This window comes from Ruminiclostridium josui JCM 17888 (assembly GCF_000526495.1).
In the GTDB taxonomy this organism is placed as follows: Bacteria; Bacillota; Clostridia; order Acetivibrionales; family DSM-1351; genus Ruminiclostridium; species Ruminiclostridium josui.
Genome location: NZ_JAGE01000001.1, coordinates 2,693,701 through 2,751,371, shown reverse-complemented (window position 1 = coordinate 2,751,371; position 57,671 = coordinate 2,693,701). Strand labels below are relative to the sequence as shown.

Sequence of the window (57,671 nt, the reverse complement as noted above, 5' to 3'; positions counted from 1 at the left end):
CCCCCTGCGTAACCTGCTCCCTCTCCTGCAGGATAAAGTCCCTGCAAATCAATACATTCAAGCTTATCGTTCCTTGGAATTCGCACAGGGGATGATGTTCTTGTTTCAACACCTGTAAGCAATGCATCTTTCATGCCAAAGCCTTTTAGTCTCCTATCAAAATAGCTTATTGACTGTTTCATACTATCCGTCACATAATTGGGAAGACAATCATTGATATTGGCACAGCGGGTTTCACCAGTGTAGCTTGGCTTTACACTGCCAATTCCTCCTGTCCTTCCCTCCAGAAAATCTTCAAGTCTTTGCACGGGAGCACTATTATTACTTCCCCCTGTTTCAAAAGCAAGCCTTTCCCATTTTCTTTGAAACTCGATTCCCGCAAGAGGATGTTGACTTCCAAAATCTCCAGGCCCTACGGAAACAACCAAGGCACTGTTAGCATTATCTTTATCCCTTTTGAATTCACTCATACCATTGGTAACTATAGTGTCTGTTTCAGAAGCTGAGGCTACAACTACTCCGCCGGGACACATGCAAAAGGAATATGCTGTACGCTCTTGAAATTTGCAGAAAAGCTGATAATCCGCGGGACCTAATGCAGGATGTCCTGCCGCCTCGCCATATTGTGCCCTATTTATAAGTTCTTGAGGATGTTCTATTCTCACCCCAATTGAAAATGGCTTCTGTACAAAAGTAATACCCCTTCTATACAACATTTCAAAGGTATCCCTTGCACTGTGCCCTATGGCCAATACTACAGCATTTGTGTCTATAAATGAGTTGGTGTTTGTGCTGACCCCACAGATTTCTCCATTTAGAGTCTTCACATCTACCATCTTAGTGTTAAAAAGAACTGTTCCCCCAAGACGTTCAATTTCCTTTCTCATTTGCACTACAATATTCTTTAGAATATCAGTTCCAATATGGGGTTTTGCTTTGTACATTATTTCATCAGGTGCACCCAAACGATGAAATTCCCTAAGAACCTTTTCGCACCTAATATCATTTATTCTTGTTGTAAGCTTTCCATCAGAGAAAGTACCTGCCCCTCCTTCACCGAACTGTACATTGGTTTCGGTATCAAGGTTTCCGCCATTCCAATAAGCAGTGACCTTTTGGGTACGCTCACTTACATCTCCCCCTCTTTCAATTACAATAGGCCTGTAACCGTTTTGGGCAAGGACTAATGCACTGAAAAGGCCGGCAGGACCGGTTCCTACCACAAGAGGTCTTCCTAACATTGGTTTATTTCCGGGAAATAATTTTTCCTCCTGTAATTCCTCAAGAATTCGAATATCATTATCGACCGGAATTTTCACATTATCATTAAGCTCACATGAAACTGAGTAGACAAAACGTATGCCAGGTTTTTTCCTGGCATCTATTGACTGTTTAACAATTTTTATATTTTTAACTAAACTGTTGTTAATTTTTAGCTTTCGAAGCACCTGATGTTCAAGTTCCTTTTGTCCTCCATCAAGTGTTGTTACCAAATTTGAAATTAGAATTTTCATATTTTCACCTTGTGTCCTGCTGCACATTCTGATTTTCCTCGGCAGTCACTTTTGTTATTTTGACATGTACTTTGGCTTCACCTGACTGAGTAATATTTGCAGGCAATTTTACCTGTAACGGAATACGATGTTCTCCTTCCTTTAGTCCGCTTACATCTACTTTAGCAAACAGCCTATTCAACGTTACATTAGACATGTCTTCCATTTTCCCTTTTAAAACTACCGATACAGGCTCTACAATCTCATAAGCAAGTGTGTTGTCATTTACAGTACCTTCCAGAGTTATATCTCTGGGTTCAAATTTATAGGTCCTTATATCCAAGGGAATAATCTTTACTTCAACACTTACTTCACGAGAAGAACTCACAAGTTTGAGCCCATCTGGTATCTGCAGTAAAACCTGCGTATTTAAAGTTTTATCTGCTTTTTCAATATTTATTGGAACAGTTTTAACCTCGTTTACTTTCTCCATGATATCAGTATCGCCTGTAACTAGTATGCTGTTAGGCTTTACAGAATATTCACCTTCAAGATAATTGTCCGCTGGAGTACCCTGTGTAATTGGAATAACCGGTACTCTTTTACCTACTTCTATCTTTATGTCAACGCTTAATTTTTTCCCAAGTCCCCGCATCTCCACGCCTTTTTTGTCGTATACCTTACATTCCTTCCTGATTTCCAGATTTCTGTCAAGACCAGTTACGTCAACAAAAGCCTTTACGGAGCCAACTGAAGCTACTACAGTGTCAATGTCCTGTATTGATACTGTAGTCGGTTGTGCAGTCTTAGAGATTATCTCATATCCTGCGGAAAGTTTACCAGTGGTTTCAATCTGAACTATAAATGGATTCTCTTCTATACGTGCCAAATCAAGTGTAATTGTTTTTGGCTTAAGCTCTATATTCTTTGGATTAATTCTTTCCCTGCCCAGATAAACAGGCGGTTCCAAAGCAATAACCTTGTCATTTACACTTTTAACTTTTGACAAATCAAGAGTTACTTCAAAATCAGTGTCCTTTATATTATCAAGAACATCTCCCTTGTCCCTTACATCAACAACAACGTATTTGTTAAAGTTTCTGCTGTTCAAAACAAGTCCTTGTGATTTAAGACTCTCCTCATTAATAACATTTAATGGAACAGTATAATGTTCTGTCTGTACAGGATTAATTGCAAACCACAGAAATATAGCAAATATTATTGAAAATATTTTTAATGTTAGATCTTTCTTCAGGAATTCTTTCACTTTGATTTCCCCTTCCAAAGTGCCAGCTTCTTGTTTACAGACTTCTTTTCCAGTAAATTTTTATTCAGCGCCTTTCGTAAAATATCAGGCGTAAGATTTCTGGTCAAACCGCCGTTTAAGGCATAAGATATTTTTCCTGTTTCTTCGGATACAACTACCGATATGCAGTCAGACACCTCTGTAATTCCCAGCGCAGCCCTGTGTCTGGTCCCAAGTTCTTTACTAAGATTTGGATTGTCGGTAAGAGGAAGAAAACATGCTGCTGATTTCAATTTATTGTTTCGCAGAATTAATGCTCCGTCATGCAACGGTGTATTGGGTGTGAATATATTTATTATCAATTCGGCACTGACACTTGAATCAAGCCGTGTTCCGGTATTTATTATTTCACCGAGTTTTGTTTCACGTTCAACTACAATGAGAGCTCCGGTCTTTGTTCTTGACAGTTCGGTACACGCTTTTACTATTTCTTCTATAGTAAAAGTTGTATGTATGGTGGCATCCTTTTCATCAAAACTAAAGAAGCCTTTAAAGTTGCTTCTACCAATCTGTTCAAGCCCACGCCTTAACTCCGGCTGAAATACAACTACCAGGGCAAATCCCGCAAGTTCTATTGTTCTGTTCAGTATATAAGCTAGTGTGCGTAATTTAAGCCAGTCACTGAGCATTGCTACAATGAGTATTACAACAATACCCTTTACCAACTGCCACGCTCTTGTCTCCTTTACAAGCTGTATCAGCTTATAAGTAAGATAAGAAACAATACTTACGTCAACTAATGAGCGCAGTATTTCCAATGGCTGGGTAAATGGGACATATACAGATAAAAAATCCAAAATGCTTTTAAAATTAACAGCAACAGTGTCCAGCAAACAATTCACACCCTTGTAGAATACAATACTTTTACGGAAAAATACAAAATCACATAATAATTTTATTATATTTACCACATTCGTAAAATGGGTAAAATTGACTAAATTTTACGGTTTTATAAAGCTATTTTTATAATACTACTGTCCTGAAGTAATAATTGAAAATCCAGCCACACCCAATGTTGTAATCAGCATAATAATAGCCAGTACCAAAGCAACCCTTTTAACCCATTTCTTTTGCATAATAACCTCCTAAAACTTATAAATCAGTTAATTTATTTAACCATATTCCCACATCGGCATCACTAGGCATTCGCCAGTCACCTCGTGGAGAAAGACTAATTGAACCCACTTTTGGACCATCCGGCAGACATGAACGCTTGAACTGCTGGCTAAAGAACCTGCGTAAGAATGTTTCAAGCCATTTCTTTATAATAGCTTTTTCGTATTTACCCTCAAAAGCCTGCTCAGCAAGCTTGTAAATCTTATCAGGCTCAGCCCCGTATCTTACCAAATGGTAAAGATAAAAATCATGAAGCTCATAAGGTCCTACAATATCCTCTGTCTTTTGTTGTATGCAGCCTTCCTTGTCTGTAGGAAGAAGTTCGGGACTTATGGGAGTGTCCAAAACACTTAACAGTACATTTCTAATGTCATTGTCAAACAAATAGTCTGCACACCATTGCACCAAGTATTTTACCAATGTCTTTGGAACACCTGAGTTTACCCCATACATTGACATATGGTCTCCATTATATGTTGCCCATCCCAATGCCAACTCCGATAAATCACCTGTACCTATAACAAGTCCACCAATCTTATTTGCCATATCCATCAATATCTGAGTTCGTTCTCTAGCCTGAACATTCTCATAGGTGACATCATAATTTAAAGGATCATGGCCAATATCCTCAAAGTGCTTTAAACAAGCTTCCTTTATATCTATACGATGAGTTGTGACATTCATCAGCCTCATGAGTTCCAAGGAATTACCCAGTGTATTTGCTGAGGTTCCGAATCCGGGCATTGTAACTGCGTGAATGTTCTTTCTATCCAATCCCAATCTATCATAGGTCTTTACAATAACCAACAATGCCAAAGTTGAATCAAGTCCTCCGGAAATCCCTATAACACATTTGTCGAGGCCTGTGTGCTTGAGTCTTTTTCCCAAACCTGAAGTCTGAATATTGAATATCTCTTCGCACCTCTTGTTTCTTGCATTTGAATCAGATGGAACAAAAGGATTAGGATCTATCCACCTTAACAGTTTACTGAATTTATGCTCATATACAGTAAATGGTACCTTTCTGAAATTTACATCATTTGTTTTATGCTTAAAAGCCGAATTCTTAAATCTTTCATTTACAAGTCTCTGTATGTCTATATCTGAAATAATCATTTTTTCATCAAATGAAAATCTCTCTGTTTGGGCAAGTACCGAGCCGTATTCACTAATAAGTGAATGTCCTCCGAAAACCAAATCAGTAGTTGATTCATTAGGGCCCGATGATACATAAACATATGCAGCTGAACATTTTGCTGACTGCATCTTTATGAGTTCTTCCCTATATTCATGCTTTCCTACAATATCATTGCTTGCAGACAGATTAAACAAAAGCGTTGCTCCATTGAGAGCCTGATTACAGCTTGGAGGGATTGGAACCCATAAATCTTCACATATTTCTATTCCGAAACACAAACCATCCACGTTTTCGGCTTCAAATAATATGTCAAATCCAAAAGGTACGGTATTTCCAAGTATATTTATTGTTTCGGCAGGCTTGTCTAACCCTGACGAAAACCATCTTGCCTCATAAAACTCGCTGTAATTAGGTATGTAGCACTTTGGGACAACTCCCAGAATCCTTCCACTTTTAATAATTACAGCACAATTGTACAGCCTACTGCCCAAAGCCAGCGGCATACCTAATATTATAACACATCCTAGCTGAGCTGTTTCAGAAATTACTGTCTCCAGAGCACTTAATGCTCTTTTTAGCAAAGTAGTTTGTAAGAACAAATCGCCACAAGTATAGGAAGTAACCGACAGTTCAGGAAACACAACAAATTGTGCACCTTGACTATCAGCTTTTCTGGCTGCCTTTATTATTTCCCCGGCATTAAAATCACAATTCCCTACTTTTAAATCAGGTACTGCTGCTGCAACTCTAACAAATCCATAATTCATTTTTTTATCACCTAAATGTATTTTTATTATTTTTTCCATTTTTACCACAAGCAATACTTGTTTCCCGCTGCGGGCAATACTATGGTTTTATTTAGTGTATCATATTTATGTATTTTTTTGTATATTTAAACTTCGTTTTTGATATTGTATCTACCTCTGGAATTGCTATATTTATCAACATAATATTTTTTATTCAAAGCGACCTGATTGAGAAAGGCAATAAATCTGTCAATTTCGCTAAATTCATTATAAATACCAAAACTAGCCCTAACGATTCCCGGGAATATACTTTTGGGGTCTCTCATCATATCCTCCATATCCTGTGCTGAATATCCCAGTAATCTCTCACAATATGGATGGGCACAGAAAAAGCCGTTCCTTACCGCAATACCTGCTTCATATGATAAAATAGCCGACATCAGTGAGTGGTGTACCCCCTCCATATTAAAGGGAATAACTCCAATAGTCTCTTGAATTTCAGGATGACTATAAAAGGTAATTCCCGGTACAGTTTTCATCTTTTCATAAGCATAATATAACAACGACTTCTCATGCCTAAATATATTGTCCATTCCTAATGAAGTCAATGTTTTGATTGTGGAGATTAATGCTATTATTCCCAACAGATTTGGTGTACTTGCCTCGTCCTTATGCGGGGGCTCCTCCCACCATATTTTATTATGTGTAACCAGGGCTATTGCACTTCCTCCCTGACAATAGGGCAGGCCATTTTCAAATGATGATTTCGGTCCTATCAAGGAGCCGCTGCCATAAGGAGCATACATTTTATGGGCTGAAAATGAGAGATAATCAATATGAGAAACTGTACCAAAAGGCTTCATGTCCACTGGCAAGTGCGGCACCAACTGAGCTCCATCCACGTGTATTTCTGCTCCATGCCTATGTGCCAATGAAGCTATTGCATAAACATCATTTATGTACCCGGTAACATTTGAGGCACCCGTAACCGTTACAAGCCGTACCCTGTTTTTATATTTTTTCAGCTTACTCTCCAAATCATCCATGGACAGTCTTCCAAATTCATCTGTTTCAATATAATCAACAGTGAATTTATCCCGCCAAGGCAGGTCGTTTGCAGCATGTTCCATCCAAGTGGACAGAACTACGTCCTTTCCGTTTTTTTGCTGACTAAGTATGTATGCAAGTATATTTATTGATTCTGTAGCGTTTTTTGTGTACACTACTGTGTCATTGTCACTATCAGCTTTCACAAAATCCTTTATTATCTGGCGTCCCTCTTCATATAAATTCGTTGACACAACAGACTTATACCCCTTACCCCTATGGATAGATGAATACCATGGTATGAAGCTATCCACATCTTTAATCACAGACAAAAAAGGAGGCGTGGTAGCAGCATTGTCAAAATTAATTGCCGTTGTATATGAGCCATTGTCCAGAGGAATTCTTGTATCAACTCCTGCTACAAGATTGCGGTATGGGTTCATGTTTCTATATCGTATATTATTAAGCATAAAAATACTCCTCTCACTTGTTTTAGCTAGTAACAGTATATTGGTTTATAATAAAACTGTTACCAAAGTGAAAAGGAGTATTGAAAAGTTTAATATCTTTTATTATTACCTTGGATAATTGTGTATTGAATAGGTATTCACGAATACTACAGATACTTTTTTAGTCTATTCATTGAATAAACTCCGAAATATATTGATTTAAAGTCGGCGAATTTGTCTTCTCCGCCGTTGTAACAAAATATGCCATTACCATGGTCTGTCTCGCTAAGGACATATTTGCACCAGTTTAAAAAATCAACATCTGAACATTTAGTTTTTAGGTTTAAATTTTCATCCGTACTACTTTCCAGAGCAATAATTAACGCATATAAGGTTTCAATGGAGCAAGGAAATTCATTGAGTACTTCCTTCAAAGTGTCAGTTAAAATCTCTGTAGAATATCTATCAGAACCCTCTAAATTATATAATGAAATAAGAAATAATTTGTAAGCTGCTTTTTCTTTTTTTTGCTTTAAATACTTTTTTGCCATTTCCTTAATGTTTCTTTTTGATTCTGATGGAATACTCTGTCGCAGCTTTGGATCATTCACTAATAATATTAGTGATTTAGCATTACTTTGGTCTAATTTCTTAGTAACATTCTTAATAGCATTATTTCTGGAATTAACTGAAGGCCCATTGATTTCTTTATTAGAATAATTTTGAAGAGCAATATAGTATACGTCAGATTCATTTATAGAATGCTTCTTTAAATAATCTGATATGTCTTTGCTGTAATCAAATCCTAATTCCTTTAAAATTAAATAAGCATAATATGTTGAATCAATACTGCTTTCAACAATTGATGTAGTTATAAACCAATTTGTTGTAACTAATTGGTGTCTCATTATTACGTTAACAAGGCTGTCATAGTTTATATCAATGTTGTAATAGTCGCAAATTTCTGAAACGTCATACGTTACCTGCAAGTCAGTTTGGGACCCTTTCATATAACCATAACCGTTGTCTTTATTTTTTAAGCTACTTATATATACCGCAATATTTTCCTTGGGTATATTATTTTTGAAGTTAAGCTTTTTAACAAACTGGAAGTAAACATTAAAAGCCAGCAAATCTAATTTATCTGTTTTCATCATAGTATTAATTTGATGTTGGTATTTAGTAAAATGTTTATTTGCGTAATTACGTATTTTTTCATCAAAAGTACTATCCTTCATAAGTTGAAGTGTGTTGTATATATTAAGCAAATCACCGTAGTAAATATTTAAATCTTCTGTTTTAAGTTGGTTATTCAAATATTGCTCTATATACTCTTTTACTCCACTAAAGTCATAGTTTTCACTACAATAGTTTAATATTTTAACTGCGCAGTAATTTGATAAAGTATCAGGTTCAATATCCTTATTCATTTTGAAAGTCCCGTTATCTTCTTTTAGTGACATTGTATAGTCGTATATTTTTTGTCTTAAAGAATTATCTGTCTTAATATCATTTTGGAATATCTCACAGTATTGAGACAAATCAAATAATGACGACGTACTTATAACCTGACTAAGGTCATATGCTTTTACATTTGGCATCTCAAAATCGTAGCCTGCTTTTTTCAGGAGCATAACAGAAAAATATGTACTATACATGTCCGGTGTATTTGCCTCTTCATTCCAAAAGCCATAACCGTTGTCATCAGTTTTATAGTATCCTATTTTTTCAGATAATACCTTCAAATCAACCTTTTGTGATTCAAAATTGTATGTATTAGCTCGTAGCTCTGACTTTGTATCACAAGAAGTGAAAATAGTCAGACACATTGAAATCATTAAAATAACACATACTTTTTTGTAAATTAATTGGGACTTTGACATTTAAATATACTCCTTTACATTAAAATACCATTTTTAGAATTTCTCTTAATCAAATCCTTCATTTCTATACTTGAAAACGAGTAATTTTCACCCCAGTAAATGGATAATTGCCCACAAAAAATCGCTGCACTAAAAGACGTTCCGTTAACACTTTCATATTTTAATCCTCCGTTGGTGTCACAACATGGTACTATGATATTCTCACCAGGGGCATAATTATCCGGCTTTTGTACGTTACTTTCGGTTTTGATACTTGAAAAAGCGCTAATTATTGATTCAGTAATATCTTTATCCTGTTTTGGATTGAAGCTAATACTTCCTACAGTTATAACTCTTTCCAAGGATCCCGGAAAAGTAACTAAACCATCCATACCACCTCGGTTACCTGCCGAAGAAACAAATAATACGTTCTTATCTATTAAGTTTTTGATGAGTAAATCCAAGTAATTTATAGTAATAGTAGAATTGATTGTATCAAACCCGAAGGACATACAAGCTATTCTAATATTATACTTTTCTACGTTATTGTCCAACCATAGTAATGCATCAATAAGTGAAGCTAAAACGACATTTCCATTGGAGTCGGCAATTTTTAATACTACCAAATCAGTCTTATCTGATAGCCCCTTATACCTTCCCATGGAGTTTTTTCCATTTCCTGTTATTATTCCGCAAACCTTGGTACCGTGTCCATTATCATCATAGTAATCACCTTTATTATTTATAAAATCTTTAAAATATATGACACTATCAATTATATCAACATTTTTGCTTACTCCAGTATCAAGCACTGCTACAACAGGCGTATGTATGCCTTGATATCCTTTATGATTTTTATAGAAATAATCCATTATTTCACATACTGAAAATCCTGATAAATACTGTTTACATCCATCAGCACTAAAAATAAATGAAAAACAAAAGAACCAGTCTTACCAAACTGACTATTAAGTCTACTTGGATAAAACCGATTCTCTTATGTTATGATACTTACTTTTTCAGGCTTTCCAATCTCTCAACTACCTTGTCGTACATATCCTGGTATTTTGCCTGTTTTGCCTTTTCTTCTTCTATTACCTTTTGTGGAGCTTTTGCAACAAAACCTTCATTGCTGAGCTTTCCTTTTACTCTTTTTAGTTCTCCCTCAAGGTTTTTCTTTTCCTTTTCCAGTCTTTCGATTTCTTTCTCAATGTCTATCAGCTCATCAAGAGGAATGAATATTTCTGCGCCATGAACAACTGCTCCTACCGCATCAGAAGGAATTCCTTCTTTGTTAAGCTGTACTGTTACATCAGATGCACTTGCAAGTCTCTGGAAGAAAGAAGTTCCCTCTGTCAGAGTAGCTTTTTCTGTTTCACCAGCTGCAACAAATATAATCTTTGCTTTTCTTGAAGGCGGAACATTCATTTCAGCACGGGTATTTCTTATGCTTCTAATGGCATCCATGATGATGGCCATTTTTGCTTCGTCTTCTGCAAAATTCAGTTCTTCGCTGTACTCCGGCCATTGGGAAATCATTATGCTTCTGCCGTCATTAATCAGGTGTGTGTAGATTTCCTCAGTTACAAAAGGCATGTACGGATGCAGCAGCTTCATAGCGTTTCCAAGAACAAAGTTTAGAACATACTGAGCTTCCAGCCTTCCTTCGCTTTCCCTGTCATAAAGTTTTGGCTTAACCATCTCGATGTACCAGTCACAGAACTCTTCCCATATAAAGTCGTATACTTTCTGCAAACCGAGGCCAAGCTCGAACTTCTCAATATTTTCAGTAACCTCTTTAGTTACTGTATTTATTCTGCTCAAAATCCATTTATCTGCAATAGAAAATTTCTTCTTGTCTACCTTGCTAAAATCAAGGTCTTCATCAAAATTCATAAGAACGAATCTTGATGCATTCCATACCTTGTTAGCAAAGTTTCTTGCAGATTCAACCTTTTCAGGAGAGAATCTCAAATCATTTCCTGGTGAGTTTCCAATTGTAAGAGCAAATCTCAATGCATCTGTACCGTACTGGGCTATTACCTCCAAAGGGTCTATTCCATTTCCAAGGGATTTACTCATCTTTCTCCCCTGTGAATCCCTCACAATACCATGTATGAATACATACTTGAAAGGCTCCTGCTTCATATGCTCCATACCTGAGAATATCATTCTTGCAACCCAGAAGAATATTATATCGTAGCCTGTTACCAGTACATCTGTAGGATAAAAATATTCCAAATCTTCTGTTTTTTCAGGCCAGCCTAGTGTTGAAAAAGGCCACAATGCTGAACTGAACCATGTATCCAGTGTATCCGGGTCCTGTTCAATTCTTTTGCTTCCGCATTTGGAACAAGTATCAGGAGCAGTTTCCTGAACCATCATATGTCCGCATTCCTGACAATAGTATGCAGGAATTCTGTGTCCCCACCAAAGCTGTCTTGAAATACACCAATCCTGAATATTTTCCATCCAGTTAAAGTATATTTTTGAAAATCTCTCAGGTACAAATTTGATTGTTCCATTTCTTACAACATCTATAGCCGGTTCAGCCAATGGCTTCATACGAACATACCACTGTTTTGAAATAAGAGGTTCAACAACTGTTTTACATCTCTGGCAAGTACCTACATTATGTGAATGTGGTTCAATCTTAACCAGAAGTCCCAGCTTCTCCAAATCCTCTACCATTTTCTTTCTGGCTTCGTACCTATCCATGCCCTTGTATTGTCCTGCGTTTTCATTCATTATGGCATTGTCATTCATTATCCTTATCTGAGGCAGATTGTGACGAAGGCCAACTTCATAGTCATTTGGGTCATGAGCAGGTGTTATCTTAACGCAGCCTGTACCGAATTCCTTATCAACATAAGAGTCAGCTATTACAGGTATCTCTTTGTTTACCAAAGGCAGAATCAAGGTTTTTCCTACCAAGTGCGTGTATCTCTCATCTTCAGGATTTACTGCTACAGCAGTATCACCCAAGAGAGTTTCAGGACGGGTAGTTGCAATTATTACAAATTCATCAGAGTCCTTTACAGGATACTTGATATGCCAGAAGTTTCCCGCCTGTTCCTCATACTCAACTTCTATATCTGATATTGAAGTATTACACTTAGGACACCAGTTTGTAATTCTTTCACCCTTGTATATAAGTCCTTTATCATAGAGCTTCAGAAAAACTTCCTGAACTGCTTTGGAAAGTCCCTCGTCCATTGTAAAACGTTCACGTTCCCAATCGCAGGAGCTTCCAAGTTTTTTTAGCTGTTCAACTATCCTGCTGCCATAAACTTTTTTCCATTCCCAAGCCTTTTCAAGAAATTTCTCACGTCCAAGGCTATCCTTTGATATCCCCTCTTTTGCCAATGCATCAACTAGCTTTGCTTCTGTTGCAATACTGGCGTGGTCAGTTCCCGGAAGCCACAATGCACAGTAGCCCTGCATTCTCTTTGTTCTTATAAGAATGTCCTGTAGAGTATTATCAAGAGCATGCCCCATATGAAGCTGCCCTGTTATGTTTGGCGGAGGAATCACAATTGTAAAAGGTTTTTTGCTCTTGTCAGCTACTGCATGGAAATAACCTTCATCCATCCATTTTTTATATAGCCGGTCCTCAACCTGTCCCGGATCGTATTGTTTAGCTATGTTTTGCTTTTCATCCATAAAAACAACCTCCTCTTCATTCTAAAATAACAACTATCTGAAAATAACTAATAAAGCAATTCCTGGTGTTGCCACAAGATATCCTGATATTTTTATATTAAAAACAGCCTTGTTAAACTTATATTCCTCAACTTCCTCTGCGGTCATTTCTGCTTCATGCTCACAAGTCTGTTTTTTTGCCAAATCAAACTTTCTCACTATTGTTTTTGCCATATAAACACTAATAAATCCAATAGCCATTAAGACCAAAGCCAATATTTCAATAGGTTTCATATGCTTTCTCCTTTCTCAGTTATATAAAAAAACTCCGTCCAATATTTGGACGAAGTCTTATTTCGCGGTACCACCAAAATTCACGAATAAATGTTATAGGTCAAAATCCTATAAATTTATTGATGATCTTTAAACGAGTTAACGTTCGCAACTCCGCTGCAGCCTACTATTACTTCGGTGCAGAGCTCCCAAGCTACCTTCTACAGTTCAGATCCGAAGCTTTTCACCAACCGCTTCTCTCTTTGGGTATCAACAAAACTGTATACTCCTCTTGTTCACAGCCTTTATCTCATAGCACTTCTTTATAAAATTTTATTAAATTTATGATATATAATATGAGCATTACTGTCAAGAGTGATTTTCTTTTTCATCATCATTAGTTGTAATATCCGTTTTTTCATTAGTTGATGAACTGTTATCTCTTTTTGTGTCACTGAAAAGCAGCGCAAAAGCCAGAATCATAAGCACCATACCCACATTATTTACTGTTTTGGGGTTCAAATTGAAGGAAAAAATTCTGTCAAGTATACCATATAAAATCAATAATCCAGCTATTACAACAATTATAATTAATTTAGTCTTTCTTTTAAGTTTCATATCTTCTCCGTTTCTGCACTCTTTTTATTTATATAATAAATAATCTTTTTAGTTAAAGCAATATAGTCTATACTATCAAATCTATTATCTTTTTAAGAATGACTTTCAACATTGCCGCCACAGGCACTCCTATCAACATCCCTATTATACCGAAAAATTCTCCCCCCACTAGTACCGCAAGAATTGTTGTCACAGGGTGAAGCCCCAACTTTCCTTCAATAATTTTAGGAGATATAAATGCATTATCAATTTGCTGAACCACTATAAAAACAAGTGCCGCCAAAGCCGCCTTATAGGGCGATTGTAGTAAAGCCACCGCAACTGCCGGTATAGCTCCTAGAAACGGGCCAAAATAGGGAATTATATTTGCCACTCCCCCAAAGAGTCCAAGAACAAATGGATATTTTATTTTTATAAGATAAAGTCCAATAGTTTCCATAATCCCAACAATAAGTGCTGTAGTAAGCTGTCCTTGTATAAAATGGGTAGCTATTGAATTCAATTCTCTGCCTGTATTTATAACATCATTTCTCATTTTCTTCGGAACAAGCATAAGGGTAGAATTTTTTAAAACCTCTGCATCCTTCAAAAAGTAATATGCTATTATCATGGACAGTACTATGTTAAGCATAATTACTATTGAAGAAGCAAGTACAGAGAGTGTTTTCTTCATCACCCTTGCTGCATAAACCTGCAGGAACCCGGCACCATAGTTAATTTCATTGAAAATAAGGTCTTTCACTTCCGGGGGCCATTTACTTGCCTTTATTTTAGATATGCAATTGTTAAAATACTCCCGATAACTACTTGTAATATTGGGTAAAGTTTTAAAAAGCTCCTTTCCGTTACTTAAGACTTCTGGCATAACGTAAATACCAAAAAAAATCAGAGTCAAAGCAATAAATATATAAATTAAAATTATTGATACGCTTCTTTTTACTCCTTTACGTTCAAATCTTATAACCAGGGGATATATAATGTACGCAATTAAGGAAGCAATAAAAAACGGATAAAGAATCTTAATTATTTTGTCAATATAGAAATAGAAAAATACTGCTGTACCAAGCACTAAAAATATCAATATTATGTAAAGTATTGCTTTTTTTGTCTTAGTCATAGCTCACTCCATTTATGGTATTTGGGGTCTGCTGAATACGGATTTTACAGCAGACCCCTGCCTAATCTTCCAGTATTTTTAATATCCTTTTTACCTGAACATATGAATCATTTCACCAAACATATTGTTTGACCTGTGTAATATTTTTCTCCCAGATTTCATCATTTTTCTCCTCATTCTGGGATCAACTACCTCAGGATTTGTTAAGACACTTATAGAAGCTCCAATTAATCCTCCGACTACCAAACCTTTAGTAAAATTTCTCAACATAAATCACTCCTCCTGTTTTACATTATAGTATCGTTTCCAAGCCGACTTCGTAATCCTCCACCTGTACTTACCATTTCTTCAACTGCCCCGTTTTCAATTAAAATATTACTATTGCTTATTTCAACTTTACCGATAAAAGGTAGGATACTTCTTCCTTTCAAAATATCCTGAACCAAGCCGTCAGAAACCTGCACTCCTTCAACCTTGCCTGTTCTGTAGTCAAAAAGGATATCTTGAACAACCCCTATATCCTCTCCTTGCCTGGTATATATTTTCAATCCCCGAAGCTGTATTTTCTCGCTTTCTTCAAAGGATTTCTTAAACTTTCTGTAATTGAGCAGACAGTCCGGACTACTAACTATCAATGCATCATTACCCAGACTCAAAACATCATGCAGCATTACCACGTTACCTTTTACAGGATTACTTCCTTTTTCCATTACAAAAGCTACTACGCCCTTATTTTCTCTGGAAAATATTACATCCTTTAGATTTCCTATTTTTAATCCATTGCTTGCACTTATTACTGGCAGTCCTAATACATGGCTGTACATACTCAACATTCTGCTCACCTGCACTTTGTTGTTCTTCTATCACAAATTTGTACACACATTATTATTTCTTTTATTTTTTAAATCATTCAGAGAAATTGAATAATTAATCAAACCAAAATTTATTATGGAAATGGGTGTGTTAAATTGACTAAAAAGTGCAATTAATGTAGAATTTACATGAACACTTTAATTCGCTAAATTGTGAGGTATATGATGGATAATTACAAAAAAATACTATCAAAATTAGGTTTAAAAATTCCTAAAATCATGCTCCCTGATTCAAAATGTCAACTTGAAAAATGGGCTGTTGTTGCATGTGACCAATATACATCTGAGCGCAGTTACTGGGAAAAAGTTGCAGACATTACTAAGGATAGTCCCTCCACCTATAATATAATATTCCCAGAGGTGTATTTGGAGGATGGTGACAGTGACACCAGAATAAATACCATTAACAGTAACATGGATAACTATATACAATCAGGTACACTAAATGAACTTGATGAATGTTTTATCCTTGTAGACAGGCAAACTTCCCATACCCAGTCCAGAAAAGGGCTTATGGTTGCACTTGATCTTGAATGTTATAGCTATACAAAAGGTTCTTGTACATTGATAAGAGCTACCGAGGGTACAGTCATAGAGAGACTTCCCCCCCGTATAAAAATTCGTCAGAATGCTCCAATAGAACTGCCTCATATTATGGTTCTAATAGACGATCCTGACAAAAAGGTTATTGAACCTCTAGCTCAAAAAGCTGATAAACTTGAAAAACTTTATGACTTCGAGCTTATGATGAACGGAGGACACATAAAAGGGTATCAAGTATCTGACGAAGAAGATCTTTCCTCCGTTGCAGAGGCTCTGTCACAACTTGCTGATTTAAAAAATTTCCGTGAAAAATATGGTCTAGAAAATCAGGAAGATGTACTGCTTTTTGCAGTAGGTGACGGTAATCATTCTCTTGCCTCGGCAAAAGGCCACTGGGAAAACGTAAAATCAGGTCTTTCCTATGAAGAGCAGCAAAATCATCCTGCAAGATATGCATTAGTGGAGTTGGTAAATGTTCATGATGAAGGCCTTGTATTTGAACCTATTCATAGAGTTTTGTTTAATGTAGATGCAAAAAACCTTTTAAATGAATTTTCTGCTTACTACCAAAACAATACATGTAGTAAAAATTCAAAACCACATGTATTTAAGTACATAACCTCAGAAGGCTCAGGAGAAATTACAATTAATAATCCTGTAAGTAATCTGGAAGTAGGTACACTTCAAGCTTTTCTGGATTATTACATAAAAGAACACCCTCAAGTAAAAATAGATTATATTCACGGTGAGGATGTTGTAACAAGACTAGGGTCACAAACTGGAAACCTGGGCATTTATCTGCCCTCAATGAATAAAACAGACCTTTTCAAAACTGTTATTTTAGATGGCGCTTTGCCAAGGAAAACCTTCTCCATGGGAGAAGCGGAAGAAAAACGTTTCTATCTGGAGTGCAGGAAGATAAAGTAACTTTATCCGGTCAAAATTAAGTGGGGCTATCACAAAACAGAAAGCATTCTGTTTTGTGATAGCCCCTTATTATTAAATGTTTGTATTTTATGATGCTTCCTCAGTTTCAAACTGACTGTTGTACAATGAGGCATAGAAACCGTTTGCAGCAAGGAGTTCCTCATGGTTACCCTGCTCTGCGATATCTCCGTCCTTCATAACCAGAATCAAGTCTGCATCTCTGATTGTTGACAGTCTGTGAGCAATGATAAAACTTGTTCTATCCTTCATTAAGTTTTCCATAGCCTTTTGTATCAATACTTCCGTACGTGTATCAACTGAGCTGGTTGCTTCATCCAGAATAAGAATCTTAGGATTTGACAAAATAGCTCTGGCTATTGTAAGTAGCTGTTTCTGACCTTGTGATACATTGCTGGCCTCTTCATTCAAAATCATGTTATAGCCTTCCGGAAGCGTCTTTATAAAGTGGTGGGCATGCGCTGCCTTGGCTGCTTCCTTAACCTCTTCATCAGTTGCATCCAATCTTCCGTAACGGATATTTTCCATTATACTTCCATTAAACAGCCATGTATCCTGAAGAACCATTCCAAACAAATCACGTAAATCATTTCGTTTGAAATCATTAATATTAATACCGTCAATAAATATGCCACCGCTGTTTAAATCATAAAAGCGCATTAAAAGTTTAACCATTGTTGTCTTACCTGCTCCTGTAGGACCAACTATAGCCACTCTTTGACCCGGTTTTACCTTTGCTGAGAAGTCATTGATTATGATTTTCTCAGGATTGTATCCAAAGTGAACATTTTTAAATTCAACTTCGCCTCTAATATTTGAAGTATCCGCAGGGTTTGAAATATCCTCTACTTCTTCCTCTTCTTCAAGGAAAGCAAAAACTCTTTCGGCAGCAGCTGCTGTGGACTGAAGAACATTTGCAATCTGTGCCGCCTGACCTATTGGCTGTTGGAATGTACGAACATATTGAATGAATGAAACAATATCTCCAACCTCAATTTTATTCTTGATTGTAAGCCATCCACCCAGTATAGTTACCAAAACATAACCTATATTTCCTACAAACATCATTATTGGTGGCATCATACCGGAAAGAAACTGTGATTTCCAAGCTGATTTATACAGTGTATCATTGAGACTGTCAAACTGTTCAATTGCTTTTTTCTCACCGTTAAAGGCCTTCATTATGTTGTGTCCGCTATATATTTCTTCAACATGACCGTTAACATGGCCTAAATATTCCTGTTGATCTTTAAAGTACTTCTGTGACTTTTTAACAATTACAGATATTAGAATAACTGATAAAGGTATTATAAGTACAGATGCTAATGTCATAATCCAGCTTATTGACAACATCATTATCAATACGCCAATAAGTAATGTAAAAGAAGAAAACATCTGTGACAAGCTTTGATTTAATGTTTGGCTAACAGTATCAATATCATTTGTAACTCTTGATAAAACTTCTCCATGAGTAACTTTGTCAAAAAACTTTAATGGCATGCGGTTTATTTTCTGAGAAATATTTTTTCTCATACTATACGAAACCTTCTGTGCTACTCCTGCCATTACATAACCCTGCACGAATGAGAATATAGCACTTATCGCATACAAGCCTATAAGAAATAATAGTGTTTCTCCAATATATTCAAAGTCAATTCCATTACCTGTACCACTGACTTTATCCACCAAACCAAGATAAATCTTTGTAACCGCTTTTCCCAATATCTTTGGTCCTACAATGGAAAATGCGGCACTGCCCACAGCAAATATAAGCACTATTATAATAGAGAATCTGTAGGGTTTCATATAGGTTAGCAATTTTTTCATTGTACCTTTAAAGTCCTTGGCCTTTTCTGTTTTCATTCCCATTGGACCACGACCGCCCATAAACCCTTGTTTTTTTGTTCTCTCATGCTTTACTGATTTTCCACTCATGCCAATTCCTCCTTTGATAACTGAGATAAGGCAATCTGTTTATAAACATCACAAGTTTCCATTAGTTCCTTATGAGTTCCAATACCTACAACCTGGCCTTCATCCAGAACAAGTATCTGATCCGCAGACATTACAGTGCTTATTCTCTGTGCTACAACAAGTACTGTTGCGCCCTCTGTCTTTTCTTTAAGTGCCTTTCTTATTGCTGCATCTGTTTTAAAGTCCAATGCAGAAAAACTATCATCAAATATAAATATTTCAGGTTTTTTAACAAGAGCACGTGCTATTGAAAGTCTTTGCTTCTGTCCACCAGACACATTGGTACCGCCTTGTGATATTTCAGTCGCAAAGCCTTCTTCCTTCTCACTTATAAAGTCCATAGCTTGTGCGATTTCAGAGGCAGTTCTGATATCTTCTTCTGTTGCTGACTCATTACCGTATTTAAGGTTACTTTCAATTGTACCTGAAAACAAAATTCCTTTTTGTGGTACATAACCAATTTTCTCTCTTAAATCATGTTGGGAAACATCTCTAATATCAACTCCATCAATAAGAACCTGTCCTTCAGTAACATCATAAAATCTAGGTATCAAATTAATAAGAGTTGATTTTCCACTTCCCGTACTTCCTATAAATGCAGTAGTCTGACCAGGTTTTGCAGTAAAGTTTACGTTAGATATAACATCATCCTCTGCACCGGGATATTTAAATGAAACATTTTTAAATTCTACAGTACCCTTCATTCCACTCACAAAATCTTTTGATACTGCAGGGTCTTTAATGGAGCCTTTTGTGTCTATAATTTCTCCTATACGCGCTATTGAAACTGATGCACGAGGTAGAATTATGGATACTATTGAAATCATCAGGAAGGCCATTATAATCTGCATAGCATATTGTATAAATGCCATCATATTACCAACTTGCATATTCCCCAAGTCTATCTGGTGTGCACCTACCCACACTATCAATATCATAACACCATTCATTATAAGCATCATTGCAGGCATCATTGCTGACATGATTCTACCAACAAATAGATTTGTTCTTGTAAAATTGGTATTTGCCTGTTCAAATTTTTCCTCTTCAGTTTTCTGTGTACCGAAAGCTCTGATTACTAGCATACCGGTCAAGGCTTCACGTGTTACAAGGTTTAGTTTATCAACCAACTTTTGCATACTTTTGAATTTTGGCATTGCAACAGCAAATAGTATTACAACTAAAACCATTATAGCCAAAACGGCAACACCTATTACCCATGTCATGTTGGTATCGGTATTCAAAACCTTTATAACACCGCCTATACCTAAGATAGGTGCGTAGAACACTATGCGCAGAAGTATAACCAGAAAAATCTGTACCTGCTGTATGTCGTTGGTGCTTCTTGTAATAAGAGAAGATGTTGAGAATTTATCAAACTCGGCATTTGAGAATCCAACTACATTTTCAAATACATTTTTTCTTAGGCTACTGCTGACACTAGCTGCTACTACTGCTGCCATCAAACCAACCGTAACAGTAGCGGCCATACTGATAAGAGATATAAGAAGCATCTTCAAACCGGCTATAATTATATAGTTTGATTGAAGATTTCCAGTGTCTCTACCTAGGGCTTTATATTCCCCTTGAACGTATTTAACTGCACCCTGAGTGATTATGCTGTCAGGCATAGCAGCAAATTTATCATTTACCGTTTTCATCATACCATCTAATTGTTCTTTGGGAAGCTGCGCAATAACAGTAAATGGGTCTGTTCCTGGGGGAACATTGGCAAATAATTTCTCCATCTCACTGTTATTAGCTGTATCACTATTACTTTCCGATGAGTTATCCGACATTTTGATTGTGCCTTCGATAGCACCTACAAACAGCATTGGCTTTCCAACAGCAGTATTTATCTTGTCAATAACCTCACTGTCCTTTGTATTCAGTTTGTAAACATCGGTATTATTAATTTCAGGATATTTTTTTGAATACTTATCCATATCATCCTGAGATGCTTTACCTTTTTCAATTAAAGCATAATTGTCTAAAACTATTTTTTTATCATTTTCATCCATAAAAAAAGTTATTTTGTCCATCTCAGTTTTTCTGATTATATCAGGTACGGCATTTTTAATACCTCCCTGTTGAATACCTACATTTACAATGTCAGACATATAGTCCGGCAAAGATAAATCACAATATGCTTGGACAAATAATAATATCACTATGCCAAGAATTGATAGTATATGAGGTTTCAAATGTCTCATTAACTTTCCCATGTATTACTCCTTTCTGCAACAGGGTAAAGTCTTGCCGTAAATCAAATTTATATTCAAGACCATATCCAATTTACCTTTATATTATGTATATTATTAGTAATTCATTTTTTAATTATATTTATATAACTATTCTATGTCAATAACAATTTGATTGTATTACTAATTCAAATCGTTTATAATTACAATATAAAATGATACTACTATATTCAAATAAATATACGCAGATATTTATTCTATGTCTTGTTTGTTGAAATATAGTGGTTTACTTAACTAAAAGGAGTTAGTGGAATGTTACCCGAAGAAGAAATTAACAGTGTATCGGATGATTTGTTTTTACTTGTACTTAATTTAAGCAGCAGAATATTTAATCCATCGGCTATGTTTAAAGGACTGCCCATTCCGCCGTCCCATACCAAAGTACTGTTCAGGTTGGCAAAAATCGGTCCATGTCCGGTATCTCAGTTGGCCAATGACTTGATAATTTCAAGGCCAAATATGACACCCATTATTGACAAGCTTATTGCCGAAGGTTATGCAGACAGATATGATAATCCCAATGACAGAAGAATAATAATGGTTAAATTGACTGAAAAAGCATGTACTTTATTACACGATATTGAAAACAAAGCCAAAAGTTTGTTTATGGAAAAATTATCTAGTCTAGATGATAAGGACTTGACTAAACTTAAAAATATTGTGCCTGAATTAAATAATATTATTTTGAAAATAAAATAGTGATTTTCAAGTCTTATATATATTTATTAACAAAAATCCCGACGGAATATATCCGCCGGGATTTTTGCCAAATAATAAATCAGATGTCAATGCTTTTAATTAATTATATTTGATCTCCAAATAAGCAACGTATGCATTTACGTAGAGTTATCTGAAGTACAAATCAAATGATATCTTCAAATATAAAATTACCATATATAATATTATTTGTAAATAATATTATTGTAATTTATTGAACTTTATTGTAAATTATTGATTTTGATTGTAATATCTTGAACTTTACTGTAAATAATTGCATTTGCAATTCATAATAAAAAAACCTAATGAATTAGGTTTTTTATATATTTCTAAACATATGCAAATCTTTTTTTATACAATTCCATTTCCCTTAAAGGGTCTATTTCATTATCGGTTTTCATGAATTCTTCCAACTCACTGCTTAAATCTGTTGCGGTAATTAAATCGGTTAAGGCAAGATTCAGCTCACCCGTATGAACGTAAAAACAAGCTCTGTTGTAGTACAAAAAAGAAGCATCAGCATTATATCTTATCCCATTTGAAATAACCTCTATTGCTTTCTCTATGTCGTTTTCCTCCATATATATAAGAGAAAGATTCAGATAGCTATAAGGATATCTGGGGTTCTTTTCTATAGATGTATTATAATATGCTATAGCCTTCTGAGTATAGCCAAGCCTATTCATAATTACTCCTGCATTAAAAAGCGCCTTAAAATGGTCGGGCTCCAGTTCCAAACCTCTTCTTATAGCAATCAGGGCTTTGTCATACTTCCCCATTTCTTCGTAAACGGCAGCAAGATTGTTGTATGCCCAGAAATGGTACGGCTCAAGTTCTGCTGCCTTTTTGTAGTACTCAGCTGCTTCTTCTTTTCGCCCGCCCTCATCACATGAGTTGGCAAGAAAAAAATATGCTTTTGCATAATCAGGATTTTTTTCAATGGCCTTTTTGTACATTTCAATAGCTTTATCAAAATCCTTCCTATCATCATATATTATCGCCAAACCGTAATACGCTCTGGCTTCATGTGGATTAATTTCTAAAACTTTTTTGTATGTTTTAATAGCATCTTTCTGTTTTCCAAGTGAATCAAGAGTCACCGCAATATTAAGCAATAAATCTATAAAGTCAACTTCCAAACCTTTTTTTAAACAAATGTTGAGAGCTTTGTTATAAAAATAAAGAGAGAGTTTTGGTACCTTATCCATTACCAACCCTCCGCAAAAACACAAAGTTTTATAACAAACTAAATACAATATTATCACTATCCTATATACCAAAATTGTTTACAATATCAATCAATACTTTCCAAAATAATTCTATGTTCAACTAGCTCCATTTCTTTTATTCTTGCTCTTACAGTCTTTCTTTCATTGTAGATATTTTCCAGTACTATTTCATCTTTATCAGGAATTACTTTGTCCACAGAATCAAGAACAAGAGTCTCCTTACCGTCCTTATCTACAAGATATACATTAGCCTCGCACACTTTTATCACTCCTTATTACGTTTCCAACCATAGCTATTGCATCATCCAAATGATGGGGAAGCGGTTCATCACAAGTTCCAGTCACCATAATATTACATCTATTTAAAGGAATCAATATTTTAACCGCCGGACTTTGTGCAATAGCAGCTGCCATTACAGGTGTAAGTTCGCCCAACATTGAGTTTGCACATACAATCCCTATCGTCCCAATTATTATGTCCACCTTTGACGCATTAATTAAAATTGCATTTTCACCGGAGGCTCCTTCATTTGCCCCTGCCTTTAGCATTAATGATGCAGCAAGTGCATTTGTTCCTAATGCAAGCAGCTCAATTTCATTGCCAAATGAAGCCCGGAGCTTTTCAATAATAAGTTTACCTATGCCTCCGCCTTGACCATCTATAATTGCAATCCGCATATATCCCCCCAACCATTACTATCACACAAAATATATATCGGACAATTCCTCAATAGCAGCTTTAAACTGTTCAGCCTACCATTCATTACAGTCCTCTTATAAGATTGACCTTACAAACATTCTATTATCATTATAAGTAATAAATACATTCTGTAAAGTATTGAACATATTTTTTCTTACATAAACACAAAATCACATAAATTTAGATTTCTTACATATAGGACAGTTTTGCATTGCAAGAGGTATCTCAAGACCGCACCAATCCATAAGAGCACTATCTCCCAAAATATCCACCGTAGACCCATCGGCTGCTATTTTGCCATCTTTTAAAACTATTGTCCTATCACACATATCCATTATCATGTCCAAGTCGTGACTTGTTATAATTTTTGTATGACTGAACCCTTTAAGAATATTCATTACCTTGCGTCTTGCCTTTGGATCCAATGAAGCGGTAGGTTCATCCATTATAAGTATATCAGGCTCCATGGAAATAACCGCTGCTATAGCTGCCAGCTTCTTTTCTCCACCGGAAAGCTTGTATGGAGGACGATCCTTCAGATGAGTTATTCCAACTTCTTCCAAGGCATGATTTACTCTTCGCTCCACCTCTTTTTCATCCAAACGATAGTTCCTTGGCCCAAATGCCACATCATCATATACCGATGTCATAAATAGCTGGTCATCAGGTTCTTGAAATACAAGACCTATACTACGCCTTATATCTGTAAGTGTTTTCTTTGTAACAGGAATATCCCCAACCCTTACGCTCCCTTTCTGAGGAAACAGTATTCCCGTTAATAGGGAAAGCAATGTTGATTTACCGGCTCCGTTGGCTCCAACAACACCTACCGATTCCCCATGTCCAAGCATAAAAGTGACATTGTCAATTACCTGATACCCATCAGGATAATGGAAGCTGACTTCTTCCAATTCTATTTTGTGATGACTCATAAGACCTCCATAAAATTCTCAATGAAAAATCCCCGCTATAACCATGGGTATATTAATCAGTCTTGACATTATAAAAAACGCCACACATACCAACAGATAAATTCCCTCTGCATATCTGAAACTCTTATCTGCTGAAACACTATACTTTCCATTATACCCCTTTAAAACCATAGACTGATATATTATTTGGGCACGGTTAAAGCTCCTTAGAAGCAACTGTCCAATCATTGGGCCCCAAATCTTAATTTTTACGCCTCTTTGACCAGGTGCTCTTAATGTATAACCTTTTATTAGTCTTTCAGCCTCATCCATAAGGACAAAAATATATCTGTATGTCAGCAAAAACAACAGTACAAATATGGATGGTACTTTCACCAGACTCATTGCTCCTGCTATATCATCAATTCCTGTAGATGCAATTAGCAGAAAGCCCGCCGAGACCATAAGTGTACTTTTTATTATAAGGGAAATTAGTGTCAGCCATCCACTTGAAATGGATACAGTTCCAATATAAATGGTATTTTTATCCAATATGGGATTAAGTATTCCGGCCACAATAATAAAAGGTTCTAAAGCCAGAACCCTTTTGATAATCTTACCCACAGGTATTTCGCAAATAATCATGACGGCAGCAGGATACATTATAAACGGAACAAGTGCAAATACCTCATATCTATCAAAGGATGCAAGTATTCCTATATAAGCCAAAGTAACAATGAGTTTTACCAGTGGGTGAATATTATTTATTATATTATCTCTTTTAGATAGTTCATCCAAATGCTTTATTTCATATAATGCTCCTGCTATATCTGTCATAAAACACTCCAAAATTAACTGTTTATTTAGCTTTCTTCCGTTTTATCAGCTTTATCAAGTAGCCAACGGCTAGTACCAAGCCCACGGTAATACCTGAGCCTACCAAGCCGGAAACAACCTTTCCTACAGCTTCATCAGCATTTTCCTGTTTCTTAAAACTATAATCCGGCAACACTGCAATATCCTGTTGCGCTTTTTCAAGGGATTTGTGTACTCTGGTTTCCCCTTTTATTTCTTTATCCCCTGCTACCTTTCCAATTGACCACTCCAAGCCATCGGGATTTGCAGATGCAAAGAGTGATATACCCCCTGCCAGAAGCAATGCAGCAGCAAGAAAACCAACAATCACAGACTTATAACCCTGCTTACTTTTTTCAGCAGGTTGGGTACTAATTATATCAGGTCTTACCTTCCATACAAATGATACTACCCCGGCTGTTACTACACCTTCTACAGCTCCTATTGCCAGATGAATTCCCTGCATGGCAAGTGCAAACTGAGTAAATGGCAACTCTGTTTTCCCTGACAGCAGTGTTTGAATTACCACACTGAAAGCCCCCATCTGTAATGCAGCCACACTGGCCAGAATACTTCCTGTCATTAATCTTGTTCTGGTCAGCCCTTTTTTTGTTATAGTACGGTATATCAGCGGATATGCGATAAAACAGGCAAAAAAACCCATATTTATCACATTACAGCCGTAGGCAAGAAGTCCTCCATCAGCAAAAAACAGTGCTTGTATAAGAAGAATAGCCGCCATTGACAAAAATCCGGCATATGGCCCTAGCAGAATTGCAAGCATTATTGACCCCGCAAGGTGTCCGCTTGAACCTGTTCCCGGTATAGTAAAATTAATCATTTGTGCTGCAAAAACAAAAGCGGACATTACTCCCATTAAAGGAATCTTTTTCTCATCCATGTCCCTTACTTTTTTTATTGAAACTGCCGCTGTTCCAACGGCTGCAGTCATCATTGTACCTCCGACTGCTGGAGACAGCATAAAATCTCCCATATGCATTGCTGATCTTCCCCTTTCACATAATAATAGACCCATAAGGGTATGTAAATTCTAGCCCTTCTTGGGTCTAATTAATTTTAAAATAAATAATAAGTGTTAATCAGGGAGACCTTCTTGATCTCGTTTCATAGCTATTCTACAATAAAGAAATTTATGTGTCAAACATAATACATGTTATTCCATAAGTTCGCTCTGCTCAAAAATACCTTTGCTAAGATACGCCAATAATATGGAAATGGCAATATTTACAGCCAGCATGCATATAGATGTTTCTATAACATTTGGTATACCATTTGAAATAACGGCTATTACTACTAATATTATTATGGCAGGTATACAGGCAGCAATTGCAAATAGCATTCTGAGCATTGTAACTACTACTGCATTGGAATTTGAACCTATTAACCTGTATGTAAAGACCTCTGCAAAAACAAAAAGTATGGCAAAGCTAAAAAATACAAGTACATAATTAATCCCATTGGTAAGACTGAGTTTGTAAGCTATAGCCGCAATTATAAGAGCTACTGCACCGTTTACCATTGTTTTAAATAGTCCCGGCAATACAGAATAAATAAGTTTTTTGAATGAGCTTTCTGGAATCAGAAAAACGTAAGGTTTCTTAAAATCCTTGTGCCATGAATCATTAAGAGACATGGACAAAGCCCCGAAACCCACCATTGCCATTACAAAGCTGAAATCCAATCCAAAAAGTAAACCAAAAGCCACGTAGAACAATTGTAGTAATATTTCCCTGGTACTGGCTAATAAACCGAGTTTTTTGCTTTCCAACATCTGCTTTGAATATATTGCAGCTGCTCCGACTCCAAATTTAACAGAGACAGACTTGTTTTTTAACTTTGAAAAAGCATGTGAATCAGCCTTACCCGATGTCTTAATATCATCCATTATCTTTTGGAGATTAATCGAGTCTTCTAAAGTTTTTTCATAGAAATCAGCTTTTACATTATACAGCATAATGCAAAGAAAGGCATTTACAGCCAGAAGCAAACATACAGCCGGAACAAATCCGGTGAGTATATTTCCTGTCAAAAGTGAACTTATAGCCCATTTTGTCCAACCAAAAAGCGGTACCCAATTATACCAGGAGCTTTCAAAGTAATTTTTAACTGTAGTCTTTAATTCAAAATCATTATTAAAGAACATTACTGCAAAAACAGCTGCAAGCACCCCTATAAAAATCCAGAAAACCTTCTTTGAATTTTTCTTGAAGTCTGCATTCTCAGTGTCAACTATGTAAATATAATAATACGAAAGAAAGATAACTCCAAGGAAAAGACTAATAATTACAAGGGTTATCAAATATTTTATAAAACTCAATGCCGGCCCAATTAACAATGGAAGGTAAAAGCACATAAAGAAACCCATCATCAGCGAAGCAGGTGCTACAGAAACCAAAAGATACATCAGTACCTGTCTTTTTTCAAAGGGCCCTGTAAAAAGGAAGTTAGCATCTGCCATTGTCAATATTCCCGTATCTTTTGAAAGAAACGAACTGTATAATAATACTCCCAAGAAAAGTACAATTGCTGCAATAATTGTTTCTGTAGAGATACTCTGAAACGGAGCCTTTTTCATTTTAAAAGACGAAATAAAAATAAGTATAAATCCAACCACAGCTAGTATGGTCAGAATGGCAGATGGAACACTTTTAAATGAACGTTTCATCTTATTTATATAGGAGCGTTTAATTAAATACATTATTGCCTGCATTCTTCTTCCTCCCCGGTGAGTTCAAAGAATATTGTTTTTAAATCCCTTCCGTCTAGCTCCTGTTTTGTAATCTCTGAAACTATTTTACCTTTATTCATTATGTATGCTCTATCCCAAACATCATTTATTGTATCAATTATGTGAGTGCTAACCAGAACACTCTTCCCCTGTTCTTTAAGCTCTTGGAATATCTTTAAAACCTCATTTATTGCTTTTGGATCAAGACCAACTAATGGCTCATCAAAAAGTACCGCTTTGGGTTCAATAAGCATGGCCAGTGCAATACTAAGCTTCTGGGTCATACCTTTCGAAAGCTCTCTTACGTATTTGTCCTTTTTATCAAAGATTTCGAGTCTTTCAAATATAGCGTTTATTTTGTCCTCCCATCCTGTTTCCAGTTTGTAGGCCTTAGCAATGAATTCTGCGTGTTCCATGGGAGTCAGCAAGTCATACAAAGCAGGCGTTTCGGGTATATAACCAAACACCTGCTTTGCATCAACTGTTTTATTTGGAAAACCCCATATTGTTATTTCACCATCAAACTTTAAGAGTCCGGCAATGCTCTTAATTGTTGTAGATTTTCCTGCACCGTTAGGTCCTAGAAGTATAGTTATTTCACCTGGCTTTGCTGTCAATGAAATTCCATCAACTGCTTTGAACTTACTATAGCTTTTTGTCAAATTGTTTATTTCAATCATTTTTTCCCTCCATGTTTTTATTGTTAACTAAGAGTTAGTAACTTGTAAATTTGGCTGTTTGCGCATCCTGCATTTCTCATTGGGTTTACAATATCGCTTATTAAGTCAGGTATATATGCCTTTAAAGCCTTTAGCTTTCCTGAAACAGAGTATTCGCCCAAGGCGGCAGGCAGATATACTGTTTCTCCAGCGTTAACTTTTACATTTGCTTTTTCTGCTTTAATCACCCCATTACCTTCCACAAATATGTAAATATAGAATTTACTTCCATCACATTTTTCTACAACTTCCCCACTTAATTCATATCTTTCACATGCAAAATATCTGTTTGCAACAAATACTGTCTTAGAACATGCTTCATTAACTTTAACTTTCACGCCTTCACATTTTATATTTCGGTTTTCATTTTTAAAATTAATTACATCAATGGCTTTGTCAAGATGAAGCTGACGCCCTACTCCGTTTCTGTCAACTCTGTTGTAGTCAAATAGTCTGTAAGTAATATCTGAGGTCTGTTGTATTTCCGCTATGACAATACCTTCACCTATAGAATGGATTGTTCCTGCAGGTATATTTATAACATCTCCCGGCATAACCTCTACTTGTAACAAGCATTCTTCCAAGTGATTTTCTTTGACAGCCCTTAAGAATTTTTCTCTGGTAACATCTTTTTTCAGGCCAACAACCAGTTTTGCTCCTGGTTTTGTATCTATTATATACCACATTTCATTTTTTCCCAAGCTATTTTCAAAAACTGCAGCATAGTTATCATCTGGATGTACCTGAACAGATAATTTGTCGTTTGCATCTATAAGTTTTATCAGTATAGGTATTTCTTTGCACCTTGAAGGAAAATTTAAGCCTACAATATTTACCGGATCAGACTCTATAAGCTCGGTAAGTGTCCGTCCTGCAAATTCACCATTTGCTACTACACTAAGCCCGTTTTTATGACAGGACACCTCCCAGCTTTCTGCAACTAACCCTTCGGGGAGCTTTCTGCCCAATTTTTCAAAATATCGTCCTCCCCAGATATAATCTTTGTAGATTGGTCTAAATTTAAAAGGATAATACATAAATTGTCCTCGCAGACTAAATGCCAAATGATTTTTCATTTGGCATTTATAGATTTATATATTATCCAATTTATTCCATGTATTATGATTTAGTGATTAAATATTTTTATTTACTAACCCCTTTATTTTCTTTTGAAAACTGCAGCAATTTTCCTATTTTTAATCTATCTCCATAATGAAGAACCGCAAAGGAGTAGAGCTTTATTGAAATCATTCCCACAAGAACTATAGTTATGAGTAATATTCCCAGTGATAGTCCTAGTTGCCAAAATGGAACATCTGTTGTAACCAGTCTTGATGGTATTGAAAACGGTGATGTAAATGGTATTATTGAAGCTACTTTTGCAGCAGTGCTGTTTGGAACTGCAAATGTTCCATAGGAGAAGTAAAATGCTATAAGTGCTATAAAGGACATAGGCATCATTGCAGAGTTTACATCTTCTGCCTTGCTTACCGTTGCACCAACAACAGCATACATAAGTGCATACAGTGTGTATCCGAGTATGAAGTAAATTATTACCATTACGAGTGAAAAAGGTGTAAAGCCTGATAAATCCAGTTTCATACCGCCAATAGTAAAGTCAGATGGAAAAACTGTACTATATGTCAATACACCAACCCCCATAATCAATGCAAGCTGTATAAGTCCCAATGCTCCCATGCCGGCAGTTTTTCCTAGTATTATTCTTGAAGGTTTCACGGAAGTTATGAGCAGCTCCATAACTCTTGAGGTCTTTTCTGATGCGACAGACATTGATACTCCATAGCCGTAAAAATATATGGCAAAGAATAATATTATAACTATAAATATGCTGGAAATATATCCTCCGATTTTACTGTTGCCCAATTCTTTTACATTAACATTTAAATCTGTTAATGTCTTCGTAATAACATCTTCAGAAACATTTTCCCCTTTTAGTAAGGTTGTCACGTAAACATTCTTGAATACCTTGCTTATTATATCTGGGTCCGGGCCGTCTCCATACTGTTTTGTAAAATACTCTACATTTGGAATATTATCCTTCAGGCTAGCAACTATCATATAGCTCTCACCCTTATCCTTTATATCAGCTTTCAGGTCTTCCTCTTTGTCAGCAGTTACCTTTTCAAGCTTAAATCCCAGCATTTGCTGCTGCAATTCATTTATTCCCTGTTCAAAAACTCCTATTTTGTCAACCAAATATACTGTTTTGATGTTTTTAGAATCTGTCTGTGTCTGCTCTTTCTGATTATCATCGCCTGCTGTTTTACTGTTGGTAATTGCTGCCGGTATTACCATAGCTGCTACAACTATTACAAGAATCAATACAGTTGATATAATAAATGATTTCTTTCGTGCATTTTCTTTAAAAGTATACTTGAAAACTTCTAAAAATTCTTTCATTTTGCTTCACCAGCCTTTTCTATAAATATTTCATGAAGTGACGGTTCTCTTATCTCAAATTTGTCAAGCAAAAGCCTTTTGCTAAGGATTTTTTCAAGTAGCTTGTATGCTTGCTCTTCATTTGAAATTTTGAATTCATAGCCTGCTGCAGTTCGGTTCACCTTCGTAATACCCTCTTGTGCAGCAAGTTCAATAATATCTCCCTCAGAATTTATTAACAGATTATTTCTTCCGTAGCTGTGCTTGATTTTTTTAAGATTTCCGTCAAGAACGGTGTTACCATTTTTAAGAATTACTATATCCCTGCAAAATTCCTCAACTGTGGACATTTGGTGACTTGACATTATTATGTACTTTTCTTTCTTTATAAGTTCATGTATTACTCCCTTGAACAACTCAGTGTTTACAGGGTCCAATCCGCTGAAGGGCTCGTCCATGAATATAAGGTCAGGGTCATGCAATATAGATGCAATAAACTGTATTTTTTGCTGATTCCCTTTGGAAAGCTTTTCTGCAGCCATATTTGCATATTGGCTTGCTTCCATTCTCTCCAACCAATAGCTTATGTCTTTTTTTGCCTTAGCAGCACTTATTCTTCTCAAGCTTGCAAAATACATTAGCTGCTCCATAACTTTTACTTTAGGGTACAACCCTCTTTCTTCAGGAAGATAGCCAAAATTCGTAATCTGGCTTTCTACGGGTTTATTATTCCACATTATGCTTCCCGAATCTTTTTTTACAATATTCAATATCATCCTTATTGTCGTGGTTTTACCTGCTCCATTTGTACCAAGCAGTCCAAACACACCCGGTTCCTTTACTTCAAAGGAAATATCGTTGACAGCAAGCTTTTCACCAAACTTTTTTGATACATTTTGAACTTTTAAACTCAAATTATCCACCTCTTTTATTTAAATTTTTAATGTTTCTTTCTGAATTTAGTTATTTGCATCACTACATTAGTAATTACAAATGAAAAGAACGCTAGAATAGCAGAACCCATTATGCAAAGAACAGGCAGCATAGCTTTGTTGCTGTCATTATATGTGTCCCATATCATATTTCCGAATGAAACACACTCCATTATTGTAGCAACCAATAATATTGCAAGTAATGCCTTATTTCTGGCAATTAGGCTTTCGAAATCAGTGTAGAGTTCTGGTCTCTCATCTTCATACTGTTTCCTCAATATGTACCAGCCCATTCCTATCTGATACAGATCCCATCCATCATCTTTAAGCAGTGTCACATAATCCGGGGTAAGCTTGGATTGGTAGTCAATACAGTATCTTGCTTTAACAGGGTTACACCTTTCAAAGTAAAATAATAATCCTTTGATTTTTGTTTCAACCAGTCTGTGACCATTTAACTCCATTTCTTCTAACCAGTTTTCAATCATTTCATGCTCCCATGCCCACCAAAATTTAAATATCTTGATCATGATTAAATCCCCCCAGAACTTTGTGCCCGTTTACATACATTTCGTCTATACGACCCATTTCCTGTTCAAGCAACCATTTACCCTTCTCAGTTATCCTGTATAATTTGCGCCTGTCCTCTTCTCCTGCTGGCTCAATTAGGCTATCCTTTTCAAATTTTGTAAGGGTTCCATAAATGGTTCCTGCTCCAAGAATTATCCTACCATCGGTTATCTCCTTAACATGAAGTATAATTCCATATCCGTGTCTGGGCTCATTGAGTGAAAGCAGAATATAAAAACCGGTTTCGCTCATGGGTAAATATGATTTTAATAGTTTTTCATTCATACCCTCTTCTCCTTCACATATATCACATTGTGATATATCATGTGTATAATATATCATAACGTGATATAACGTGTCAAGATATATTTTAGTAATAAATATTCTTCAACATTTATGAACATAATGAATGTACATTTTCGCTTTTAATCAATATACCCGGAATACTATCGTTTAATGTCTATTTATTACAAAGCATAAAAAAAGCAGCTACTCTATTGAGGTAACTGCCATTAGTATAAATCATATCAAATATGCTTAAAAAGGGTAAATGCAAATCCACGTAACCCCTCTTTCTATATTTATCGAGTCTATTTATTAATTCATAACTTTCTTATATGTTTTTATTTTACTAATATCAACATTGGTTGATATGTACTCTGACATCCTTTCAAAACCTACCATAAGGGTTTCAATGGAAAAGCGTTTAGATGCAGTTCTTACTGCAATTTTTTCATTTTGTCCTAATCTCGTTATAGTGATTTTCCAATCCACTTGCTCTATTTCAGATACGTCAAAACTATATGAGCCAAATCCTTTTTTTAATGTGATTTTTTGCCCATCCACAGAAATTTTAAATAGTTTTGACTTTATCATATAGCAGATAAAAGGTATTGAAATCGCACCACAAAAAATATATAGTGCAGCATGTTGTACACCTTGAAAAATTGTAAATGGCACAGGTAAAAGCACACATATTGCTGTCCCGCATAACATATACCAAAAGAAAGTTTTTGGCAAGCTTACAGTGAATTTATTTTTTTGCATTATAAATTGCTCCCTTCTATAGTAAAGTGAATCTGCGAAACATCTTCTCGTTCTCACTTCTTATACCACTCTTTAACTTTTCTCTCTTCTATAATATCAGCTACATCGCCATTTATGCGAACAATATATGATATGAACTCTTCTCTGTTCTTACTGATTGTTTCAAGGGAAGTGATTTTCTAATCTGAATTTGAGAAAACGTTTGAATGGAACTAATTATGTATTATATCACCTTGCCTATTTTATGTCTACAATATCTACATTGTAGTAATACACTTCTAAGTCAACATAGCGGACACCGAAAGTGCGACTTCTACGCCGCACCTTCTGCATGAACTTCAACTGGTGTCTTTCGTCGAAATATTTATCTTTCTATCGTCTCCTACACAGTCACATTATTTCTTTGCTTCTTCCTAACTAGCCTTACTATAATTACAATTGTAGCTGTTATAACTACAACTACAGCTAATACAACCAAGTATATCGTTACTGCTATACTATTGGGGTTACCCAAAATAGCTGAGAGACTCTTTCTATTATCAATAATTTTTCTTCCCTGTAAGCCATTGTAATAGTATGGGATTTGGGGTACACCCTCAACTTTCGGAAAAGATTGAAGATATTTGGCAGTGGCAAGCCATTCCTTTAGTTCAGTGGTATGCCCACCTGACTTTGAGTAAATTATATGAGAATCAAAATCCTTAATAGGTTTTCCCTCCTTGGTTTTTGGTGTAACCGACAAAAGACCTAAAGACTTAGCTCCTACAGTAGAGAGCATTTGTGCATTATACAATCCGCTTACTACCCTATAGAGCTTTTTGTCATCTATTTTTTCCTTTGTCCCGTCAGGCTTCTGCAGGTGCACCTCAGTAACCCTGTTTAGTATCATTCTAATTGGGTTATAGGTATAGCTGATTCCTGACATGTACAGTTGGGCATAATTCAGCATAGGAGATATAGAAACGTCCAGTTCGCACAAATTTTTCAGTTCTTTTCCTGTAAGATATGCTGATATAAGAGGATATCCGGATATATTATCGGGCCCGATTCCAAGGCAGCTTGAAATAAATGCATCCTGTACAGTTATATCACCTTCCACAAATGAACCCCTCATTGTTCCTACAGGTACAATAGCAACTGATACAGGTTCATAATTTTTGCCTTCCGCCTGTTTAACCGAATATATATATCCGTCAGAGATTAGGTTGCCCAAAGTGTCCTCCTGCAATTTTTTGCCTATTTGATCAGTAGCAATAAAGCTAAAGGGGGACCGACATAAAACCTCATCAAACCCCAAACCAAAATAATTAAGATACTTCTTCTGAACCATATCCTTGAAATTACTTATGGTTTTGGAAATTTTTAAATCCTCATCAATTGATTGCTCAATTTTCACTAAATGATAATCCTTAAGATACCATCTTTTGCCTGGATCTTTTATAAGTTCAATAACCCCCATATTATTTCCGTATTCGCCGCAGGAACCAATTATCGTATTCCCATGTATAATTGGCTTATTCAAAAGAGTATGAGTATGTCCGCTTACTATAACATCAATGTCCGTAACCTTCTTTGCAAGTATTTCGTCTTCTGATTTTGATGCCTTTTCCCCCGTACCAGAGTGAGACAAACATACTATAAGGTCTACCCCTTCCTGTTTGAGCTTTTTTACCACCCTCTTTGAACTTTCTACAATGTTATCAAAGGAAACCTCTGTAGTTGTTATACAATTGTCAGCATCCTTCCCCATAAGACCGAATACTCCAATTCTGATTCCTCCTTTGTTGATTATGGTGTATTCTTTGACTCCATATGCTTTCATTGACTGCTGCAGTTCATAAGAGGATTTAGTCATTTTTTTCATATCCGGAAATACTATATTTGAGCTGACTATCTGTGGAAGCTTGTCACCGCTGTTCTTTGCAGCATATAAATGTCTTGCAAGACCCATATCTTTAAATTCAAATTCATGATTGCCAAATGTAGTTACATCATATCCCATTTGCCCCATAATCCTTAACTCCGGTGCATCTGTTGAAAACAATGATTGAAATAAATCTCCCATAGAATAGTCTCCGGCATCTACCAGAACTGTATTTTTACTGTCTGCTTTTTCCTTGTCAATTGCCGTTTTCAATCTTGAATATCCACCAGTCCAAACAGTGTTGCCGTTATATTCTCCCTTGTTTGCCAGCAAGTGATCATGCATATCATGAGTAAATAGTATTTTAATCTCCTCTGTTTCCTGAAATGCATATGTTTTTGAGAATAGGAAAACTAATATAATTATGGCTGCTATTGCTAATAAAGTCTGACTTTTATACCTCATTTTTATCTCCCCTGTTCAATAAGCTATACTGCTACTTATTCATAGGCTTCACAGTTTATGCATTTTATCCGTGTTTTTGATATACTCTAGATATTGTACTAAAAATAAAGGAGGTTTTGAAATATATGTCACAATTTACAAATAAAGCCATAATTATAACAGGAGCAGGCCAAGGTATAGGAAGGGCCATATCAAGAAAATTCGCCCAAGAAGGGGCTCAAGTTGTAATTGCTGATATTGACCAGGAAGCAGGAATGGAGAACGAAAAACAAATAAAAAATGAAGGTCATGAAGCCATTTTTATAAAAACTGACGTTACAGACCCAGCCTCTGTAGAAGCTATGGTTAATTATACGTATAAAAAATATGGCAGAATCGACGTATTGGTAAACAATGCGGCTATCACCGGCTTTGGCAATATATTTGAAACAACTGTAGAAGAATGGGACAAGGCTATTGCCGTAAACCTTTCAGGCGTATATTATTGTTCAAAATTCTGTGCCGGATTTATGAAAAACCAAAACAGCGGATGCATAATCAATATGGCCTCAACAAGGGCATTTATGTCCGAGCCAGATACAGAGCCGTACTCTGCCTCCAAGGGAGGAATTATTTCATTAACTCACGCTCTGGCAATCTCTCTTGGTAAATATGGTATACGAGTTAATTCCATCAGTCCAGGGTGGATAGATGTTTCGTCCTGGAAAAAAAGTTCTGTTGCATGTCAAGACATTTTATCAATAGAAGATCATACCCAGCATCCAGCCGGAAGAGTAGGTGTTCCCGATGACATAGCCGAGGTATGTCTGTTTCTGGCATCCGACAAATCCGGCTTTATAACAGGTGAAAACATAACTGTAGACGGCGGAATGACTAAAAAAATGATTTACGTTTAGTCTACAGTCATCCTTCAACCTGAAAGCTGTTAACAGGGTGTTCTAGAGCAGACTTGCAATATTTTCTTGGAGACATACCATACATTTTTGAAAAAGTGCGTACAAAGTTGGAATAATCATTAAAACCACATTCCCCTGCTGCATCAGAGGGGGACTTTCCCTCTTTTATAAGGGCCGCACTTTTTTGAAGCCTCTTGTTATTTACATAACTATGGATTGAGAACCCTGTGTTTGCCTTAAACTTATGCATAAGATAATACTTGTTAATGTAGAACTTTTCGGATAATGCCGTTATGCTCAAATCTCCCGACAGGTTCCCATTAATATAGTGAATTATTTGCTGAATCTGTTCGTCAAACTCTACCTCTATATCTTCTACTTGTTTATCTGGTTTTAGATATAATCTGTTTATGTAGACCATGAATTGTACAAAAAGTGCATTTGCAAGGATACCTGAACCAAATGTAGCGTTTTTAAGCTCTCTTTCAAGATTCCCCAGTATAGGCTTTATATTATTGAGTGAATTAGCACCCAGCCTTACCAAATGCTTTTTTTCTCTGGCAAGATTAAAGCAAGTCAAAAGATCGTTATCGCAATTCCCATGTTCCTCTAAAAATCTGTTGTTTATCCATATAACTATTCTTTCATAGTCACGATCAGGTGCTATTATTGGCTTATGTACTTGGTTTCCCGGAACAAAAAGAACATCCCATGGTTTGAGCTTATAGTTTTTGCCTTCTATATTGTATATAACGTCACCAAGTAAGAATATTATTATTTTATTAAAATCGTGGTAATGGTGTTCAAACTGAATATTCTTTCTGTCCTTCAAGTGGAAAAATTTAAAATCATCCTCTAGATAGCCTCTTTTAATACCTGGTTCCTTTTCCATATTAACAATCCTTTCACAGCTTTTCATATTACATAGTAGTACTATTCTATTATATGTATCAAAAAAAATAAATGGACAAAAAGCATTTTTTGCAAATTTTTAAACAGTTTATGCAATAATCTTGGATAAAAATTAGAATATAATGTAATATGTAAACTAATTAATTCTGGTGGGTACATATTATGAACATTATTACAAAAAGTAACGCTCAAATATTTCTTATTTTAAATGCCATACTTTGGGGTTCATCTTATATATGGTCCAAAATGCTTTTGGGCTTTCTCCCCCAGTTCTCTATACTCTTTATATGTGCCGTATTAGGGTTTTGTTCCACAGCCATAATATTCAGAAAAAAACTGCATGGCTTTAATAAAAAAATTGTTGTCACATGTGTACTTATAAGCCTGATTTCAGTTGTAAGCAACACCTTTTGCATGCTTGCTCTGAAGAAAACCACAGGTTCAAATACGGCATTTATAGTACAGCTGTCAATTGTAATAACACCCGTAATAATGGCTGTTCTAGAAAGAAAATCACCCTCTCGGAAAACAATCCTTCTGGCAATGACAGCAATGGTAGGCATTTACTTTATTACTTTTGCAGGAAAGGGTTTTAGTGTAAATATAGGAGATATTTTTGCATTATGTAATGCGATTTTCTTCTCCTTGTTTATAGCACTACAAAACAAGTTTTCAAATGTATTTACCGCAGTACAGTTTACATTTATACAGCATAGTACAAACATAGTTTGCTTTTTGATTCTAGCTCTGGTATTTGAAACAGGTAAGGTAACATTTTCAAATGTTGTAAATCCGATATTCTTATTTCTTATTTGCCTTAATGCTGCTGTTACTATTTTTACTTCTCTGTTTCAAAGCTCTGCAATCAAGTTTGTACGGCCTGAAAATGCAGCCATTACATATGCTCTAGAGCCTGTAGTTACTGCAGCTCTGGGTATACTGCTTCTTGGTGAAAGATTTACAGGAGTTCTCCCTATTATTGGCTGTGTGATTATATTGGTTACAATAATTGTTTCAGCATTTAATAAAGGCAAAACCTTTTCAATACAGTCATTGAAACTACGTATTACAACAAAGGCATGATAAAAGGACGCACTTTTATAATTATGCGTCCTTTCTTGTCATATCAAACTAATCATGTTTTTTATTTTTCATCTTGTCCATCTTAAATTTAGGAAAATCTTTGCCATCCCACTTATCGAGCTCCTCTTTGAACTCTGTCAGAAACTTTTGGCCTTCTTCCTTTGTTAATTTCCCTTCTGAAACCTTTTTATCAATGTGTTTCTGGAATCTGCTATAAATTTTTTCTTTCTTTTCAGGAAGGGACAAACTGTTGAACTCCTTGATTTTCTGTAAGCGCTGGTCGATTTCCTTTATCTTTTCGTCAGCCTCTTCCTTGGAAATACGCCCTTCTTTCAAGTCTTCTTCTATTCTTTGCTTCTTATCTTCAAGATATTTAATGGGATCCTTACGACACTTATGACATTTGTCTCGGTCCTTAATCTCTTCTTTATGTTGATCAACTGCACCGTCTTGTGATTTTGAACCTATGTCGGACTTAACTGCAAAGACATTAGAAGATAGTATTGAAATTAAAAATGCAATAGCAACAAGAACTTTAATCTTTTTCACTACTATCACCTCCTTTGGATACATAACGTACAAGGTACAAGAGCCCCTTGTCATGGCTATTATACATAGACTACTAAAACCATTGTAATTTACGTATAAACATATAGTATCGTACCCAATTGGAGTAATTTATATTAATAATTTGAAATTTCTGAGTATTATATTAATTTGTAGCAACAATACTGATTAATCTGTTGAGCCTGTTTTTTTATTTTTTAAGTATGTCACAAAACCAGGCAGAACAGATATTGCAATTATGGCTAATATTACAAGTGTGAAGTTATCCTGAACAACAGGAACATTTCCGAAAAAGTATCCTGCTGTAAGGAACAGTAATACCCATGAAATACCACCTATTATATTGTAGCTTATAAATTTCATATAACTCATGGAGCCCATCCCTGCCACAAAAGGCGCAAAGGTTCTAATTATGGGTATAAATCTTGCAAGGATTATTGTCTTGCCTCCATGCTTTTCATAAAAGTTATGAGTTTTTTCCAAATGCTCTTTTTTAAGAAACCTAACATTGTCTTTTCTAAATACCATAGGTCCAAACAATTTCCCTAAATGATAATTACAGGTATCTCCAAGAATAGCCGCAGCTATCAATACTATTGCAATAACCTTCAAATTAAGTTCCCCGCTTGCTGAAAGTGCCCCTACCACAAAAATCATTGAATCTCCTGGAAGAAAAGGAGTTACAACAAGACCCGTCTCACAAAAAACTATAGCAAATAAAATTACATAGGTCCAAACCCCGAAATCATTAGCTAATTGGGTTAAATTTTCATCCAAATGAATTACAAAATCAAAAAACCATACAATAATATCCATTCATACCTCTTTACGTTTGTTTTTTATTTACTACTTTATACAATATACTTAAATTTAACCCAAAAGTCTGTTCATGTATACAAATTTTTTAAAATTTCTTTATTTTTGACTAAAATAGAACCGGGCAGCTGACTAGAAGCTACTCGGTTCTATTTTTTCACTGATATTAATATTTGCAATCATTATTATGAATTAGAAGGGTGTAAAGAGATCCATGCCTTAGTTCATCTGTAATTATTTCCACCAGCATATTTATGTGTTTTCTGCTCTTCATTGCTGCTAAAATCCTGCGGTAATTTTTTACCGCATTAGTTTCACCCATAAGTGCCCCTCTAAGCCCGTCACAATATGTTTTTGGTTTTTCAAAGGTAACATTTTCATCAGGTTTTATTGTCTCACCGGTAAGTTCGAAATAGAGCTGTCTGAATAGCTTTGCATGTTTCATTTCATTGTCCATTATCTCTTCTATGATTTCCTTGTCCAACAACGCTGGGGCATTGTCTAAAAGGTACTGATAGAATAATTTGTCTTGTGTTTCACCTTTTATTGCCTCTTTAATTAAATCAAGTGCCTCTGACATATCTGCATTCGCTTTTTCATGTTGCATTATATTCTGACCCATGCCCTGCTCCATTATCTCAGAACCCATTCCAGGCTGCATGATATTCAGTCCCATACTCTGCTGCATCATCTCCGAACCCGTTTCTTGCTGCATATCTTCATGGTTTGAATGTGGTGTATATCCCGGCTGTAAATCCGAGCTAATGTTGGGCGGCATAATCAAGGGGTTAGTCATTCCAAAATCGACTTTTCTATTTGAATGTCCCGGAACCATCATATTACTACTTACATATGGCCAATTTCCGTAATTATGCACAATTCTACCTCCTATATGATTAACATAAATCCCATATTACATGTTATGAAAGTTCTATGGGAATGTTTCCTTATAGTAATCACAGTTGTAGAATCAAGAACAATAAACATTAAGTTACATATTACGGCAACAATCCTGTCAGAATGGATACTGAACATCCGAGATAGATATTCCCGTTAGTTAATAATTTATTAATGACAAATTAGACAAGAGCATTAGTACTTTGAATTTCTTTTTGGCTTTCTATTACATAATGCATGTAGGCACATTTTATCTCTTTTCTGCCTGACTGTCGTATTGGAACTGCAGAATTGTTTTTCAAAACAAACTCATTTTCTTTGACTGCAATTATATGCTGCATATTTACAATAAACCCGCGATGAGATCTTAAAAATCTCTTGTCCGTAATAATATTACAAATCTTTGCCATGGGCATATGTATTTTGTATTCTTCATATTCAGTATTTATCACAACACCATTTCGGACTGCTTCAACATATAGAATGTCTCTGAGATTGATTTTTACAGTCTCTTTCCCCAAGGGCAGCTCTACGTATTGTGCATCAAAAGCTAAAACCTTCTTACAGCGGTTTAATGCCTGTTCAACACGTTTGTAGGTAATAGGCTTAATCAGATAATGTGTCGCTGCAACCTCAAATCCTTCACCTTTGTGGTCCACGCTGGAGGTGGTGAAAATAATTTTGCAGTCCTCATCAGTTTCTCGTATTTTTTCAGCAACTTCAACTCCGTCAATACCCTTCATATATATGTCAAGAAATACAATTTTATATTTTTCCTCTAAAAAAGACGACAGCATTTCTTCACCACTGTCAAACTCAACAACTTCAATATTTATAAAATTATTTTTTGCATACTGCAGTATGTACTCGCACAGCAATGTACGATCAAATCTTAAATCGTCACAAATAGCTATTTTCATCGTAACCTTCCTAAGAAATGGTATATCCTTCCTGTAAAATTATAACATGAAATATCTGCTTTTTTCAATCGTATTGCACTTTTTGCCGTCGAATTGCACATATTACTTCACTTTTGTCAAAAATACTGGTATGATTAGCCTTGATAAGAAAAACGGGTATGAAGGGGATGTTGTAAAGAAAAACTAATCAATAATTATCATTATGCATATAGTTACCTTATTTAAAAGCTTTCTTTAAGTAAATCTAAATGTTTTTACTTAAAGAGTATTAATGGTGTTTACAGCAAAATTTCAGACAAAGAGGCGAGGCAAATTGGATAGAATTAAGAAACTACGGTTAAGACCTAGTGTAAATTTTAAGGTTGTCACCATTTTGCCGGATGACGAAATCACCATATGTGAAACTTGCAATCAGGCAAAAATAGGCAATCTAGCGTTTCCTACACTGGAAGAAGCACTTAATTCCATAGATAGTCCCGAAGAAACTACTATCACTCTGCTCTCAGATGTGGACCTTGGTGAATCTACCCTGAAACTTGGTACTAATACTAATATAGTCCTTGATTTAGCAGGTTATAAAATCACCAGTAGGAATTTAGATGGTACAATATATTTGGAAGGTGCATTAACTATAAAAGACTCCAGTGAAAAGGAAACTGGCGTAATTGAAAATTTATATCCAAAAGGTATGGGAATCTATTTTGATAGATCCGGTGTTCTTAAACTTGAAGGTGGAACAATAAAAGGCTATAGTGCATTATACAATTGGAGTAATACTCCCGCGCCTTTTGTAATAATGAACGGCGGAACGTTGATAGGCAGTTGGTACGGAATATCATATCTAGACGCAGCAAATATTATAATAAACAATGGTACAGTACGAGGTGGAGTTATGGCTTTTAATAATTGGGGTAAATCTAAGCATTCATTTTACATTGGAGAATCCAGTTACATAAAAAAGGGTGCATTACTACATAATGGTATAAGTAAGAAATATGATGCTATTGAAAATGTTGTTATAGTAAAAAATCAATACGAAATTGTTAATTCGTTTTTTACGCATAGTACTATTTCATCTTCTTTTTCATTGGCTTAACTTATGATTTTGATTAGTTCCAAAATACCTGGTAAAAATATCGTCCGGTTAAGAAGTTGTAACTTCTTAGCCGGACCTTTTTATTGTTTAAATACCTTCTTTTCCGAATAAAAAATTTAATAAAGCAAATAATTTTTATGTCTTATATTTTTTATAGGGTTAATATTTCTTTTTTCATAAAAATAATTATTATATTTGGAGGTAAACATGAACAAAAAAGATGCACAATTAGACGGACGTGATAACAGGCGAAGGACAGCTTACAGACCCACAGACAATGAGGGAACAGCTGCCTGGACAAATGAAGCAACAAAACAAAAGGACACTAATGTTGTAATTCCTAAAATTGAAAGTGTTTCAGAAGCAAAAGATTGGGTAGATAATGGAAGTAAACTTTAATTACAGGGGGTGTTTTTATTAATGTCAAAAATCAAAATGACTGTTGACGGTAATACTGCAGCTGCATATGTATCCTATGCCTTTACTGATGTCGCTGCAATCTATCCCATAACACCATCATCAAACATGGCAGAATCAGTTGACGAATGGGCTTCCAAAGGCAAAAAAAATATTTTCGGGCAAAAAGTACGGGTAGTTGAAATGCAGTCAGAAGCAGGAGCAGCAGGTGCCCTTCATGGTTCTCTTCAGGCAGGTGCTCTTACTACTACATTTACGGCTTCCCAAGGCTTATTATTGATGATTCCGAATATGTACAAGGTTGCAGGAGAACTTCTTCCTGCTGTTTTCCATGTCAGTGCAAGAGCTATTGCAACCCATGCACTCTCCATCTTCGGAGATCATCAGGATGTAATGGCAGCAAGACAAACCGGTGTAGTTATGTTGGCTTCAGGCTCAGTTCAGGAAATAATGGACTTAGCACCTGTAGCTCATTTGGCTGCAATTAAAGGAAGACTTCCTTTCCTTCATTTCTTTGACGGATTCAGAACATCTCACGAAATACAAAAAGTAGAAGCTCTTGAATATGATGATTTGGCAAGTCTGGTTGATTATGAAGCAGTTAAAGAATTCAGAAACAGAGCCTTGTCTCCTAATCATCCCGTTACAAGAGGTACGGCTCAAAATCCTGATGTCTATTTTCAGGGTCGTGAAGCATCCAATCCTTTTTATAACGATATTGTTGCTATTGTTGAGGATTACATGAATAAAGTAGGGGCTCTCACAGGCCGCAAACATGGCCTTTTTGATTATTACGGAGCACCTGATGCAGAACATATAATTGTTGCAATGGGTTCAATTACCGATGTCATTGAAGAAACAATCGACTACATGAACAATCAGGGTAAAAAGTACGGACTGGTGAAGGTTCACCTTTACAGACCATTTTCTGTAAAGCACCTGCTTAATGCAATCCCTAAATCAGTTAAAAAAATTGCTGTTCTGGATAGAACAAAGGAACCGGGTTCTGTTGGAGAACCTTTATATCTTGATGTTAAAACCGCATTTTACGACGTTCCAAATGCTCCTGTTATTGTAGGAGGAAGATTTGGTCTTGCTTCAAAGGATACTACCCCTTCAGATATCAAGGCTGTATATGACAATCTGGAACAAGAAAATCCTAAAAACCAATTCACCATTGGTATAGATGATGACGTTACTCATACATCACTGACAATAAGTGAAAAAATCAATGCAGAACCAAAGTCAACAATACGATGCAAATTCTGGGGACTTGGCTCAGATGGTACAGTAGGGGCAAATAAACAAGCAATAAAGATTATCGGCGACCATACTGAGAAATTTGCTCAGGGCTACTTTGCTTATGACTCAAAGAAATCAGGCGGAGTTACCATGTCCCATCTAAGGTTCGGAGATGAACGTATAAAATCTGCTTACCTTATAAATGAGGCTGATTACATTGCCTGCCATAATCAATCCTACGTGAACCAATACGATTTGCTGAAGGGTATTAAAAAAGGCGGTACATTTGTTTTGAATTGTCTTTGGGATGAAAAAGAGTTGGAAGAGCATCTTCCTGCTGAAATAAAGCGACAGATTTCCAGAAACAATATACAGTTCTATACAGTTAATGCAACAAAAATTGCTGAATCAATAGGACTTGGAAACAGGATAAACATGATAATGCAGGCTGCTTTCTTTAAGCTTGCCAATATTATCCCTCTTGATGATGCTGTCAAGTATCTCAAAGAAGCCGTTGTGAAAAGCTATGGCAAGAAGGGCGAAAATATCGTTAAGGTTAACCATGAAGCAATTGACAAGGGTATTAATGCCTTAGTCAAAATAAATGTTCCTGACAGCTGGAAAGACGCACAAGATACTTCAAACACAGATATTAAAGAGCCTGCCTTTATAAGTGAAATAATGAGACCTATGAACGCAATGAAGGGTGAAGATCTTCCTGTCAGTGCATTTAAAGGTATTGAAGACGGAACTCTTCCAAACGGAACCTCAGCTTATGAAAAAAGAGGTATTGCTGTTAACGTTCCAGAATGGATACCTGAAAGTTGTATTCAATGTAATATATGCTCTCTGGTATGTCCTCATGCAGTTATCAGGCCTACTCTTGCTACCGAAGAAGAGTTAAAGGATGCACCAGAATCATTTATTACCAAAAATGCTGTGGGTAAGGGTACAGAAGGCTACCAGTTCAGAATACAGATAAGTCCTATGGACTGTACAGGATGCGGCAACTGTGCTGACGTATGTCCGGCTAAGCCAAAAGCTCTGGTTATGAAAAAGCTTAGTACCCAGACTGAACGTGAAATACCTAACTATGACTTTGCAACCAGAAAAATCAGTTATAAAGGTGGTAACTTTGGAAATAAGACCATTAAGGACAGTCAGTTCAGAAAGCCTTTAATGGAATTCTCCGGGGCATGTGCAGGCTGTGGTGAAACACCATATATTAAACTTATAACACAGCTTTACGGTGACAGGATGATGATTGCAAATGCTACTGGATGTTCATCCATATGGGCTGCCTCATATCCTACAAGCGCATATACGGTAAACCATGAAGGTAAGGGCCCTGCTTGGGCAAATTCCTTATTTGAAGATAATGCCGAATTTGGTTACGGTATGTATCTAGGCGTAAAGCAAATTAGGGAACGCCTCAGAGATGTTGCTAATCAACTTTTGGAGCTTGATGTTGAAGAAGGTTTGAAGACTTTATTATCAAAATGGATAGAAAGCGTTGAAGACGGTGCAACTTCCAAAGAAGCCAGTGAAGATTTAATTAATGCTTTACAGAGCTATTCAAATAATGACCAGAATCAAATGAAATTGGTTAAGGAACTCCTTGAGAAGAAGGATTACCTTGTTAAACGTTCAATATGGATAGTAGGCGGAGACGGTTGGGCTTATGATATAGGCTACGGCGGACTTGACCATGTTCTCTCTACTGGGGATGATATCAACATCCTTGTATTTGATACTGAAATTTATTCAAATACAGGCGGTCAGGCCTCCAAATCAACTCCTACAGCCGCTATTGCAAAGTTTGCTTCTTCCGGTAAGAAACAAGCTAAAAAGGATCTTGCCGCACAAATGATGACCTACGGTAATGTCTATGTAGCACAGGTGGGTATAGGTGCAGACAGAAATCAGTTGCTCAAGGCTATTGCTGAAGCAGAAGCATACAAGGGACCGTCAATAATTATTGCATATTCTCCTTGTATAAGTCACGGAATCAAAGACGGTATGGGAAGAAGCATAGCGAATTCAGCAGCTGCTGTATCAGCGGGGTACTGGCATTTGTTCAGGTATAACCCTGATTTAAAGAAAGAAGGAAAGAATCCATTTATACTGGATTCCAAAGAACCTAAGGAAAGCTTCAAGGATTTCATGATGTCTCAGGTTAGGTATTCATCCCTTGCCAAGATGTTCCCTGAAGAGGCGGAAGAACTGTTTACTCTTGCAGAAGAACATGCAAAAGATAAGTACCAGCGTTTGAAGCGAATGGCGGAACAATAAAGTTGGAGTCATAAGTCAATATTCAAAACTAAATGGTATTTTCTCATAAGTTGAACCGGTATTTTAATCATAAATACCGGTTCAACAACTCATATGCAAAACTTGCCTCACTTTAAACAGTTTCAGAACTAGTTTACACCAATAATTTCAAATAACTCATAAATATTTGAATGACAGTAATTTAGAGCCTCACTCTCAATTTCAGTTCTTTTTATTTTTATATTTATATCAAGTCCTTTAACTTCCTTTTTATATTCATTACTTATGTATGGTTTTTGAGATCTGATTTTTCTAAGTGCATTAGTATACGAGCGGGAATTACTGTTTAAGAAGTTGTACACCTTTTCATCTTCTTTAAATTCTTCTAGGCTTTTATATTTAAATTTTTTGGTTATATAGGCAGTTGTATCTGTATTTTTATAATTTAAGCAATGACAACATGCAAAATATTCAAAATCTTTATTTGATACAATTAAGAAATATGGTATCTTACCACTCTTATTCTTGTTTTTGCAATGCCTTAGTAACTTTTTAAAAGGTTCATCCTGGTCAGGTTCTTGAATAAATTTGTCAAGATCTACAACTATAAAAACAGCTATAAATCCAGAATCAGGAGATTTTCTTACTTCATTTAAAAAGCTTGTATATCCCCCGCCCCTCATATTAACTTCCCTATATGATATTTCAACATTATTACTCTTACGAAGATTCTTAAAATAATTTTCCTCTGTATACCCTTCGACAAATAATTTTATTCGTAATTTTCCTTCTCTAGTCATTAGGAACACCTCCAAGGATACCCTTCAAGTATAAATCATAAACATCGGCTTTATCATACCTGTACTCCTTAAAGTCAGCCAAAGAGTATAATTCAGAAGAAAGGGTTTCTTTTTTCTTTGAAATAAAATTAAGCTGTTCCTTCATAAAAATGTTTGTATTTAAATGCATAACATTATGGGTTGAAAAAATAAACTGGCCTCTATGGTCTGAACCCTGTATTAGACTAATAATCTTCTCGGACAATATAGAATTTAGTACTTTGTCAATCTCATCGGCAAATAGAACAATATTTTTGTTTAAGACTTTCCATAATTGAATAGACCATGCAAAAAATTCTCTAGTTCCAGAAGATTCATTTTGGAGTTCAATTCGAAATTCACTATTCTCTTCAGTTTTACGGACTATGATTGTTTTTTCAAAAGGTTCTTCATCATTAACTTCTATTTTTGTTATAGCTGAATCTACCAACCTGAAAATTTCCAAGAATCCTTCTTCTTTAATTATAGATAAATCTTCCTCTTCCTTTAGAATCTGCTTGTAAAAATTTAAGGAATGGTCCTGGGGCAAATTCAAAATCAATGAATTGCTAATCCATTCTGTCAAAGGTAAAACAATACTTACCCCTATCAATGATAAATATTTTAAGACTAGTCCTATTCCGGCTTGAGTAACGCCAACTCTTGCTTCTATAATACTTTTTAATTCTTTATCGATATACTTATAATCTATATCAATATTATAAGTAATTTTCAGCCTTTCAGCATTGTCTTTTTCATGTTTTTTAAAATCGCTTCTTTGAGATATAAATATCCTTTTGTTATTAGTTTCATCCTGACTAGCAGTTCTAATGTATAAACTTTCTTCAACAGGAGAATAACTATCAAGAGTTAGTGAATAGGTATATATCATATTATTACTAGCTAGAACTGATATTTCGAAAAATTGTGTCTCGTTAGTATTATATTTAAATGCCAATTTATTATATATCCGTGGGTTTGAATCTGATTCAAACAAATATTTCAGAAATTCTAGACTTTTCATAAAATTGGTTTTGCCGCCTGCATTTTCTCCCTCTATAACTGCGGCTTTCAAAATTTTCAATCTTGGATTAATATATACAACATTATCTTCAAATCTACTAATTACTTTACCAGGTTTCATAGAAAAAACTACTTCATCTTTAAATGAACAAAAATTTTTCACTTTATATCTTAATAACATATAAATATCCTCCACTAAGCAGTATTTTAGCATATCATCACACAATAAACAATATATACGTTCTTATTATAGTACATTTGCTATTTATAGTAAATTATTGTGCAAAATAAACACAAAACACGTATATTATGTATTATATACGCGTTTCAATAAGAATATTCAAAATAATTTCAATTATGTTGGACGGATACTTAATGTCCTACTGATTCTCCTTAAAAGCCTTAACCAAAACTTTCAGATTCTCATCCATTGTCTTAATATAGCTGTCTGCAGGTGCATTTTTCTCACCTGTTACAACAGGGTCAAGAAGATATACTTTTGCACCTGTTTGTTTTGCAATTGAATACGCCGCTTTTGCAGAATACTGAGGTTCTGCAAACAGTATTTTTACATTTGAACTTTTTATCTTGTCTATCAACTCTGCCAGTTCTCCGGCACTAGGCTCTGTTCCGGGCTCACGCTCTACCACAGACACTATATTCAGTCCAAATTCCTTGGCAAAATAAGGAAAAGCCTCATGGAAAGTTATAACGTTCTTATTTTTAAACTCATCAAGTTCTTTGTGCATTTTATCTTTCTGAGCCTCAAGCTGCTTTACATATTCAGAAGCATTTTTCCTATAGGCTTCAGCATTCTTTAAATCTGCCTTTGCAAGTCCTTCAGAAATATTTTTGACTTCTTGTATTGCACCTGAAATACCTACCCAGACATGTGCATTATCTTCTCCGTTGGCATCCTTTAGTAGCTCCATATCTTTTGAGGCTTCAACTATTTTAAGGGAGGGCCTCTGCTTGATTACCTTGTCCATAAAAGCTTCCATCCCTGCCCCGTTAATTACAAATATGTCTGCTTTCTCAAGAGTTTTTAAATCCGCAGGAACCATCTGATAATCATGTAGACAGCCTTGCTGAGGTTCCGTCATGTTTAAAACCTTTATACCTGGTATATCCTTTACAATGTTTTGAGTTAAAATATACATGGGATAAAATGAAGTAACTATTGTAGTTTCTGCTTTTTCTGCAGTATTTTCCGTCCCGTTGGAACAGCCGACTAATATAAATGAGAACGCCAACGCTATTAACAGCGTCCTTAAGAGTTTACCTTGTTTCAACTAAATTACCTCCGCCAGTGTTAAATGGGAATTGTTCGCATTTATATTATATACCATTATTATGGTTTATAAAACTATAAATTTAAAGTGGTTTCTTCATAAGCCTTACCGTAAACCTGGTGCCTTTTCCCAAAGTACTACTTACGTATATTGACCCATTCTGACCTTCTACAATAGACTTGGTAATGTATAGTCCTATTCCGATATTTGTTGGATTGCAACTGTAAGAGCCTTTATAAAATCTATCAAATATTTTTGGGATCTCATCCTTGGGAATTCCCTCACCCTCGTCCTCTATTATTATTTGTACAAAAACATTATTTTCATCCCAGGATATATTAATATCTCCTCCCATATTACTATGCTCTATACAATTTTTAATAATGTTTGAAAATGCTTCTGTAGTCCAGTTTATATCATGCTTTACTATAATATTTGAAGAACCATTGAGCCTTACATCCACATTTTTTTCAGAAGCAATTGCTTTAAGTGGTGAAAGGCTTCTTTGAAGCGTTTCGGAAATATCTGCTTCCTCCATAGTAAACTCAACAACTCCTGCTTCAAGTTTTGCCATTTTGAGTATGTTTTTTATGAGCCATTCCATCCTATCCAGTTGATTCTTGCTCTCTAGAACAAAATCTGCCCGTTCCTCTTCAGAAAGGGTGCTGTCATTTTTCATTATGTCGTTAAACATTATAAGCGAAGCAAGTGGTGTTTTAAGCTGATGGGATATGTCGGCCATGATTCGTTTTAATGTAATCTTTTCATTTTCCAAAGCATGAACATTTTCACTTAAACGTTCACTCATGCAATTTATCTGATATATCAGATATCCGATATCACCTTCTTGAGTATCCCCTTTTATTGAATCGTAATTTCCTTCTACAATGGCTTCGGCACTGACACTAATCTTTCTTATTTTTGAGAAAATCCTATTAAAGCAAAAGACGCATAATAAAAGCAAAGCTGCCCCAAACAATACAAAAGTTACTCCAATTCTGGCATTTGCTTTTCTAAGGGTATCTGCAAGCATATAATTATTTTCTACCTTGAGATTTTCATCATAAGAATATTTATTTAAAATTGATTTTCCATACTCGTAGTCTTTCTTAAAACCCTTTGTATAGTTCTTAACAATATCACTTTCCAACTTAGGATATTGTTTTACAATGGCACCTATAGTAGCAGTATTCTGCTGTATTTGTACTTTATTTACGGAATCTGCAAAGTTTTTTACAGTATAATAAGTAACAGCACCAAAAGCCAGAAGTAAAGCTGTGATTATCACAATAACAAGCTGGATTTCTTTATTTTTCAGAAGCTTCAATATTAACCTCCATGTGTATACTATCAGTCTTTCCACACATATCCGAGTCCTCTCACTGTCTCTATGTGCTTTTCATCTCCAACTTCAATCTTTTCACGAAGTCTTTTCATATATACATTGAGAGTATTATAGTCAACAAAATTACTGTCAATGTCCCATAGTTTTTCAATAATAGTGTTTCTGCTTAATACATTCCCTTTATTTTCAAGCAGCACAAGCAATAGTTTGTATTCAACAGCAGTGAGAAAAACTTCTTCTTTATTTACATAAACCTTACATTTTAATGGTTCAACCACTACATTTCCACTGATGATTTTGCCTGTATCTACGCTCTCAGCCTGCTTCTGCCTTCTCATAATGGCATTTATCCTGGATATCAATTCGCTGGTTCTTACAGGCTTTGAAATGTAGTCATCACCGCCTATATCAAGTCCAAATACTACATTAGGCTCATCATCAAGGGCTGTCATAAAAATTATGGGTACATTGCTGGTCTGGCGTATTTCCTTGCAAAAATCATACCCGTTTCCGTCAGGAAGAGTAACATCCAGCAGAATTAATTGAATGTCTTCATTAAACAACCGGTAAGCATCTTTAATATTCTTTGCTATTGATACCGCAAAATCCTGCTTTTTCAATGCATATTCAATCCCCATAGCAAGGGGTGCATCGTCTTCCACAAGTAATATATTCATGGATTGTTGCCTCCTTTTATACATTAGGATATTAGTATAATTATACACTATTAGTGTCATAACAACACGTAGAATGTTTGGCAGCTCTAGCACTATACGGGCGTGTTACTTGCTATGTATAAAGACATATTGAATTATCCACCAACCACATTTATTTCATAGGCAGCCCCTTAAAGGGCTGTTTTTATTTGCCTTTCTTTACTGCTTCTACCGTAAACGCGTTAATATATTCTAGCAATCTCATTTGATTACTTCCTATATCATTCTGTAGTTGGTTTAGTATACATTTGGGAATTCTATTTTTATTTTTCCTACTGTATTTATATAAAATACCGTTCACTAAAATGTCTATCCCGTATTTATCTGAATACATGTGATACGGTTGATTTGCGGTCTATTTTATACCTACTACATTAATATTACACATTCAACATTATCCGTTTCTCGAAGCTTTAGAGTTACTTTTTGGTTTTCTGTAGTTGGAATGTTTTTCCCCGTAAAGTTTGGCACTAAAGGAAATTGACGATGTCCACCACTTATAAGTGTCGCAAATTGTATAACTTTAGGACATCCATGAAAGAAAATAGATGAAATTGCAGCGGAGGATATTCTACCTGTTAAAAATACATCAGTTATAAGTATAACTACTTTATTATTTATTTCTATCTTTAGATTTAATAAACTATTTTGAATATCAAATATACCATTACAAAAATATACTTCCACTTTCCCAGTAGAAAAATTTTTATTTTTATGATTTCGGGCAATGTTCGAGATACGTTGAGCTAATATATAGCCTCTTTGATTTACCCCAATTAAAACTATATCTTCAGTATCATAATTTTTTTCGTATATTTCGTATGTCATTCTCTTTATTATCCTGTTTATTTCTATTTCGTCTAGAAAGATTTTCTCTAAGCGCATCATATCACCAATTCCATATACATTAACTAATTTTTATGTGTAAACAATCAAAAGTCACCTTTATTAAGCTCTTCCTGAATTCTGTTATCATTAAGCCCCAATATACCATAGTAGATTGCAGGTGGTACAAAATTATATTCTTTTTCACCCAATGTATATGTTATAAGAGGCCTTATCAACCAAAAAACTTGCTTGTCATAAAGATTGTTTAACCTATTTATTTTTAGTACCTTATCAACATACTCTCCTGGTTTTAATATTACTGAGCCGGTTTCTACTTTGATATCCGGTATATTAGTTTTTATATTTCTTATTTTAATGTCATACTTACTATTATTATGTAAAGACATAGGTAAATCAGTAAAATAGTTAGCCATTACAGATACCGATTTACCTATATCTAGATAGCCCTTTTCATCCGATTTTTCTATCACCTCAAAATACCAATTTCCAATATAAAAATTAATTTTTTTACCATCTTTTAAAGTTACTTCAATATATTTTATATTCTCCTTACCGGACTTAATAAATTTAGTAGTCAAAGATACCGTTTTAGTCACATAATTCCTGAGTTTATCTCCGAACTTTAAATCAAATTTTTCAACTTCAGTTAAGGAAGAATTTTTAAACCTAATATTAAGAATATTGTCCTTTAATAAAATGTCCTTGTTACTTGATTTAATAAAATAAGGTAAATCTATTACATAATTAGAATGTTGTTCGGCCGCGAAGGAAGAATTAAATTGTATAAAATGATAACCATTACCTTTAAAATTTGTTCTTTGAAAAAACAAAATTACTAATAAAAGCCCTATAAGAAAGATAGTCACCACACAAATTGATAAAGTTCTAAATTTTTTCATTTTAACACTCCTGTATCTTTTTATATGCATATTATTACATTACTTCTATTTTTTTCAAGTAAATAATTGACATATATTGTTATATATGCATAATGCTTTAAGTAATTTAAATTATTAAACTTTGGAGGTAATTTTAATGAAAAAACTCATTGGTTTTATTTTAATTGTTTCACTTATTGTAATAACAACTACAGGGGCTTTTGCGCATACTGTCACTACCACTAAGTCTGATATTATTGGTACTTATACGTACGAGATGACTGATACGTCAAGTAAAGTGTTACATAGTCAACAATTTGTAAGATACTTAACAGAAAGTTGGGCATATGCATCATCATATACTTGGTCAAAAGCCAATATTGCAACTATTGGTTTCACTGGGAATATATCTGATACTATTAAAGGTCTTCTTAAATCCTCATTTAGCTTAACTGGGTCATATACAACTTCTTATACAGTAGCTATTACCCTTCCTGCAAATTCTTCTACATACAGTAAATTAGGGTTTTATTCAGATTTTTATTGGCAGGATTTCTCAGTAAAGGTTACCTACTCCACTGCCCCATATCATAATGCTCCCGTTCAAACAACTGTAAGCAATTATAGTACTACAGCAAAAGAACCTACTCGTAATACTTATTTAAAAGTAGTATACTTATAATGAAAATTCTTTTATCTAAAAAATGTTATTCAGTGTGTACTAATCCAAGTAATTAACACATTTATTCATAATTACTATTGCAAGATTCTACATTATTCAGCCTGACGCCTTTCCTTAGTGGGTGTCAGGTCTTTTTTTGTCATATTCCTTATTGTCCATTCACTTTTATCTTCAACTCTTTTTTTAGAAAATCATTGAGTGTTTTTTTATACCAAAACCTCCTCTGAAATATTAATTGCAAAAGAGGTAAGTGCACTGTACTTCAAGTAGTCTTGTGTTTTCCTGAAATAATGGTTTTATACTTAGCATATTAATGTATTCCTTGTTTGATAATTCGATCTTGAAACTTTTTAGTATTAATGGTTTACCCTCCAAAAATAGATATTAAATAAACAATTTGATAATAAGCGGTAAACCATGCTTGCTCACCCGTAAACGGGCAATGTCGTCAACTTAAGGAAAATTCAATAAATATCAATAAATGCTTGACAAGGTAACTCCAAAAGCTACCTCGCAATTGAATATAACTATTTGATTGCGAGGTACATATAATGAAAGCTAGAGTTTCACTTAAATCTATTATATAAGAATCATTAAGCTTCCAATAGTCTCTAAACAAGCTATTTCTGAAACTCGGCAAGGTATTTCATTGCCCGTAGAACGTGTCATTACACAAATACATAGCCTGCCGGGAATCCGACAGGCTATATTAATACTGATTAAGACTCCAAAACTTTACTCCTCAACACGAAGTGATTCCACAATGTTCATATCGTTTAATTTACTCAACGGGAACAATGCGGCCAGCAAAGTAATTGCAATCATTCCCAGGCCACCGTATATATACGGCCACCAAGCCGCTTGATACCCAATATCTCCAACAGGATTGTTAACGATTATTCCAAAATAGGTAAGAAGGAAGGCAATAGGCAGCCCAATTATACATGCAATTATTCCAAATAAGCCTCCTTCTAAAAGAACCAATTTCTGGAATTGTCCCTTTGTCATACCAATAGCCTTAAAAGTAGCGTACTCTCTCTTTTTCACAAGAAGATTGATAGTTACAGTATTAATTATATTTACAGTAGATATAAGTATTATAAGGCTAATAAATCCGTAAACTAGAATCATCATCTGATTCATTAGATCGTCAAATTCTTTTTTCTGTTTATATACGTCAATGTACTGAGCATTGTTTTCATCAGCAAGCATATTGAGCTTTTCATAGTTATTATCAGCATGTTCCGGTGAATCGAAATTTAATGCCAGTATTGTTAATTCATTTGTTCCTGTCAACCTCTTATAACTGTCATGGGACATTATTATTCCAAAGCTGTTGTATGGAATATTTTGTAATACCGTCTCATATTCAACTACCCCTGCTACCTTAAAAGTAAGGGTTTTGCCATTATCTATAAGACGCTTCAGTTCTTCTGTATCCTTAGTTTTCAAATAGTTGCTGTTTAAAACAGGCAACTTTATTTCGTCCCCTACTTTATATTTGGTAAAACTGTCAAATATTGTAGTATTATTCATACGGCCTCTTGCCTTGTTTACTATGATTACCTCGTTATTATTTTTAAAGCTTTCATAGTCAATATTTGTTTTGTTTTCTTTGTTTAAGAGTTTGAGACAATTTTCATCGTAACATATCATATTAACACTGTTTATAAAATAGTTTTGACCATATTCTTCTGGCTTTTCATTATTAATTAGAGAATCAGCAAATTTTTCTGAAAGCATATTTTTATCAAGGGTATAGGGTATATACTTGTTAGTAATTTCGTATGTTTCTTTGATTCCCTTCAATTCCTTAACCTGTTTAGTCAGGTTTTCAAGATTCACATTGTCGTTATTAATAAAAGTACCTTCAACCTTTACAGCTTGCGTTGCTATTTTACTGCTCTGTACAAATATATCAATAAAGTTAGAGAAAAATACAAACATAACAATGGATATCATAAGTGATATACAAGTAATATAAAATCTCTTTCTGTTTCTCTTGATATTCTTGTATGCAACCTGACCTTCAAAACTGAAAAGCAGTCTGGCCCAACGGCCTCCTCTTCTTTTCGCCTTGTCTCCTTTTACAACTACAGTACCCCTTATTGCATCTATTGGAGAAACCTTTGACGCTGTTCTTGCCGGGAAAAATGCAGAAATAAATACTGTAAAAATTCCTAAAAGGGCAGCAACAATAATTACCTGTGGATAGAAACCAATTTCAAAAGCTCCAAGGAAACCATTTATAAAGAGTTTAAAAGTGATAAATATTCCAGCAAAGCCTGAAGCAATACCAATAGGTATAGATATTGCACTCATTATTGCAGCTTCTTTGAATACCAACCTTCTTATCTGAGTTTTTGTTGCTCCAATGCTTCGGAGTATACC

52 protein-coding genes and 1 other annotated feature (2 of these 53 only partly in view) are annotated in these 57,671 nt (G+C 35.3%); of the genes, 8 read left to right on the top strand and 44 right to left on the bottom strand.

All coding sequences use genetic code 11. From position 1 onward, the window contains the following. From K412_RS0112640 to K412_RS0112575, 14 genes are all read right to left on the bottom strand, one after another. Positions 1-1,514, bottom strand: partial view of an NAD(P)/FAD-dependent oxidoreductase gene (locus K412_RS0112640; RefSeq protein ID WP_024833456.1) — the 5' portion only. It extends 73 nt beyond the left edge of the window; only the first 1,514 of its 1,587 coding nucleotides appear in the window; it begins with the start codon at positions 1,512-1,514; its stop codon lies beyond the left edge, outside the window. A gap of 4 nt (positions 1,515-1,518) precedes the next feature. Next, complete coding sequence (locus K412_RS0112635) at positions 1,519-2,760, bottom strand: CdaR family protein (RefSeq protein WP_024833455.1); 1,242 nt, start codon at positions 2,758-2,760, stop codon at positions 1,519-1,521. Further along, entirely contained in the window at positions 2,757-3,632 is an 876-nt protein-coding gene (gene cdaA / locus K412_RS0112630) for a diadenylate cyclase CdaA (RefSeq protein WP_024833454.1), read from the bottom strand. The genes K412_RS0112635 and cdaA overlap by 4 nt, the downstream gene beginning before the upstream one ends. A gap of 138 nt (positions 3,633-3,770) precedes the next feature. Further along, positions 3,771-3,875 (bottom strand): hypothetical protein, encoded by a 105-nt coding sequence (locus tag K412_RS0112625; protein WP_024833453.1) that lies wholly within the window; start codon positions 3,873-3,875, stop codon positions 3,771-3,773. 16 nt (positions 3,876-3,891) lie between these two features. Further along, positions 3,892-5,820: an NAD(+) synthase gene (locus tag K412_RS0112620; RefSeq protein WP_024833452.1), complete on the bottom strand. Its 1,929-nt coding sequence runs from the start codon at positions 5,818-5,820 to the stop codon at positions 3,892-3,894. A 125-nt stretch (positions 5,821-5,945) separates the two neighbouring features. Continuing rightward, positions 5,946-7,316 carry an aminotransferase class V-fold PLP-dependent enzyme gene (locus tag K412_RS0112615; RefSeq protein ID WP_034847500.1) on the bottom strand — a complete coding sequence of 457 codons (1,371 nt, stop codon included), beginning with the start codon at positions 7,314-7,316 and terminating at the stop codon, positions 5,946-5,948. Positions 7,317-7,462: 146 nt separating this feature from the next. Beyond that, positions 7,463-9,178: a prenyltransferase/squalene oxidase repeat-containing protein gene (locus tag K412_RS0112610; RefSeq protein ID WP_024833450.1), complete on the bottom strand. Its 1,716-nt coding sequence runs from the start codon at positions 9,176-9,178 to the stop codon at positions 7,463-7,465. A 14-nt stretch (positions 9,179-9,192) separates the two neighbouring features. After that, positions 9,193-10,029: a S8 family peptidase gene (locus K412_RS21380; RefSeq protein ID WP_024833449.1), complete on the bottom strand. Its 837-nt coding sequence runs from the start codon at positions 10,027-10,029 to the stop codon at positions 9,193-9,195. A gap of 139 nt (positions 10,030-10,168) precedes the next feature. Continuing rightward, on the bottom strand, positions 10,169-12,820 hold the full coding sequence (locus K412_RS0112600; protein ID WP_024833448.1) for a valine--tRNA ligase: 2,652 nt from the start codon (positions 12,818-12,820) through the stop codon (positions 10,169-10,171). 33 nt (positions 12,821-12,853) lie between these two features. After that, positions 12,854-13,093 carry a hypothetical protein gene (locus K412_RS0112595; RefSeq protein ID WP_024833447.1) on the bottom strand — a complete coding sequence of 80 codons (240 nt, stop codon included), beginning with the start codon at positions 13,091-13,093 and terminating at the stop codon, positions 12,854-12,856. Positions 13,094-13,135: 42 nt separating this feature from the next. After that, positions 13,136-13,381 (bottom strand) — a binding site (T-box leader). A gap of 60 nt (positions 13,382-13,441) precedes the next feature. Next, on the bottom strand, positions 13,442-13,690 hold the full coding sequence (locus K412_RS0112590) for a hypothetical protein (RefSeq protein ID WP_024833446.1): 249 nt from the start codon (positions 13,688-13,690) through the stop codon (positions 13,442-13,444). A 67-nt stretch (positions 13,691-13,757) separates the two neighbouring features. After that, entirely contained in the window at positions 13,758-14,807 is a 1,050-nt protein-coding gene (locus K412_RS0112585) for an AI-2E family transporter (protein ID WP_024833445.1), read from the bottom strand. 90 nt (positions 14,808-14,897) lie between these two features. Next, positions 14,898-15,077 (bottom strand): YtxH domain-containing protein, encoded by a 180-nt coding sequence (locus K412_RS0112580; RefSeq protein ID WP_024833444.1) that lies wholly within the window; start codon positions 15,075-15,077, stop codon positions 14,898-14,900. Positions 15,078-15,094: 17 nt separating this feature from the next. Next, positions 15,095-15,640 (bottom strand): PRC-barrel domain-containing protein, encoded by a 546-nt coding sequence (locus tag K412_RS0112575; RefSeq protein WP_024833443.1) that lies wholly within the window; start codon positions 15,638-15,640, stop codon positions 15,095-15,097. A 204-nt stretch (positions 15,641-15,844) separates the two neighbouring features. Between K412_RS0112575 and K412_RS0112570 the strand changes: the two genes are divergently transcribed. Continuing rightward, the gene (locus K412_RS0112570) at positions 15,845-17,149 is read left to right on the top strand and encodes a DUF1015 domain-containing protein (protein WP_024833442.1); all 1,305 of its coding nucleotides are present in this window, start codon (positions 15,845-15,847) and stop codon (positions 17,147-17,149) included. Between the two features lie 87 nt (positions 17,150-17,236). Here K412_RS0112570 and K412_RS0112565 read toward each other — a convergent pair whose 3' ends face one another. Both K412_RS0112565 and K412_RS0112560 read right to left on the bottom strand, forming a co-directional pair. Then, a complete protein-coding gene (locus K412_RS0112565) occupies positions 17,237-19,102 on the bottom strand; it encodes an ABC transporter ATP-binding protein (RefSeq protein ID WP_024833441.1) in 1,866 nt (621 codons plus the stop codon). Next, positions 19,099-21,366, bottom strand: a complete 2,268-nt coding sequence (locus K412_RS0112560; protein ID WP_024833440.1) for an ABC transporter ATP-binding protein — start codon at positions 21,364-21,366, stop codon at positions 19,099-19,101. Before K412_RS0112560 ends, K412_RS0112565 begins: the two co-directional genes overlap by 4 nt. 288 nt (positions 21,367-21,654) lie before the next feature. Here K412_RS0112560 and K412_RS0112555 point away from each other — a divergent pair, with 288 nt between their 5' ends. Further along, positions 21,655-22,101, top strand: a complete 447-nt coding sequence (locus K412_RS0112555; RefSeq protein WP_024833439.1) for a MarR family winged helix-turn-helix transcriptional regulator — start codon at positions 21,655-21,657, stop codon at positions 22,099-22,101. 347 nt (positions 22,102-22,448) lie between these two features. On the opposite strand, the gene K412_RS0112550 is transcribed toward K412_RS0112555, so the two are convergent. The 15 genes from K412_RS0112550 to K412_RS0112480 form a co-directional block, all read right to left on the bottom strand. Beyond that, on the bottom strand, positions 22,449-23,327 hold the full coding sequence (locus tag K412_RS0112550; protein WP_024833438.1) for a tetratricopeptide repeat protein: 879 nt from the start codon (positions 23,325-23,327) through the stop codon (positions 22,449-22,451). A gap of 86 nt (positions 23,328-23,413) precedes the next feature. Beyond that, positions 23,414-23,608: a CooT family nickel-binding protein gene (locus K412_RS0112545; protein WP_024833437.1), complete on the bottom strand. Its 195-nt coding sequence runs from the start codon at positions 23,606-23,608 to the stop codon at positions 23,414-23,416. Continuing rightward, positions 23,595-24,026, bottom strand: a complete 432-nt coding sequence (locus K412_RS0112540) for a DUF3842 family protein (protein ID WP_024833436.1) — start codon at positions 24,024-24,026, stop codon at positions 23,595-23,597. The genes K412_RS0112545 and K412_RS0112540 overlap by 14 nt, the downstream gene beginning before the upstream one ends. A 192-nt stretch (positions 24,027-24,218) precedes the next feature. Beyond that, positions 24,219-24,980 carry an energy-coupling factor ABC transporter ATP-binding protein gene (locus K412_RS0112535; protein ID WP_024833435.1) on the bottom strand — a complete coding sequence of 254 codons (762 nt, stop codon included), beginning with the start codon at positions 24,978-24,980 and terminating at the stop codon, positions 24,219-24,221. Positions 24,981-24,998: 18 nt separating this feature from the next. Next, positions 24,999-25,796: a cobalt ECF transporter T component CbiQ gene (gene cbiQ / locus K412_RS0112530; RefSeq protein WP_024833434.1), complete on the bottom strand. Its 798-nt coding sequence runs from the start codon at positions 25,794-25,796 to the stop codon at positions 24,999-25,001. 22 nt (positions 25,797-25,818) lie between these two features. After that, positions 25,819-26,814, bottom strand: coding sequence for an energy-coupling factor ABC transporter permease (locus K412_RS0112525; protein ID WP_024833433.1), 996 nt, complete (start codon positions 26,812-26,814; stop codon positions 25,819-25,821). Positions 26,815-26,988: 174 nt separating this feature from the next. Next, positions 26,989-28,545 carry a putative ABC exporter domain-containing protein gene (locus K412_RS0112520; RefSeq protein WP_024833432.1) on the bottom strand — a complete coding sequence of 519 codons (1,557 nt, stop codon included), beginning with the start codon at positions 28,543-28,545 and terminating at the stop codon, positions 26,989-26,991. Next, on the bottom strand, positions 28,533-29,243 hold the full coding sequence (locus K412_RS0112515) for an ABC transporter ATP-binding protein (RefSeq protein ID WP_024833431.1): 711 nt from the start codon (positions 29,241-29,243) through the stop codon (positions 28,533-28,535). Before K412_RS0112515 ends, K412_RS0112520 begins: the two co-directional genes overlap by 13 nt. A 23-nt stretch (positions 29,244-29,266) precedes the next feature. Beyond that, positions 29,267-30,319: a type I phosphomannose isomerase catalytic subunit gene (locus K412_RS0112510; RefSeq protein ID WP_024833430.1), complete on the bottom strand. Its 1,053-nt coding sequence runs from the start codon at positions 30,317-30,319 to the stop codon at positions 29,267-29,269. Between the two features lie 106 nt (positions 30,320-30,425). After that, positions 30,426-31,703 (bottom strand): ABC transporter permease, encoded by a 1,278-nt coding sequence (locus tag K412_RS0112505; protein WP_024833429.1) that lies wholly within the window; start codon positions 31,701-31,703, stop codon positions 30,426-30,428. After that, positions 31,700-32,596, bottom strand: coding sequence for an ABC transporter ATP-binding protein (locus tag K412_RS0112500; RefSeq protein WP_024833428.1), 897 nt, complete (start codon positions 32,594-32,596; stop codon positions 31,700-31,702). Before K412_RS0112500 ends, K412_RS0112505 begins: the two co-directional genes overlap by 4 nt. 26 nt (positions 32,597-32,622) lie before the next feature. Beyond that, entirely contained in the window at positions 32,623-33,144 is a 522-nt protein-coding gene (locus tag K412_RS0112495) for a DUF2812 domain-containing protein (protein WP_024833427.1), read from the bottom strand. Then, the gene (locus K412_RS0112490; protein ID WP_024833426.1) at positions 33,128-33,469 is read right to left on the bottom strand and encodes a PadR family transcriptional regulator; all 342 of its coding nucleotides are present in this window, start codon (positions 33,467-33,469) and stop codon (positions 33,128-33,130) included. Before K412_RS0112490 ends, K412_RS0112495 begins: the two co-directional genes overlap by 17 nt. A gap of 312 nt (positions 33,470-33,781) precedes the next feature. Then, on the bottom strand, positions 33,782-34,231 hold the full coding sequence (locus K412_RS0112485; protein ID WP_024833425.1) for a hypothetical protein: 450 nt from the start codon (positions 34,229-34,231) through the stop codon (positions 33,782-33,784). 382 nt (positions 34,232-34,613) lie between these two features. Continuing rightward, the gene (locus K412_RS0112480; RefSeq protein ID WP_024833424.1) at positions 34,614-36,560 is read right to left on the bottom strand and encodes a bifunctional metallophosphatase/5'-nucleotidase; all 1,947 of its coding nucleotides are present in this window, start codon (positions 36,558-36,560) and stop codon (positions 34,614-34,616) included. Positions 36,561-36,685: 125 nt separating this feature from the next. Between K412_RS0112480 and K412_RS0112475 the strand changes: the two genes are divergently transcribed. Beyond that, positions 36,686-37,456, top strand: coding sequence for an SDR family oxidoreductase (locus tag K412_RS0112475; RefSeq protein WP_024833423.1), 771 nt, complete (start codon positions 36,686-36,688; stop codon positions 37,454-37,456). 7 nt (positions 37,457-37,463) lie between these two features. Here K412_RS0112475 and K412_RS0112470 read toward each other — a convergent pair whose 3' ends face one another. Beyond that, positions 37,464-38,348, bottom strand: a complete 885-nt coding sequence (locus K412_RS0112470) for an AraC family transcriptional regulator (RefSeq protein WP_024833422.1) — start codon at positions 38,346-38,348, stop codon at positions 37,464-37,466. A 182-nt stretch (positions 38,349-38,530) separates the two neighbouring features. On the opposite strand from K412_RS0112470, the gene K412_RS0112465 reads away from it, so the two are divergent. Further along, the gene (locus K412_RS0112465; RefSeq protein WP_024833421.1) at positions 38,531-39,451 is read left to right on the top strand and encodes a DMT family transporter; all 921 of its coding nucleotides are present in this window, start codon (positions 38,531-38,533) and stop codon (positions 39,449-39,451) included. Between the two features lie 48 nt (positions 39,452-39,499). Here K412_RS0112465 and K412_RS0112460 read toward each other — a convergent pair whose 3' ends face one another. The 4 genes from K412_RS0112460 to K412_RS0112445 all read right to left on the bottom strand — a co-directional run bounded on the left by K412_RS0112460 (position 39,500) and on the right by K412_RS0112445 (position 42,651). Then, positions 39,500-40,000 carry a hypothetical protein gene (locus K412_RS0112460; RefSeq protein ID WP_024833420.1) on the bottom strand — a complete coding sequence of 167 codons (501 nt, stop codon included), beginning with the start codon at positions 39,998-40,000 and terminating at the stop codon, positions 39,500-39,502. Between the two features lie 186 nt (positions 40,001-40,186). After that, a complete protein-coding gene (locus tag K412_RS0112455; RefSeq protein WP_024833419.1) occupies positions 40,187-40,834 on the bottom strand; it encodes a DedA family protein in 648 nt (215 codons plus the stop codon). A gap of 166 nt (positions 40,835-41,000) precedes the next feature. Next, positions 41,001-41,711, bottom strand: a complete 711-nt coding sequence (locus K412_RS0112450; protein WP_024833418.1) for a ferritin family protein — start codon at positions 41,709-41,711, stop codon at positions 41,001-41,003. A 202-nt stretch (positions 41,712-41,913) separates the two neighbouring features. Next, on the bottom strand, positions 41,914-42,651 hold the full coding sequence (locus K412_RS0112445) for a LytR/AlgR family response regulator transcription factor (protein WP_024833417.1): 738 nt from the start codon (positions 42,649-42,651) through the stop codon (positions 41,914-41,916). Between the two features lie 313 nt (positions 42,652-42,964). Here K412_RS0112445 and K412_RS0112440 point away from each other — a divergent pair, with 313 nt between their 5' ends. The 3 genes from K412_RS0112440 (at position 42,965) to nifJ (ending at position 47,698) form a co-directional block, all read left to right on the top strand. Further along, the gene (locus K412_RS0112440) at positions 42,965-43,747 is read left to right on the top strand and encodes a hypothetical protein (RefSeq protein WP_024833416.1); all 783 of its coding nucleotides are present in this window, start codon (positions 42,965-42,967) and stop codon (positions 43,745-43,747) included. A 207-nt stretch (positions 43,748-43,954) separates the two neighbouring features. Continuing rightward, on the top strand, positions 43,955-44,146 hold the full coding sequence (locus K412_RS0112435) for a CDIF630_02480 family spore surface protein (RefSeq protein ID WP_024833415.1): 192 nt from the start codon (positions 43,955-43,957) through the stop codon (positions 44,144-44,146). Between the two features lie 21 nt (positions 44,147-44,167). Continuing rightward, entirely contained in the window at positions 44,168-47,698 is a 3,531-nt protein-coding gene (gene nifJ, locus K412_RS0112430; protein ID WP_024833414.1) for a pyruvate:ferredoxin (flavodoxin) oxidoreductase, read from the top strand. A gap of 128 nt (positions 47,699-47,826) precedes the next feature. On the opposite strand, the gene K412_RS0112425 is transcribed toward nifJ, so the two are convergent. The 7 genes from K412_RS0112425 to K412_RS0112395 form a co-directional block, all read right to left on the bottom strand. Further along, positions 47,827-48,477 carry an RloB domain-containing protein gene (locus K412_RS0112425; RefSeq protein ID WP_024833413.1) on the bottom strand — a complete coding sequence of 217 codons (651 nt, stop codon included), beginning with the start codon at positions 48,475-48,477 and terminating at the stop codon, positions 47,827-47,829. Continuing rightward, positions 48,470-49,699 (bottom strand): AAA family ATPase, encoded by a 1,230-nt coding sequence (locus tag K412_RS0112420; protein ID WP_024833412.1) that lies wholly within the window; start codon positions 49,697-49,699, stop codon positions 48,470-48,472. Before K412_RS0112420 ends, K412_RS0112425 begins: the two co-directional genes overlap by 8 nt. Before the next feature lie 199 nt (positions 49,700-49,898). Next, positions 49,899-50,810: a metal ABC transporter substrate-binding protein gene (locus K412_RS0112415; RefSeq protein WP_024833411.1), complete on the bottom strand. Its 912-nt coding sequence runs from the start codon at positions 50,808-50,810 to the stop codon at positions 49,899-49,901. An 82-nt stretch (positions 50,811-50,892) separates the two neighbouring features. Then, positions 50,893-52,137: a sensor histidine kinase gene (locus K412_RS0112410; protein WP_034847492.1), complete on the bottom strand. Its 1,245-nt coding sequence runs from the start codon at positions 52,135-52,137 to the stop codon at positions 50,893-50,895. A gap of 23 nt (positions 52,138-52,160) precedes the next feature. Beyond that, positions 52,161-52,832, bottom strand: coding sequence for a response regulator transcription factor (locus K412_RS0112405; protein ID WP_024833409.1), 672 nt, complete (start codon positions 52,830-52,832; stop codon positions 52,161-52,163). Between the two features lie 408 nt (positions 52,833-53,240). Further along, entirely contained in the window at positions 53,241-53,756 is a 516-nt protein-coding gene (locus K412_RS0112400) for a phosphoribosyltransferase family protein (RefSeq protein ID WP_024833408.1), read from the bottom strand. A gap of 47 nt (positions 53,757-53,803) precedes the next feature. Continuing rightward, a complete protein-coding gene (locus tag K412_RS0112395) occupies positions 53,804-54,619 on the bottom strand; it encodes a hypothetical protein (RefSeq protein ID WP_024833407.1) in 816 nt (271 codons plus the stop codon). A gap of 136 nt (positions 54,620-54,755) precedes the next feature. Here K412_RS0112395 and K412_RS0112390 point away from each other — a divergent pair, with 136 nt between their 5' ends. After that, positions 54,756-55,280, top strand: coding sequence for a hypothetical protein (locus K412_RS0112390; protein WP_024833406.1), 525 nt, complete (start codon positions 54,756-54,758; stop codon positions 55,278-55,280). A gap of 735 nt (positions 55,281-56,015) precedes the next feature. Here the strand turns inward: K412_RS0112390 and K412_RS0112385 are convergent. Further along, on the bottom strand, positions 56,016-57,671 hold the 3' portion of the coding sequence (locus tag K412_RS0112385; RefSeq protein WP_024833405.1) for an FtsX-like permease family protein. 846 nt of this gene lie beyond the right edge of the window; only the last 1,656 of its 2,502 coding nucleotides appear in the window; the start codon falls outside the window, past its right edge; it ends in the stop codon at positions 56,016-56,018.

What these genes read in the sequence shown, in the direction of transcription:
- K412_RS0112625 (WP_024833453.1), bottom strand. Translation starts at nt 3,875, where the DNA reads ATGCAAAAGAAATGGGTTAAAAGGGTTGCTTTGGTACTGGCTATTATT.
- K412_RS0112620 (WP_024833452.1), bottom strand. Translation starts at nt 5,820, where the DNA reads ATGAATTATGGATTTGTTAGAGTTGCAGCAGCAGTACCTGATTTAAAA.
- K412_RS0112615 (WP_034847500.1), bottom strand. Translation starts at nt 7,316, where the DNA reads ATGCTTAATAATATACGATATAGAAACATGAACCCATACCGCAATCTT.
- K412_RS0112610 (WP_024833450.1), bottom strand. Translation starts at nt 9,178, where the DNA reads ATGTCAAAGTCCCAATTAATTTACAAAAAAGTATGTGTTATTTTAATG.
- K412_RS21380 (WP_024833449.1), bottom strand. Translation starts at nt 10,029, where the DNA reads ATGGATTATTTCTATAAAAATCATAAAGGATATCAAGGCATACATACG.
- K412_RS0112600 (WP_024833448.1), bottom strand. Translation starts at nt 12,820, where the DNA reads ATGGATGAAAAGCAAAACATAGCTAAACAATACGATCCGGGACAGGTT.
- K412_RS0112595 (WP_024833447.1), bottom strand. Translation starts at nt 13,093, where the DNA reads ATGAAACCTATTGAAATATTGGCTTTGGTCTTAATGGCTATTGGATTT.
- K412_RS0112590 (WP_024833446.1), bottom strand. Translation starts at nt 13,690, where the DNA reads ATGAAACTTAAAAGAAAGACTAAATTAATTATAATTGTTGTAATAGCT.
- K412_RS0112585 (WP_024833445.1), bottom strand. Translation starts at nt 14,807, where the DNA reads ATGACTAAGACAAAAAAAGCAATACTTTACATAATATTGATATTTTTA.
- K412_RS0112580 (WP_024833444.1), bottom strand. Translation starts at nt 15,077, where the DNA reads ATGTTGAGAAATTTTACTAAAGGTTTGGTAGTCGGAGGATTAATTGGA.
- K412_RS0112575 (WP_024833443.1), bottom strand. Translation starts at nt 15,640, where the DNA reads ATGTTGAGTATGTACAGCCATGTATTAGGACTGCCAGTAATAAGTGCA.
- K412_RS0112570 (WP_024833442.1), top strand. Translation starts at nt 15,845, where the DNA reads ATGGATAATTACAAAAAAATACTATCAAAATTAGGTTTAAAAATTCCT.
- K412_RS0112565 (WP_024833441.1), bottom strand. Translation starts at nt 19,102, where the DNA reads ATGAGTGGAAAATCAGTAAAGCATGAGAGAACAAAAAAACAAGGGTTT.
- K412_RS0112560 (WP_024833440.1), bottom strand. Translation starts at nt 21,366, where the DNA reads ATGGGAAAGTTAATGAGACATTTGAAACCTCATATACTATCAATTCTT.
- K412_RS0112555 (WP_024833439.1), top strand. Translation starts at nt 21,655, where the DNA reads ATGTTACCCGAAGAAGAAATTAACAGTGTATCGGATGATTTGTTTTTA.
- K412_RS0112550 (WP_024833438.1), bottom strand. Translation starts at nt 23,327, where the DNA reads ATGGATAAGGTACCAAAACTCTCTCTTTATTTTTATAACAAAGCTCTC.
- K412_RS0112540 (WP_024833436.1), bottom strand. Translation starts at nt 24,026, where the DNA reads ATGCGGATTGCAATTATAGATGGTCAAGGCGGAGGCATAGGTAAACTT.
- K412_RS0112535 (WP_024833435.1), bottom strand. Translation starts at nt 24,980, where the DNA reads ATGAGTCATCACAAAATAGAATTGGAAGAAGTCAGCTTCCATTATCCT.
- cbiQ (WP_024833434.1), bottom strand. Translation starts at nt 25,796, where the DNA reads ATGACAGATATAGCAGGAGCATTATATGAAATAAAGCATTTGGATGAA.
- K412_RS0112525 (WP_024833433.1), bottom strand. Translation starts at nt 26,814, where the DNA reads ATGCATATGGGAGATTTTATGCTGTCTCCAGCAGTCGGAGGTACAATG.
- K412_RS0112520 (WP_024833432.1), bottom strand. Translation starts at nt 28,545, where the DNA reads ATGCAGGCAATAATGTATTTAATTAAACGCTCCTATATAAATAAGATG.
- K412_RS0112515 (WP_024833431.1), bottom strand. Translation starts at nt 29,243, where the DNA reads ATGATTGAAATAAACAATTTGACAAAAAGCTATAGTAAGTTCAAAGCA.
- K412_RS0112510 (WP_024833430.1), bottom strand. Translation starts at nt 30,319, where the DNA reads ATGTATTATCCTTTTAAATTTAGACCAATCTACAAAGATTATATCTGG.
- K412_RS0112505 (WP_024833429.1), bottom strand. Translation starts at nt 31,703, where the DNA reads ATGAAAGAATTTTTAGAAGTTTTCAAGTATACTTTTAAAGAAAATGCA.
- K412_RS0112495 (WP_024833427.1), bottom strand. Translation starts at nt 33,144, where the DNA reads ATGATCAAGATATTTAAATTTTGGTGGGCATGGGAGCATGAAATGATT.
- K412_RS0112490 (WP_024833426.1), bottom strand. Translation starts at nt 33,469, where the DNA reads ATGAATGAAAAACTATTAAAATCATATTTACCCATGAGCGAAACCGGT.
- K412_RS0112485 (WP_024833425.1), bottom strand. Translation starts at nt 34,231, where the DNA reads ATGCAAAAAAATAAATTCACTGTAAGCTTGCCAAAAACTTTCTTTTGG.
- K412_RS0112480 (WP_024833424.1), bottom strand. Translation starts at nt 36,560, where the DNA reads ATGAGGTATAAAAGTCAGACTTTATTAGCAATAGCAGCCATAATTATA.
- K412_RS0112475 (WP_024833423.1), top strand. Translation starts at nt 36,686, where the DNA reads ATGTCACAATTTACAAATAAAGCCATAATTATAACAGGAGCAGGCCAA.
- K412_RS0112470 (WP_024833422.1), bottom strand. Translation starts at nt 38,348, where the DNA reads ATGGAAAAGGAACCAGGTATTAAAAGAGGCTATCTAGAGGATGATTTT.
- K412_RS0112465 (WP_024833421.1), top strand. Translation starts at nt 38,531, where the DNA reads ATGAACATTATTACAAAAAGTAACGCTCAAATATTTCTTATTTTAAAT.
- K412_RS0112455 (WP_024833419.1), bottom strand. Translation starts at nt 40,834, where the DNA reads ATGGATATTATTGTATGGTTTTTTGATTTTGTAATTCATTTGGATGAA.
- K412_RS0112445 (WP_024833417.1), bottom strand. Translation starts at nt 42,651, where the DNA reads ATGAAAATAGCTATTTGTGACGATTTAAGATTTGATCGTACATTGCTG.
- K412_RS0112435 (WP_024833415.1), top strand. Translation starts at nt 43,955, where the DNA reads ATGAACAAAAAAGATGCACAATTAGACGGACGTGATAACAGGCGAAGG.
- nifJ (WP_024833414.1), top strand. Translation starts at nt 44,168, where the DNA reads ATGTCAAAAATCAAAATGACTGTTGACGGTAATACTGCAGCTGCATAT.
- K412_RS0112425 (WP_024833413.1), bottom strand. Translation starts at nt 48,477, where the DNA reads ATGACTAGAGAAGGAAAATTACGAATAAAATTATTTGTCGAAGGGTAT.
- K412_RS0112420 (WP_024833412.1), bottom strand. Translation starts at nt 49,699, where the DNA reads ATGTTATTAAGATATAAAGTGAAAAATTTTTGTTCATTTAAAGATGAA.
- K412_RS0112405 (WP_024833409.1), bottom strand. Translation starts at nt 52,832, where the DNA reads ATGAATATATTACTTGTGGAAGACGATGCACCCCTTGCTATGGGGATT.
- K412_RS0112400 (WP_024833408.1), bottom strand. Translation starts at nt 53,756, where the DNA reads ATGCGCTTAGAGAAAATCTTTCTAGACGAAATAGAAATAAACAGGATA.
- K412_RS0112395 (WP_024833407.1), bottom strand. Translation starts at nt 54,619, where the DNA reads ATGAAAAAATTTAGAACTTTATCAATTTGTGTGGTGACTATCTTTCTT.
- K412_RS0112390 (WP_024833406.1), top strand. Translation starts at nt 54,756, where the DNA reads ATGAAAAAACTCATTGGTTTTATTTTAATTGTTTCACTTATTGTAATA.